The organism is Bacillus sp. BML-BC051 (genome assembly GCF_019656175.1).
GTDB lineage: Bacteria > Bacillota > Bacilli > Bacillales > Bacillaceae_G > Bacillus_A > Bacillus_A mobilis.
In genome coordinates this window covers 1-44,446 of the sequence record NZ_BPLI01000057.1, presented here as the reverse complement: position 1 = coordinate 44,446, position 44,446 = coordinate 1, and the positions used below count along the sequence as shown (strand labels likewise).

Sequence of the window (44,446 nt, the reverse complement as noted above, 5' to 3'; positions counted from 1 at the left end):
TTTTCTGTTTCTTCACCTGGCTTTTCTGGACCTTTACTTGGTTCTTTTTCATTCAATACTTCTTTTTTCGCTACTTTATTTGCTACAACGTTTACTTCTACTGTAACGTCTATCGCTTTGTAACCTTCTGGTGCTTTCGTTTCTTCTAACGTATACTTACCTGGCACTAAGTTTTCGAATGTAACAACACCATCTTTATTTGTTGTTTTCGCCTCTCCAACTATTTGACCATTTTCGTTTTTTAGTCTAAATTCCGCGCCTTCTAGCACATTTCTGCTCTCAGCATCCTTTTTGACTACCTGTAAGCTTCCCAACGCTTTCACATTTTTAACTATTACCGGTACTACTTTGTTCTCTTCCACAGTAACTTCAATTTCTTCTTTTAGTAATTTATATCCCTCTGGTGCTTTCGTTTCTTTTAATGTATATTTACCTGGTTCTAATTTCTTAGAGATTACTTTACCTGTCTTATCTGTTCGTAATGTATCTATTTGTTTACCATCTTTATACACTTCAAATTCTGCACCTGGTAATAACTTTGTTTCATCACTTGCATCTAGTTTTACAATTTCAAATTGACCAGTTACTTTTTCAACGGATGGTTTATTCCATTTCGGCCAATTAAATTTAAAGTTATGAACCTCAAAGCCATCTCTTTGGTGTAATCCACCAACAAAGGCTTGTCCGTTGATTGAACCACCCTTTGTATCTACAACTGCATTAGGTGCAAACACACTACCTACTACACCATAGCCTTTAGTTGTTATTTTTGTAGCGTTTGGAAACACCCAAATAACTTTACTAGCTAACTCCGTAAAAGATGAATTAGGATCATATGCTTGAGATGTATTAATTAAGTCTGTAGCCATCCCAATGTTTTTTGTATCATACAAAATTGCACCGCCACCAAAACTCACTTCTTCTGCATCTGAATAAATAACAATAAAATCTTTATTATCTGCATTCGGAAGAAAAACGTCTGTTACATCAAATGTTTTCTTTCCCGTTTGGCCTGAAGAGACATAAATATTAGGGTTTTTTACATCTTCACCAATCCCAAAACTCATATTAAGTTTTGGTTTATTAGTATGTAATTGGCCCGCATCCTCAATTACACTATCAACGTCTATTCTAAACTCTTTAAATTTAGCATTAATCTCCGCTTGCTCTTTATAAGAGATACGGTCATATGATGATTTCATTGCACCTTCTGGGTCACCAGCTTTTGTCATCGCCACTGTTCCATCTTGAATAATTACTTGTCCTGTTCCCGCTTTCGTAAATTGACCACCTAGCAATAATGATGGATACCCTTCATCTATCCATGGTGCTCCAGCTAAGTTCCACGCTCCAGTTGCAGCTGCTAAAACTGTATAACTCGATGCATTCATATTTTTTTGAACAGCCATCGCGCCCTCAATATCCGCACTCGTTGCACTATGATCTCCAAAAATGATTGCATTGTAATAAGATACATCACCTAAACCTTTTAATTCTGGTGTAGCTGCCTCTGCTTTATTTGGTAAATGGATTAGAAAATTCATACATACTAGTAACACGACTATAAAACTACTACTTAATTTTTTTATTTTTTGATTAAATGATTTCTTCAAAAAATTCATTCCCCCTTTTAAATTTCCTAAAGCTACAAAAAGAAGTACATTTCATATGTACCAAGCCTTACTCACATTAACTTAAAATAATCCATTTAAATAAAACAAAGACACTCTACAACTAATTAATAAGATTACTACAATTCATTTTTGAAATACTACGTGAACGAAACTATCATGCGGAAATATTTTTACGTATAGGAGCTCAATAAAATTAACCTGAAGAATATTTCATGTGGTGTAACTATTTTGGCAACATCACCCACTTTACAACAGTTTTCTAAATGATTCAAGTAAATTGTATGAACCTCAGACACAATTTATCCGGTAAAACGTTTTCATTTTTCGAATAAAACTAATAAAAAAACGTAGCCAAAAAGCCACGTTTTTCTTTCATCATTTCGGTGTATTTTTATGATTCTTCAAAAACGGAAGCGGGAATTGCTTACGGAAATGTTCTTTAATCATATACTCTACACCGTTCTCACTATTTGAACGTGTAATCCAGTCAGCTGCTTGTTTTAACTCTACAGGCGAGTTCCCCATTGCTACCCCGAGTCCTACATTTTCAATTATTTCTAGATCTTCTAAACTATCTCCAATCGCAACCATTTCGTTTAGCGAAATATTTAAATGCTCTCCAAGCAATTGTAATCCACGTAATTTTGATACATTTTGCGGCAAAATTTCTATTCGTTTTGAATCACACTCAACATACTCTATATCTTGGAATGCTTTTCTTAATGTATTTAGCCCTCGTTCTTTTTCACCTTTACTTTGGAAAATAACATCAATTTTTGGCGCTGCTACTGGATGATCACGGAGCGCATCACCTAACGAGTCTACAAACTGAACAGGATAAAATAACGGATCTGCGCTTGATAATACAGTACGCGCAATTAAGTTTGGTGTATTTCTCTCACGATTTCCGATTGAAAATCGTTCATGAGAAATGCGGACGTTACAATCGAAGTGCTCTAACACTTGCACAATGTTAAACGTCTTCTCTTCCGATAATCTTCTTTGAACGTACGGCTTATCTAACGTCGCTGAAACGAAAGCACCGCCATGTGTCACTAATATAGAATCTAATTTTAACGCCTTTGCTACCTTATAAGCGGATTGAAAATTACGGCTCGTAAATAATGTAACGTATACATCTTTTCTTTTCACAAATTCAATCGTTTCTCGTAATCCTTTTGCAATTTTTCCGTTGTTGTATAGTAGTGTCCCATCTATATTAAGAGCTAGTAAGCGATAAATCATGTCGCACTCCCCCTCTTCGCTGTTGTACTCTATCCATAATTTATGAAATAAATGTAGCAAATAGAACGAGTTAGAATTACTACTGAAAATTTGGTTTACTATATACATATACACTCAGCAAAGGAGATAGTACAATGCAAGCACCACCTTCCTTTTATGAAGGCGATACGTTAGAAGTCGCAAAGAAATTACTCGGACAGAAACTTGTACATATTGTAGACGGAGTAAAACGAAGCGGAATCATTGTAGAAGTAGAAGCATATAAAGGTCCGGATGATAAAGCCGCGCATAGTTACGGCGGCAGACGAACGGATCGTACAGAAGTCATGTTTGGCGCACCGGGACATGCTTACGTATATTTAATTTACGGTATGTATCATTGTTTTAACGTCATTACAGCGCCAGTTGGCACCCCGCAAGGTGTTCTCATTCGAGCCCTTGAGCCAGTAGATGGAATCGAAGAAATCAAACTAGCACGCTACAACAAAACAGACGTTACAAAAGCGCAGTATAAAAATTTAACGAATGGCCCTGGCAAACTATGCCGTGCGCTCGGAATTACGTTAGAAGAACGAGGCGTATCCTTACAAAGCGATACATTACATATTGAACTCGTCCCAGAAGAAGAACACATATCATCACAATATAAAATAACAGCAGGACCTCGCATTAACATCGACTATGCTGAAGAAGCTGTACATTATCCATGGCGTTTTTATTATGAAGGGCATCCGTTCGTTTCAAAGAAATAAACATATGTAAAGGGAGAGACTATGAGGGGCAAACCTGAACTAAAAATAGAATCAGAAAAAGTATATAAAACGAAGAAAAACCCTAATGGAATGTTTGTAGCGCGAATACTACAAGTTCCGAAAGCAGAAGATAAATTAGACTTTGTGCTTATTCTACAAACTAGAAAAACGAAACATATTATTTATAACAAAATTTTAGTCACAACAGATAACGACTATTATTCTTTCCGACTCGCACGTGGAAATATGGAATAGTCATCCTTATATACTATTACAGTGTGGGATCAGCTTGGCCATCAATTAATAGAAGTATCAGCCTTAACTGGTAAAGAGAATTATTTCATTTCTGATGAGCATTGTTCCGCATATCGGGAGTAACCTAAAATAAAAGAGAAGCCAAATCGGCTTCTCTTTTTACTCCGCGCCTTCCGCAGTTGCAATATTATCCTCTAAGTTTTCTCTCGATAATTCAGCCGCCATAAAGTCAGCTGTTTCTGGAAGTGCTAAATGCATATGAGCTTTTTGACAAATTTGGATCGTACAGTTTTCAACAACATAATCGAAAACATGTCCGCCTCCGCTTCTTGCATCGTCAATGTAATGTAAGTGGAAACCAGCTACACCAATGCCTTGCGCATAATCTGGTGTCCAAAATCCAGCAAGCGTACCTTCTGTCTCTTTAAACGAAAAGATTGGTTGTGATTTCGTCACTTCAACGAGCGGTGTATACGGTTTTTCTTGTCTTGGAACAGTTCTCGTTCTTACTTCACGGAACGTACCGTCCATTCTAATAGCGTAAAATAAGTTTTTACTTGGCATTAATTCATGTAATAATGCCTCAACTTCTTCACGATTCATCGGACGCTCTACCGTATAACTCATTTCTTTTTCAAAAAACGTTACAGTCGCAAACGGTGTTGTTTCTTCCGGTTCTACTTTTTCTGCTGAACCGTCTGAACGTAAATGATAAAATTCGTTATCAAATGCAATCATTTCACCATCTAATTGATCAAATGTGCCGATGCCGAAATCACCACGTTCTTTCAATTCCTCAAAGCTAATTACACCATCATATATACCATCTAATAGCGCAAGCATTGTAGATGTTTGATATACTTCATTACTCGTTTTCGTTCTTTTTGCATCAATATCAATGAATTGTGCAACAGTCATCTCAATCATGCCTCCATTAGTTTAATTGGTTTGGTAATAATTTTTCGCTTAATTTAATGTTGTCACGGTAGTCAATTGGAATATCAATAATGACAGGACCTTCTGCTTCTAACGCTTCTCTCAATACACCTTCTAATTCATCTGGTGTATTGACACGAAGACCTAACGCCCCGAAACTTTCCGCATATTTCACAAGATCAACATCGCCAAACTCAGTAGCTGATGTTCTGCCGTATTTCATCATTTGTTGGAACGCAACCATATCGTACGTACCATCTCTCCATACGAGATGTACAATTGGAGCATTTAAACGTACCGCTGTTTCTAATTCCATCGAAGAGAATAAGAAACCACCATCACCTGACACGGAAACAACTTTCTTGCCCGGTTCAACTAAAGTAGCGGCAATTGCCCAAGGAAGTGCAACACCTAACGTCTGCATACCGTTACTAAATAATAGTCTACGTGGTTCATAAGAACGGAAACATCTTGCCATTCAAATAGAATGTGAACCGATGTCACATGTAACGGTTGTATCGTCACTAATTAAAGAACGAAGTGTACGAATGACTTGAAGTGGATGCGTAACACCTTCTGAAGCACGGTTTGGAACTTCTGCTTGTTCTGATAATTTCGCGCGTAATCGTTCTAACACTGCTTCTGATTTCGAACTTAATACAAGTTTCGGTAATTTCTCCGCGATGCTATTTACTGTTAAGGCAATATCACCAATTAATTCGCGCTCTGGTTGATAATCATGGTCGATATCTGCTTGATGATCATCAAGATGAATAATCGTTCTGTCTCCAAGCTTATTCCAGAATTTCGGATCATACTCAATCGGGTCATAACCGATCGAAATAACAAGGTCTGCTTCTTCTAGTAAAATATCACCTGGTTGGTTACGGAATAATCCAACGCGACCGAAGAAATGATCTTCTAACTCACGCGAAATGGCACCAGCTGCTTGATATGTTTCAACGACAGGAAGTTCTGTATCCGCAATTAATTCACGAACAGCTTTCGTCACTTCATTTGTGCTCGCTCTCATACCGAGTAAAATAACCGGTAATTTCGCTGCTTTTATTTTTTCTACTACATATGTAATTTCATGTGTGGGAGCGATTCCAAGCTGTGGCTTAGAAAGCGCACCGATAGACTCTACAGTCGTTTCCGCAGTCATAACGTCTTGCGGAAGACTTACTAAAGTAGCCCCTGGATTTGTGGAAGTCGCACTTCGGAATGCATTTGATAGTGCTTCTGGCACATTATCAGGATGCTCTACTTCTACGCTATATTTTGTAATTGGTTCGAATAGTGCAGCATTATCCATAGATTGATGCGTACGTTTTAATCGATCTGTACGTGGAACTGCACCAGCTAAAGCAACAACGGGATCACTCTCCGCATTCGCAGTAACAAGACCTGTCGCTAAATTTGATGTCCCTGGTCCTGAAGTTACAAGACACACACCCGGTTTCCCTGTTAATCTACCAATAGCAGCTGCCATAAATGCTGCGTTTTGTTCATGACGACAAACAATTAACTCTGGTCCTCTTTCTTGCAGTACATCAAATACAGAGTCAATCTTCGCTCCTGGAATACCGAAAACATGTGTCACACCTTGTTTAATTAAACAATCAACAACAAGATCTGCTCCTTTTGTCTTTGTCTTCACGTCGTTTGCTTTTACACCTGTACTCAAACTAATCATTCCTTTATTTCATAATGTGTGTAATAAAGATTTTTTAACTTCACCTAGTTAATTAACGTGGTGAAGTATTATTTATCATTATAGTACAAATGCATTATTTTTCCAATGATATGAATTTGACAGTTTTTTGACAACCGATAAGGAATACGCTTACAACCCTTTACTTATCCTAAAATAATATTTTTATAACTTCTCTAAAATGTAAGAGAAACTTCCATCTCGTTATAGTATTAAAATCTTAACAGTACCTTGCAAAGAACACTAGCAAATGATATATTTGTAAATATTGGAATACCCATTAATTGGAACACTTTTTGCCACTCGTATCCCCCTTTTCAAAAGATAAGATTCTCAGCTGTAATTCATCATTCTATAAAGGAAAGTGATTGTTATGAACAAAAGTGAATTTTTGGAACAACTTAGTTCCTCCCTGCAGAATATACCTCATGTAGAAAAGAAAGATATTATTTCGGAGTATGAAACCCATTTTATCAGTGGTAAACAAGATGGGAAATCTGATGAAGAAATTGCTAGAAAACTAGGAAACCCTAAAACGATTGCTAAAGAACTTACTGTTTCCTATGCAATAAGCAATGCTGACAATAAACGAAGCTTTAAAAATATGATAACCGCACTATTTTCTGTTATGAGCTTAAGTGTTTTAAATTTTACCTTTATCATTATCGCCTTTTTCGTACTACTCTTTTTATTACCGATTCTTCTAGCACTTATCATTGCTACTCCATTATTAATCATTTCACCTATTTTATTAATAGGGTTAGGATTTTTCAAAGGATTTCATCAAATTAGTTATTCCGATGTTTACAATGTGTTTATCGCTTTTTGCAGCGGTTTACTCATATCCGTCATATGTTATCAAATGGTCAAACATCTATACGCAACTTTAGTAAAGTATTTGAAATGGAATATAGCTATTTTACAAAGACACTAATGAATAAAAAAGGAGATTAAAATGAAGAAATATACTTTATATTCACTCATACTACTTACTCTTTTATTTCTAGCAGCTTGTTCAAACAGTGCAGAACCTAAGGAAGAAAACGATGTACAATCTATTAAAGATGTTACGATTAAAATTCCTGAAACTATATTCACTTCCTCCAAAAAGAATGAAACGATTAACGAAGATGAAATGAAACAAAATATAAAAACGTATTTAGATTATAGCGGAGAGTTATACGAAAACATCGTCCCACTTTCGTCAGCCATGTCTGACGAGAAGGTTACTGAATCCGACCGAGAGAAATTAAAACAACTAATAGATTTAGCAAAACAAAATGATGCGAATTTCCATAATTTTATTAGTAACAATACGATCCCCAATGATTACAAACAGCCTTCAAAGGAAATTCATGATTACATTTCAGCGTCTACGGCACTTTCAGTAGAACTAGAGCAAGAATTAGACAAACTAGCCCAAGATGGTAACTTATTCAAAACTGATTTTTCTTTTACAAAACGCTTTGAAAAAGTTAATGGTAGGAAGCAAAAAGAAATTGAAACATTTTTGAAGGAAAAGAATATTAAGACGGAGTATTTCCACAAATAAGAAACAAAAAAGACGCCCCTACAGGGGCGTCTTCCTTCATTACGCTTGTTGTTGCGCGTTATATAAATCTTCAAGTGGCTTCATGATAATTTTGTTAACGTCAGTGATAACGATGTTTAGGCGTTGTTCAGTTTCCATTAACTTTGTGATTTTAGCATCTTGTTGAATGCGAGCTACAACTTCTTGTGCTTTTTGGTTATCTTCTTCAGAGATTTCTTGACCTTGCATCATTTTTTGTTGTAGGCCAAGTTGCATTGTACGGAACTCATCGAATAAGTTCTTTGAAGCTGTATCAGCTTGAACTGCTGCGTAGCTTGCTTTTAATGTTTGGAAATCTTCGTTTTCAGCGATTGCTTTTTGTAATTCATATGCAACATCATGAATGTTTTTTGTCATTTTATTTTTCCTCCTTTAGAAGGCTAGCGCTTTTCGCTCACACTGCCTTTTCAGTGCATTTACATACGCACCTCTTCTTACCATATCAAACTATGCAAGAGATGTGAAGAAATTTCACTTTTATTTCTATGTACTCATCTTATTATTTAAGAAACAACAGTAACAGTCCTTGCAAGAGTCCAATCATCCCGCCTAATAAGGCACCTAAATACGTAATCATTTTTAGTTCATTTTTTGTAATGGATAGAACTAAATCTTCTAGTCTCTCTGTTGAAAATGTGGATACTTCTTGCTGCACAATTTCCGCAAGATGGAGATTCTTTAATATACTCGCTACGTTTTCTGTCCCCCACTTTAAGCCTTTCGTTACTGCACTTGGGACTACCTTTTCCATGATTGTTTCTCGAACTGGCTCACATACTTGCTGCACAGATTGGTTTAAAAACTTACTCACTGTTTCCTCCACTTTAACTGCTGATAATATAGAGCTTACAATCATTTCTTTTTCTACAAACGTTTCTACTTCTTTTACATCTCTTCCTTTTAACTTCTCCCACTCTTTTTGCAGTACATCAGTTAAAAGTTGCTTTGTGCCATCTTGCCCTAAAAACTTAATAACTTCTGGCTGCACACGATCCACTACACTTACATTCCCTAAAAACATTCCGACTAAGTTAAGCAGCGTTCCCCTAGAAGCAAAGAAATCATCAATCATTTTTGAAAGACGTGCTTTCCCTTCTTCACTTTCAAAAAAACTAATTCCTCGATCTAAAATAAACGCCGAAACATTTGGGATTGTATTCTCTATTTTTTCATGAACAGAATGAGGTAAAGCCTGTTCCCATGTATATGTATAGTACTCCGCTAAAAATGCCTCTATTTTTTCTGTAATCACATGTTCGATTTTCTCGGTTGCTTCTTTTTCTACATGCGCTACGTTCCATTTTTCTAACATTTGTCGCAGTGATTGTTCATTCGTCATTACTTTATCCACTTCTACTTGTGCCCAGTGGATTAAACCTTTTTGAAACTCTTCATTTGTTAGTTTCTTTCCAATTCCTTCTGGCGTTAACAAATGCTCGACAACCATTTTTCCTAATTGAACAGCAAGCTCATCGCGGCGCTTCGGAATTAACCCTGGTGTAAATGGAACTTGAAACTTTCCAATATAAATAGGGCGATGAGGACGAAATAACATTTTTATCGCTAAATGATTTGTGAATCCTCCAATAATTGCTCCGAGCCCTGTCGTCGTTAACATACTTAACCATATATTCATTACAATCAACCTTTCGCTTCTCCAAAACTATAGCATATCATCATACGGACAAAAGTATAATGGTATAAAAACGTATTTGCAATATATAGCTTCGCCTATTGTGCCAACATTTTGTTAGTAAAGGAGTGATTTCGTTGGTTCTCGGTATTTTAACTTCTCACCCTCATTATGAGCAAACGTATTACACCGAAATCGCTAAACGCGCTCGGCTTTATCATAATGTCGTTGCCCAGTTTACGCCATTTGGTATTGATCCTAAAACAGATCTTGTCTCTGGTCTGATTTATGATACAGATACAGGAAAATGGAAAGAGCAAACATTCCCTATTCCTTCTTATATATACGATCGTTCTTCTTTTAACGAGGAAACAGACTTCGAAAAAGCAAAGTCAATTATTCACTCATTACACAACCGTCCTACCACTACCTTTTTAAATAACACACTTATTGACTTAAGCGAACTACATGATGTATTTCTCACGAATAAAAAATTATCTCCTTATATACCAAAATTTGAAATAGCAACGATACAAAACATTTTCAAACTGTTATTAAAAACAAAAGATATTATTATACGTCCTACTCATACACATTCCAATGAAAGTCTGTACCGGATTGCTTACAAAAATAAAACATTTCATATCGATACGATAAATGACGCCTATCATACTTCCGCTCAAATCAAACGGACAGATGAATTTATATCTTGGTACAAATCTAATATACGGTCAGCACGTTACATCACCCATACCATGCTGCAGCCACCAAATCAATTAACATACCCACTCCATATTCGAACCATTTTGCAAAAAAATAAAGAACAAAAGTGGAATGCTATCGGCCAATTTATACAAAAAAGCTCATTTCCAAATCAACTTTTACTTTCGGTAACGGATGATTCCTCGCTGCATTCATTTTCAAAAGTTAAATACGTATTATCTAGTACCGGTGTACAATTATTACAGGACGCTTTACACGATATTATAAATGAAGTGTTCCAAACATTAGATCAATCTTATTCTTCGTTATTCGAGTTAGAGCTTTCCACCATTATGGATCAAAAGGGGGCCATTTGGCTTATGTATGTCAACACGATTCCCCCGTACGAACATTACATTCGTCACAGTGATTCATTAGCCGAAAAAATATATCACGGACCACTAAAATTTAGTCGCTTCACACCATAATGAAAGGGGGGAAACCCATTTTGAAAGAGCACATATATACGTTAAACATTTCAGATGAGCATCCAAACAGTATTACTTTACCTTATATTTTTTCCATTACACCACCCATTACATCCCTTTCCTTCGGCGTACGCCATGTTGCAAGTGAAGAAGTAAAAATTCATTACTCCTTTACTCGCGAAATCATTATCGGACAACAAATTGCAGAGAAGCTTTTGCTTCCTCATTCCACTACCATTCATGCATTCACGCAAAATGAAACCATTATTTTCGGACCATTAATCGGGATTTTCACAACTGGTTTTAACGATGACTCTTCTAACCCTTTAGGAAGCCGATCAACTTCTCTTGGCGAGTTACTAACGCCGCCATTCACCTTGCGACCATTTGTATTCGTTTTTGGTGTGCAACATATAAACTGGGAAGATGAAACGATTGAAGGATATTTCTTTCAAGAGGAAAAGTGGATAAAGAAAAAAGTCCCTTTACCGAATGTCATTTACGACCGATTACCAAATCGTAAAGCCGAAAATTATAAACCGATCGTAAGAGCAAAAAGAAAATTAGAGCATGACTATGCTATTCCATGGTTTAATCCAGGATTTTTTAATAAATGGGAAGTGCACCAACTTCTTATGAAAGATGAATCCATTATGCCGTTATTACCAAACACAGAAACATTTCAGCACTTCGAGCAAGTTGAACGATTTCTCGGAACGTATAAATCGATTTACATGAAACCGATTCACGGCAGCTTCGGTAGAAATATTCATCAACTATTTTATTCTCAAGCAGAGAATTGCTACTACTGTCGTTATCGCGAAAATGAAGAAAACAAACTAAGAAAGTACCAATCATTAGAAACGCTTCTAAACCATGTGTTAAAAGGACATGATTTAAAAAAGTTTATCGTACAACAAGGTATTCCATTACTTCGCTTCGATGGGCAACCTGTTGATTTCCGCATTCATACAAATAAAAATCATTTCGGCCAATGGATGGTCAGTGCAATCGTTGCAAAAATTGCTGGCAAAGGTAGCTTAACAACGCATGTAAATAGCGGTGGCGATACAAAATTACTACAAGAACTTTTTCCTGATTCAACAAAACAAGTTCAAATTGAAAATAAATTAAAACAAACTGCCTTACAAATCAGTTACGCGCTCGATGAACAAGTAACCGGAAATATTGGAGAAATTGGTTTTGATATCGGTTTAGACACGCAGGAAAACCCGTGGCTCTTTGAAGCAAACTCTAAACCTGGGCGAACTGTATTCCAAGATGAAAAGTTAAAAGAGCAAAGTGAACTAACGCGCCAATTATTTTACGAATATGCCATCTACTTAACTGAACATTCTTTGCGCGATGCAAAAGAAAAAATGTCTCAAATAAAATCAGGAGCTTCCTCAAGCACTGAGCATATCCCTTCCCCTATGATTCACTCACAAATACAAAAACAAAAACTTCCACCTCATTCATAAGGTGGAAGTTTTCTATTTACACAAGTTTCACTACAACCTCTGTTTCCACATTACATACTCCGCAATAAAAAATATGATTGCAGTATTCATTTGAACTATTATGTGTTAAACCATCTACTGCACTTAATAATTCTTGGTCCATATACGCACTATAATCGTCTATGTAATCTACAGCCTTCCCATAATCTTGGAGTATACTTTGGCAATTTTGACAAGAATATGTTTGTGATTCTAATGCATTGCAAAGCGGGCAAATTCCCATCACGATTCCTCCATACGTTATCATTTACAAGCTGATTGAAGAGAGCATCTAGCCGTGCATAGGAGCATTTTGATCCGCCCCTATTCAAAATAGAACTATAAAGTTAATGATTTTCCCCCGAGTAGCGGGATACAAAAAACATATTTCAAATCGCTCTTAGTTTAGCCTTCTTTCTAAAAAATACAACGATAACTCTTATTTCATACTTTACGAAATCACTAACATTTTTACAAAATTTACAAATTATTATTTCGTATATCTTTCTAGGTAACATCCATACTATGAGTACAAACTTAATTACCGATGGATTAGCGCCAAACGGGGCGACAATCTGGTTCAATTCCAGCTAGTCCAACCAAAAAAAATTTTTATAACTCTAAGGAGGATATATTCCTATGGCAAACCAAAATTCTTCAAATCAATTAGTAGTACCAGGAGCAACAGCAGCAATCGACCAAATGAAGTACGAAATCGCTCAAGAATTTGGTGTACAATTAGGAGCAGATTCTACGGCTCGTGCTAACGGTTCTGTTGGTGGAGAAATTACAAAACGTCTAGTTGCAATGGCTGAGCAAAGCCTTGGCGGATTCCAAAAATAAATATATATGGCAAAAAGGTCTCAAGGCATATGCCTTGAGACCTTCCTTCATTTATTGCAACATTTGTAAAAACTTCTTCGTACGTTCTTCTTTTGGATTTGTAAATACTTCTTCTGGTGTACCTTGTTCGACAACGACACCGCCATCCATGAAAATAACACGATTCGCAATTTGATGTGCAAAACGCATTTCATGCGTTACAATCACCATCGTCATGCCCTCTTTCGCAAGTTCTTTCATTACTTTCAGAACTTCTTGAACGAGTTCAGGATCAAGCGCTGACGTTGGCTCATCAAATAGTAACACTTCCGGCTCCATCGCAAGCGCGCGAGCAATTCCAACGCGCTGTTGTTGTCCGCCTGATAATTGGAATGGATATAAGTCTACTTTATCCGCAAGACCAACTTTTTCAAGGAAATAGTTTGCTTTTTTCTTCGCATCTTCTTTCCCCATCTTTTTCACTGTAACAAGCCCTTCCATAACATTTTGAAGTGCTGTTAAATGCGGGAATAAGTTATGGTGCTGGAATACCATACCTGTTTGCGTACGAAGGTTAACAATATCTTTCTTCGATACTTTTTGAGAGAAGTCGAGCTCTTTATTACCGATTCGAATATTACCAGCGTTCGGCGTTTCTAACACGTTGAGACAACGCAGAAATGTCGTTTTACCAGATCCAGATGGCCCGATAATAACAACAACTTCCCCCTTCTCAACTGATAAATCTATATGCTTTAGTACGGTATTATCTCCGAAACTTTTTTGTAAATGTTGAATTGAAATCATAAAAACAAAAACTCCTTTTATGAAAGGGTTATTTTAGAGTGTAACGTTCTGAACGTTTTTCTAATATTTGTTGCACAATAGATAATAAGAAGCAAATTACCCAATAAATAAGACCTGCTTCGAAATAAACAATTAAAAACTCGTAGTTCATTGCCGCAATTTCCTGCGCTTTTCGGAACATTTCTGTTACTAAAATTAACGATGCTAATGAAGTATCCTTCACTAAACTAATAAATGTATTCGAAAGCGGCGGGATAGATACGCGCGTCGCTTGCGGTAAAATAACACGTTTTAGCGCTTGCGGATACGTCATCCCAATTGTGTAAGCTGCTTCCCACTGCCCTTTCGGAATGGAAAGGATAGAAGCACGAATAATTTCAGATGCATACGCACCGACATTTAATGAGAATCCAATAACTGCTGCTGTATATGGCTCAACTTCAATATTAAGAGTTGGAAGACCATAGAAAATAATAAATAACTGTACAAGAAGTGGCGTTCCGCGAATGATAGATACATAGATACGAGCAATCCATTGTAAAATACGACTACCTGAAATACGTGCAAGCGCCGTTAACGTCGCAAGTATAATCCCGATAATAAATGTAATAAGCGTTAATGGAATTGTCGTAAACACAGCTTCCTTCAGCATAGGCATGAAGGAAGACTGCATAATATCTATCCAAGTAGACAATCGATCTGAAACCAATGCGCTACTTAGATACATTTTCACCGAACCATTTTTTCGCTATTTTATCGTACGTACCGTCTTTTTTCATATCTTCTAACGCTTTATTTACTTCTTGTACTAGCTTATCGCTACCTTTACGGAATAAGAATCCACTTTGTGAAGCTTCTTTTTCTGTATCTACAATTTTAATTTTTGCATCTTTTTTCGTTTCTAAGTAGTTTAACACTGATAATTTATCATTAATTGTGAAATCAACGCGGCCAGTGTTTAATAATTCTGCTGCTTGGCTAAAGCCTTCTACATTCGTAATTTCTGCGCCATTTTTCTTAGCAATATCTGCATAGTTACTTGTTAAAGATTGTGCTGCTTTTAATCCTTTTACATCAGCAAATGTAGCAGGTTTATCTTTATCTTTTGCAATAACTAATACCGCTGAAGATGAAACGTATGGGCTAGAGAAATCATATTTCTTTTGACGATCTTCACGAATACCAACTTCGTTTGCAACCATGTCGAAACGTTTTGCATCTAGACCAGCAAGTAAGCTATCCCATTGTGTTTCTTTAAATACAGGTTTTACCCCTAAACGTTTTGAAACTTCTTCTGCTAATTCAACATCAAATCCAGTTAATTTATTGCTTGAATCGTGGAATGTGAACGGTGGATATGTACCTTCTGTTCCAATTACAAGTTCACCACTTTGTTTTATCTTTTGTAACGCATCTTGACTAGCTGTATCTTTTTTCTCTTCTTTACCGCAGCCGGCTACAATCCCGATCGCTAATGTAGTTACTGCAAGTACTGAAAATAATTTTTTCATGATGGTAATCCTCCAAGTATTCTGATAGGAATTTAAAAACTATATTGATTGTATGCAATCTTGAACAATTTTTCAATGAAAATGTTCTTATTTAGTTTATCCTTTTTCTTCATAATCAAACAAAAGAGGAAAATAAGGCTACATACAAAAAATAAGTAACATTTTTTAATATAGCATTTATAAAGAAAAAGGTAAAACAATACTACTTATTTAACTGCCCTGATTCACAAAAAAAGAACTTGTGAAAATCACAAGTTCTCCTCCATACCTATTAAGCGCTCTGATTACCTTCCATTTGCGTTTTGTACATATCGTAATAACGCCCGCGCTTTTTCATTAGCTCATCATGAGAGCCTTTTTCCAAGATTGTTCCTCTATCAAGCACAATAATTTGATCTGCGCTTTTAATTGTGGAAAGACGGTGAGCAATAATAAATGTCGTTCTTCCTTTTTTCACAACTTCTAGCGCTTGTTGAATCATCGCTTCCGTCTCTGTATCGATACTAGATGTCGCTTCATCTAAAATTAAAATTGCCGGATCAAAAGCAAGTGCCCTAGCAAACGATATAAGTTGACGTTCTCCGGTTGAAAGTGTACTTCCTTTCTCCGTAATTTCTTCATTTATATTATTCGCAAATCTTTCAGCACCAACATCACGTAATGCTTTTACGATGCGCTCTTTTGAAATTTTTTCATTCTCTAAGCTAACATTAGATGCTACTGTCCCGCTAAATAAAAACGGATCTTGCAGTACAATTCCCATATGTTCACGAGTTGCTTGTTTCGGCATCTCTTTTACATCGTGACCGTCAATTGTAAGCTTACCTTTTTCAAACTCATAAAACTGGAAGAGTACATTCATAATGGAACTTTTCCCTGATCCAGTATGACCGACAAGCGCTACTGTCTCGCCTTGTTTCGCTTCAAAAGAAATATTTTTTAACACTTCATCTTTTCCATTATAAGAAAACGACACATTATCAAACTTCACATTTCCTTGTAAGCGAGGCATACGTTCCTCTTCTACTGCTTCCCCTTTTTCCTCTAACAATTCAAAAACACGCTCTGATGCAACGCGCGATTGTTCTAAGTTAGCCAGCTGATTTACCATATTTGTAATCGGAGAGAACAATCGTGTTAAATAATCAACGAACGCATACAGTATCCCTAAAGAAATGACGCCTGAAGCACTTAATGAAGCACCACCGAAATACCAAATCACACCTGTGAATGCGATATTTCTTAAGACAGACACTAAGTTATGCGAAGTTGCTGCATTTAAGTTCAAAATTTTATTTTGATACTTAAAATAATCGCCATTTAATTCTTCAAATTCTTTCTTCGTTTCACGCTCTTGACGGAACGCTTGAATAATTGGCATCCCTTGAATGGATTCATTCACTGTTCCATTAATATCAGATAAACGTGAACGCATTTTATGATTGTATACAGACGCATACTTTCTATAAAGAATTGCCCAAACGATTAAAATCGGGATGATGAGTAAACATAACGTCGCCAATTTTACATCGAGTAAAAATAGCGCAGCGAATATCCCGATAATATAAATGATACTAGAAACGAATGTCGCAAGTACCGTCACGTATAAATCCCGAATGGCTTCCGTATCATTCGTGACACGCGATACAATTTTCCCTGCTGGTAAATGATCGAAATAACGAATCGGCAACGTTTGAATATGAGAAAAGACATCTTCCCTCATAATTTGAATAATTTTGTTCGCTGCCTTCTGTAAGAAAAATTGCTTTCCGTATGCAAATAAGGAAACGACTACTAATAAAGCGAAATAGCCACCACCAAGTAATAATAGACGGTTTATTTCTGGTTTATAAAACGCAAACACTTCTTCTTTTGTTAATACTTTCGCTTTATACACCTGCACCGCCTTACCATTTTGAACGGTAATCATATCACCTTTTACAGTACGTGATCCTTCAGCATTCACTTTATTTGGCACAAAGTAATATTGAAAACCGACTTGCATCACGCGTACTTCTTTTCCTTTTTTCTCACCTTCCTGGAAGCGATCACTTCGCTTATAGAAGGTACCATTATACGAAACAGCCTCTTCACTCTTTTCTGTTTCATACCAAGGTTTCTCGATTCCAACGATATGATCGTCAATCATCGTTTTCGCGACGAAAGGACCGGCAAGCTCCGCGATAACGAAAATAAATAACATTAGCATCGCTGCAAAAATCGTCCCTTTCACTTTCATCGCGTATTGAAACAATCGTTTTGAAACGCTCATATTTTCACCCCACTATCCGCACTTTCACTTTCCCCTTGTTGTCTTTCGAACTGCTCAGCATACCAGCCTCCACTTTTAATAAGCTGATCATGCGTACCCTCTTCCATTACTTCCCCTTCATCCATAACGAGAATCCAATCCGCATGTTGTACGGCAGATAAACGGTGCGTCGTAATAATCGTCGTCTTTCCGCTTCTTTCTGTTCTTATATTTTCAATAATCGCTGCTTCCGTACGAGCATCAACAGCTGATAACGAATCGTCCAAAATTAAAATTTCTGGATTTTGAATAACAGCTCGCGCAATCGAGATCCTTTGTTTTTGCCCTCCCGATAAAGAAACACCTTTCTCTCCAACGAGCGTTTCTAACCCTTCTGGTAAAAACTCTAAATCCTTTGTAAACGCCGCGATTTCAATCGCTTTCTCGAGTTCTTCCTCAGTCGCTTCTCGGTTTCCGAATAAAATATTTTCCCTCGCTGTTTTTGAGAACAAAATATGTTCCTGAGGTACATACCCAATCCACCCGAGTACATTTTCATTCGCTATGTTATTTAACGTCACATCAGAGACTGCAATATCCCCATCTCCAAGCGGATATTGACGAAGAAGCTGACGTACGAGCGTCGTTTTTCCGCTTCCTGTTTTTCCAACAACCCCAAGTGTTTCCCCTTGTTTTAACGTAAACGAAACCTTCTTTAAATTTGTTTCAGTTGATGAAGGATATGAAAAGGTAACGTCATCGAACTGAATATAATCCGGCTCTTGTACAAGCTTTGGATTTTTCGGATCCTTTACATCTGGTTCATACGCTAACGTTTCATTCACACGGTCTAATGAAGCATTTCCTCGTTGCATAACATTGATTAATTCACCAATTGCAAACATCGGCCAAATCATCATCCCTAAATACACGTTAAATGAAACAAGTTCACCAAGTGTTACCTTTGATTGAAATACAAGATACGCGCCATACACTAAACCGATTAAATAACTAAGGCCAACAAGCATTTTCACAGTTGGCTGGAATAATGCATCAATTCTAGCTACCTTCATATTTTTTTCGTAGACGTCATCTCCTAAATGATGAAATCTTTCCTGATCTGCGTTCTCTTGTACGTATGCACGAATAACGCGCACGCCAGCGATCGATTCTAGTACTTTATCGTTCATATCACCGAACGCATCTTGCGCAACTGTAAATCTTTCATGCAATTTCTTTCCATATATATTCATCGCATACGCCATAATCGGAAGCGGTATAAGTGCCGCAAATGTAAGCTCCCAACTAATTGTAAATCCCATCATAAAGACAATCGTAAGCATATATAAACTCGAATCCACGAGCGTTAATATACCGAAACCAGCTGTCATAGCAATTGCTTTTAAATCATTTGTCGCTCTCGCCATTAAATCACCAGTACGATTTTTTTGATAAAACGTCGGTGTCATTTTAAGTAAATGCCCCATAAATTTAGAGCGCATCGTCTTCTCCAGTACGAATGCTCCTCCAAACAATTGATGTTGCCAAACGAAAGTAAGACCGTATCCAACGATCGTAACCCCTATTAAAATAAGAATAGATTGCATAATTGCTTCATTCGATAACGTTCCTGTTTTTATGTTATCAATCGTAACCCCTAACACTTTCGGGGGAATAACTTCAACTATATTTACAATTAAAAGAGCTCCAATGGCGATACTATATCTCTTCCAATGCTCTTTAAAAAACCATTTTAACTTTAGTAATACTGATAACAATGTAACCTCTCCCTTCTCGTGCTCGTTTCCCTCTCATTTCTTTATCCACTATCCAGACCCATCACATTTACATTTCGTAACCCATACAATCTCATCACATTTTTCCACCTTCCAAAGTTTTATATAGTAATGTGGAAAACAAAAAAAAGCATACCGCCGCTTGACGATATGCACAGAAATGCATAAAAGCGTACGTTACGATATACGCAACGTACGCTTTTTATAAGACAAAGATGCCTTATATATCCGCACGGGTTGCGTAATGATATGAATGTTTTCTGCCATTTAACAGAGCTAAGCCCATTACATTTACGATTACAATCATTACGCACACCCCCTTCATTTATTTTCCATTTATAATCTTACAACTTTATTGAGTATTCTGTCAATTGTTTTTTTGCAAACCGAATAAAAATATACGCTACATCCGTTTGAAATAAGAGAATCTTCTGTAAGAAAGGGCATACAAAATAAAAAAAGAATAAGAAATCGTTTTCACAAACATTTCATTTGAAAAATGTTATCAAACCCCCTACAATCACCTTATACTCACTCTTACAAGTTGCTATTTTAGGAGGACTAATCATGACAACTAGCAATACGTACAAATTTTATTTAAACGGAGAATGGAGAGAAAGCTCTTCAGGAGAAACAATCGAAATTCCATCTCCATACTTACACGAAGTAATTGGACAAGTACAAGCAATTACTCGCGGAGAAGTAGATGAAGCAATTGCATCTGCAAAAGAAGCTCAAAAATCATGGGCAGAAGCTTCTCTACAAGATCGCGCAAAATATTTATATAAATGGGCTGATGAGCTCGTAAATATGCAAGATGAAATTGCCGATATCATTATGAAAGAAGTCGGTAAAGGATATAAAGATGCGAAGAAAGAAGTTGTTCGTACAGCTGACTTCATTCGTTATACTATCGAAGAAGCTTTACATATGCACGGAGAAAGCATGATGGGCGATAGCTTCCCTGGCGGAACGAAGTCTAAACTTGCGATCATCCAACGCGCACCACTTGGTGTTGTATTAGCAATCGCACCATTTAACTACCCAGTAAACTTATCTGCTGCAAAACTTGCACCAGCATTAATTATGGGTAACGCTGTTATTTTCAAACCAGCAACTCAAGGTGCAATTAGTGGTATTAAAATGGTGGAAGCACTTCATAAAGCTGGTCTGCCAAAAGGACTTGTAAACGTAGCGACAGGACGCGGTTCTGTAATTGGTGACTACTTAGTAGAACACGAAGGCATCAATATGGTATCGTTCACAGGTGGTACAAACACAGGTAAACATTTAGCGAAAAAAGCTGCAATGATTCCACTTGTATTAGAACTTGGTGGTAAAGACCCTGGTATCGTTCGTGAAGATGCTGACTTACAAGATGCTGCAAACCATATCGTAAGCGGTGCATTCTCTTACTCTGGTCAACGTTGTACAGCTATTAAACGTGTACTTGTACACGAAAACGTAGCAGACGAGCTTGTTAGCTTATTAAAAGCGCAAGTAGCTGAACTATCAGTTGGATCTCCAGAACAAGACAGCACAATCGTTCCATTAATCGACGACAAGTCTGCTGACTTCGTTCAAGGTTTAGTTGATGACGCTGTTGAAAAAGGTGCAACAATTGTTATCGGTAACAAACGTGAGCGTAACTTAATTTACCCAACATTAATCGACCACGTAACAGAAGAAATGAAAGTTGCTTGGGAAGAGCCATTCGGCCCAATCCTTCCAATCATCCGTGTTTCTTCAGATGAGCAAGCAATTGAAATTGCTAACAAATCAGAGTTCGGCTTACAAGCAAGTGTCTTCACAAAAGACATTAACAAAGCATTTGCAATTGCTAACAAAATCGAAACTGGTTCTGTTCAAATTAACGGACGCACAGAGCGCGGCCCTGACCACTTCCCATTCATCGGTGTAAAAGGTTCAGGTATGGGCGCACAAGGTATTCGTAAGAGCCTTGAGTCTATGACACGTGAAAAAGTAACTGTATTAAACTTCGTTTAATCTTATATGTAGAAGCTGATCTAGTTTTAGATCAGCTTCTTTTTATACAATTGAGTTCACGAGTTGTTTTTCCATAGTTAAATTCACACATTCTACAGAAATTTGATATCCTAGCCATCTCTCAGCGATATGTCCAAATGATAAGGCATAGCCTGTTGTAAAAAAGCGATGCTTCGGATTCAAATCGTCAGACAAAATTCCTTTGTGCTGTAAAATTGTGCTTAACTCTATCGCTGTTTCTTCTGCGGAACTAATAATCGTTACATCTTCTCCTAGTTCCTTTTTTATATAGGACTCTAAAAGTGGATAATGCGTACACCCAAGAATTAACGTATCTATATCTTCCTTCGTTAATGGCAGTAAAGCTTGTTTCACTTGCTCGGTTACATATGCTGTATCTTCTAATTGATTTTCTACAACTGTAGCTAAAGTTGGGCACGCATGACTATGCACTTCTAAATATGTATCAAGCTCGTGCAATGCTTTTTCGTACATATTAGACTGTATCGTACCTACAGTTCCAATTACTCCGATTTTCCCTTTCTTTGTCACTTTAATTGCCGCTCTTGCTCCCGGATGTATAACGCCAATAACCGGAATGGATAGTGCTTCTTGCAACGCAGTCAATGCAGCAGCTGCAGCAGTATTACATGCTACCACTAGAGCTTTTAACGGAAACTGTTTGAGGAACTCAACCATTTCAAATACGAAAGATTGTACCTCTTCTACACTTCTTGGCCCATACGGACAACGCTCATTATCACCAATATAATAAATGCTCTCTTTAGGCAATTGTCTTATAATTTCGCTCGCAACTGTTAATCCCCCAACTCCCGAATCTAACACACCTATTACTGAATGTTTATGACATACAGACATATACTTCATCCCCTTCTCAATCTTCTAGCGCCAATAACATTTATTATATTATGAAAATTCAATATTACATAACAATCCCTCTCCCTTTTAATCACAAACTCTTCCCTATAATCTGATTATTTCTATATCCATTGACGTATAAAAATTCATTTGTTACTCTTAAAGACGTTAATTTAATATTTAAATCCTCATTCGTATCTCGGTGAGGTAGAGGTTGCAGTCATTAAGAGTATCATTTCAGGAGATGTAGTGGCATTGATGAAGGAATGAGAAAGGAATGATTGCCGAAGTAAGCCCGTGTCCACCATGCACGCTTGCTGGGTCTGCATTTAATAAGTGCAGAACTGTCACAAACGAAACGTTTCGTTTGTGGAGAGCTATCGAGAGGTATGTCGTGGGTTTCTTATAAGATAGAAAGCATGTAGCGGCAAATTACGTGCTTTTTTTGTTTTGTTTGGGACTTCTCTTCTCTACTAAGAAGACATACATATCTCCTCGCTTGACTTGGTTATACTAACTTTGGAGGTATTTTCTATGCAACAAAAAAAATGGGGCTTTTGGGTACTAACAGCTTTCGTTGTCGGTAACATGGTTGGCGCTGGGATTTTCATGGTGCCAAGTACGTTGGCACAAACAGCAAGCCCTCTCGGTGTCACTTTAGCTTGGTTAACAACAGGGTTTGGTGTTTTAATGCTAGCTCTTGTTTTCGGTAATTTAGCAATTCGTCGTCCTGATTTAACGACAGGACCACAAAGTCATGCATATGCTTTATTCTCAACACCAAAAAAGAAAAAAATGGCTGGTTTCAGTATGGTATGGGGATATTGGGTTGCAAACTGGGCAAGTAACGTTGCCATCATTACATCTTTCGCGGGATATTTATCACTCTTTTTCCCAATTATGAAAGATACACGACTACTCTTTTCAATCGGCTCGTTCGATATAGAAGTCGGAAAACTAATTACATTTACGATTTGTTCCATCTTACTTTGGGGAACTCATATTATATTAACAAACGGTGTAAGCGGAGCTGGAAAGCTAAACTTCTTAGCAACAACAACGAAAGTAACTGGATTCCTTTTATTCATCGTCGTTACGTTATTTGCATTCGAAGCTTCTAAGTTTGGACAATGGTACACACCGATGATCGATAAATCAGGTGTATCACACGGCCTTCTTTCACAAGTAAACTTAGCTGCTCTTACAACGCTTTGGGCATTTATCGGAATTGAATCGGCAGTACTTTTATCAAACCGTGCTACCTCTCCTAAAACAGTAAAACGCGCAACAGTTGCAGGATTACTTATTACAGTTGCGATTTACTTAGGAATTACGATTTTAACAATGGGTGTACTTCACGTTGATAAATTACAAGCTTCTGAACGTCCATTAGCAGATGCATTAAACGCTGCAATGGGTCATGGCGGCGGGAAACTGATGGCATTACTTGCTCTTACTTCCCTATTCGGTTCTATATTAGGCTGGATTTTATTAAGCTCAGAAGTACCGTATCAAGCAGCAAAAGAAGGTTTCTTCCCTTCCTTCTTCACGAAAACAAATAAAAAAGGAAGTCCAATTTACTCATTACGATTAACAAACATTATGTCGCAAGTGTTCTTATTCTCAACATTATCAGGAACTATTGCGGAAGCTTATACATTCGTTATTACCGTATCAACACTGGCCTACCTCATTCCATATCTCGTTTCACCAATCTTCCAGTTAAAACTAGTCGCAACTGGTGAAACATATAAAAATGAAATGCGGGCAAGAATTACAGATGGTATAGTCGCAGTAATCGCACTTTGCTACGCACTATGGGTTATTAAAACCGGTGCATCCGATATAAAAACGTTCCTTCTCGGAATTGGTTTATTCGTAATCGGCTTTGCCTTCTATCCATTAATGAATCGTGATCAGAAAAAAAATAACGAAAAGAAAAACGAGCAAGTTGCATAACGCAATTTGCTCGTTTTTTCTTTTGTAAAACATATATAATAGAACAAAGAGGTGAAAAACATGTCAATCGAATCACTATGGAGCAGTCGCTTCCAACAACATATGCAAAATATCATTACATACTTTGCACGTATGATTAACGGTTTACTATATAGCTTTATCTTTATTTCATGCGTTGGCGCATACTACTATGCTCAGTTTCTAAAAGCATCTCCTTCTAAAGAAATAGCTTTACTACTCATCACGATTGTACTTACATTCATTATAACGAGATGCCCGATCCGTACATTTATTCAAAAACCTGATGCTGTCTATTTGCTTGCATTAGAAGAGAAACTAACGTCTTATTTTAAAAAATCTCTTCTATATAATTACATCATTCAGCTTTTTCCATTATTATTTACGTTCCTTATTCTCGTTCCACTTGCAATGCAATCATTACAAGTAACGGTACCTTTCTTATGTACAATCTTTATCATTTTAATGATTACGAAAGCTTGGAATATGTACATACATTGGATGTGGCGTGATAGCCATGAAAAAAACATATGGTTCATTATTCGTATTGCTTGTAACGCACTCATTATTTACATGCTGTTTTACTCAGCACATGTTCTCATATTAGGCGGATTACTCTTACTACTTGCTTTCCTACTTCTATACACGAAAAAACAGCCTACAAAACGAATACCGTGGGATTACATAATTGAACAAGAAGAAAAAATGAACGTTCGTTTTTATCAATTTGCTAGCATTTTCACCGATGTTCCGCAACTGAATAAGCAAGTAAATAAAAGAAAATGGCTTACAAATTGGATTGAACCTTTATTACATAAAAAACGAGCAACTTTCTTCTATTTACATACACTCGCATTTTTACGCGGGAATGATTATTTCGGTATATATATCCGCTTAGGGTTAATCGGTGCCTTCGCCTTATATTTTATACCAAACATATACGCAAAAGGTGCTATCTCTTACATCGTCCTATATATGATTTCTATGCAGCTACGTTCCTTATGGAAATATTTTTCGGGAAATATTATTGTAGCATTATATCCAATTGATACTGAAAAACGAATGAACCAATTTCTTCGCTTAATCTTTATATTACTAAGCATTCAACTCATTGTATTTTCGAGTGTTATACTCATTGCTACAGGTCAATTTTTACATAGCCTTATCCTTATGATTATTGGGTTACTCTGGATCAAATTTATTATTGTCCCAAAAACGAAGCAACGAATTTCTGCGTTTTAACGAAAGGAATTATCTTAAAATCCAAGGAGAAAACAAATTATCTCCTTGGATTTTTTATTTTTCTTCCTCAAACAAGAATTACCGGCACAACCGATATTTTATGATTTTACATACAAAAACGATAATACATGTTTACGTCCTAATAAAAAGGGTATGTATTAAAGTAACAGGGCAAAGAAACTGGAGGGAATGAAAAACATGAATTAAAGTTTCACTTTATAAAAGACATTGCTCAAGGATGATTCTGAAACCGATAATATAATGTAAGGAGCGGATTAGAATGAGTAAAAAAATTGCTATTTTAATAACAGATTATTTCGAGGACACAGAATACACAGAGCCAGCAGAAGCTTTTAAACAAAAGGGATATGAATTAACAACTATTGAAGCAGAAAAAGGTAAAACGATACACGGTAAACAAGGAAAAAGTGAAGTTGTAATTGATAAAGGTATCGATGATGTTTCTCCAGAGAACTTTGATGCCCTCTTCATACCAGGCGGATTTTCCCCAGATATACTTCGTGCAGATGAACGTTTCGTTCGCTTTAGCAAAGCATTTATGGATGCGAAAAAACCTGTTTTTGCTATTTGTCACGGCCCCCAATTACTCATCACTGCCCAAACGCTTGAAGGACGTGATGTGACTGGATATAAATCCATTTCGGTCGATTTAAAAAATGCCGGTGGAAATTTCCATGATAAAGAAGTCGTCGTATGCCAAAATCAATTAGTTACAAGTAGACAACCGGAAGACATCCCCGCGTTTATTGAAGAATCGTTGCGTATATTAGGATAGCTACTTTGGTTAACTAACCTCCTTTTATTTACATGAAAATAATTAATCAGTGGGGTTTTATTCATCCCCCACTGATTAATTAGCCCTCACCAACTGGTCGTTTACAGAAAATCCGACCACCACAAATAGCGGGATAAATAAAAAGAGTGTAATCCAAAAGTGTAGTTTTAATGGCCTTTTGGGTTACACTCTTTTCTCGTCCCAAAATTTCTAATCACTTTTCATAGGCATTTCTCATATAGTGAAAATGACTATACGATTCCTATCCATAAGTTAAATAATAAATTTACACATATATAAATAAAAAAAGATGGGAGCCTTAATCATGAATAACAATCCACCTTCAACGCCCCAAGACAACTCCGAAAACAATAGCCGTGACATTACACTGCAAACATTAAGGGTCATCGGACTCGTCGTCCTTATTAGTGGTTATATCCTCGTTGCGCTCTCTGAAGTAGGTGAGCTGAAAGTCTTATTAACAAACCCAAATAGCAATCCTGATTTAGCTGAAGTTGATCCGTTTTAAAAGCCATATGAAAAGCGATTTCTAGTATCGCTTTTCATATCGTTTTATCCAATCTGAGAAATCTCCCCCTCATACTTCTCTCTCCCAATCGCCTTCATAAATAATAAAATACTGCTCATACCAACGATAAAGTACAGAGCACTCATGCCCCAAGATGCAAGAAATGAACCTAGCATAACACCTAATGCCCCGTTCATTTTTGCCACTTGAAAGACCATTCCGTTAATCGCCATATATGAACCTCTCGCCTCATTTGGCACCATATCTGCCATAATAGATTGACGCACTGGCACATACATCATCTCGCCTACCGTTTGGAAAAGCCCTGCAATTAATAAAATCCACAAATTATTGCTCGTTCCGAGTATTGTAAATCCAATTGTATAAATGAATAAACCTACATATAAGATTTTCAAATCGTTGAAGCTTTTTAACATTTTAATAAGCAGAGCTGAACATAACACAACTAAAATTGTATTCTCTGCTGAAATCCAGCTCAGCATGCGAATACCTGTTAAATCAAACGTAAAACCATTCCCGAATAAAAAGTGCACTGTTTCAAATTCCTGCTGCAAACGTACTCCTAAATAATTATTAATTTGAAACTCTAAAGATAATGTACATATACTTGCTGCGCAAAAAATTAAAAACGTTCTATCTTTCATCACGGCTTTATAACTATCCGCCATATCTTTTAATACATTTTTCTTCTCTACTATTTTTCGTGCTACATACACTTCTTCCATATATACAGCCATCACATATAAAGTAATAACTGCAATAACTGTTAATCCGATAAACAATTGTAATCTATAGTTTTCAAATAGTAATCCGCCAAATATCACTCCAATTGCAATAGATAAATTAATCGCCCAGTAGTTAATGCTGTACATCACTTTTCGATTTTCAGGTGTACTCACATCGATTAACATCGCTTCCGTCGCTGGATTCATAAGTCCAGACCCTAAACTATTCACTAACATAAACACAAATGTTAGCCACGGTGAATCTACATAATCCGAATTTGCAACTCCCATACAAGCAATGGAAATGACTTGTATACTTTGACCGATAATCATCACCTTTTTACGACCGAGCCGATCCCCAACATATCCACCGTATAGACCAATTACTAACGAAGCTATGACATTAATAAGTAGTAACGCACCAGCAATCGCACTACCTAACTTTATTGAAAAATAAATCGCCATAAATGGAAAAATCATCGTGGACACAGTACGTGTTAAAAAAGAAGTTATAATTCTAATTTTTATATTTCGATGCATACTCCAAAATCCCATTGTTTCCCCCTCCTTATGCTTACTTATTTTACTTTGAAAAAAAGGAAGAAAAAGGTTAGAATATTCTAAAGAGTTTCCCCTTTTATAGATAGAAGGAAGTGTATATATGAAAATTATGGACTATTACATTAGACTAAGACTACATGCACAAGATCAACAACATATGCGAAATAGCTTACAAGAATTAGCGGATGTTTTATATTGCAGTACGAAAAACGTAAAGATTTTATTAAAGAAAATGAGCGAGGAGCAATTAATTAGCTGGACTCCAGGGCGAGGCCGCGGGAATAAAACAGAAATCCTATTTATACATAATTTCGTAGAAGCGATTGAGTCCTATACAGATGAACTGTTAGCGCAAGAAAAATTAAAAGATATCTTTCTTCTTTTAAAAGAACCCCTACCCCTTGCACTTCAAAAAAAGATAGAAAATAAACTACATCATCATTTTGGATACGAACCTTCAAATGATATGTACGACATATTAAAGATTCCTATATCGAGAAAGATATTCCCATTAGATCCGGCTTTTGTGGCTGTAACTACAGAGAGCCATCTTACGAGTCAAATTTTTGATACGTTAGTCGTTTATAACGATGTTACTGAAAAAATGGAACCACACATCGCGCATACGTGGGAATTAAGTGAAGACGGGCTTACGTGGACTTTTTATTTACGAAAGGATGTATATTTTCATAACGAAACAGTTTTAACTTCTAAAGATGTACAATTTTCTTTTGAAAGACTAAAAGAAGTTCACTCTCCTTTCGAATGGTTAACAGAAGAAATTGTTCAAATTGAAACGCCATCACCACTGCAAATTCGATTTCATTTAGCAAAACCAAATTTATTTTTCTTACACTATGTAAGTTCCATGCAACTAGCAATCTTGCCGCGTGATGCTAATATTCAAGATCATCATTATATAGGTACTGGACCTTTCAAACTTGCTCATTACTCTGAAGACAATATCGTACTCGAAGCCTTCACCCATTATTTTAAAGAACGCGCATTATTAGACCGCATTGAATTTTGGGGTATTCCTGATCATGTGCAAATAGATGCTGATTATGAACTACCAAATGAAGAAGAGAATGAAAGGCATGATATACAAATAGAAGAAATAGGGTGTATTTATGCTAGCTTCAACTTTACAAAACCTGGTCCTCATCACGACATGTACTTTCGAAAAGCTTGGAGAGAACTATATGACGTTGAAACGATAATTCGTAGCATAGAGGGTAGACGGACAATTGCTGCATCAAGCTTTTTCCCTGAAAGAAGCCGCAAAGCTACTAAAAGGTCCTACTCTTTAGAAAAAGCGAAAGAGTATTTAAAAAAGAGCACCTATAATGGCGAAACGATACATATTTACTTCTTCGCATTTAAAGATAGTGCAAATGACGCACATTTCCTAAAGGAACGTTGCGAACAATTAGGAGTACACGTAGAACTTCATCCATTTCTCGTTTCAGATTATATGGATCATTCTATTGATAAACACGCCGATATTATTTTCATGGGAGAAGTGTTTGCTGCCGATCATGAACTTGCATTCTTAAATGTATTTAAAAATAAAAGTTGCTTCGTAAATAGGTTCATGGACCCGCACTATGAAAACCAAATTAACTGTTTACTTGATACCTTTTTATTAGAAGAAAATAAAGAAAAACGCTATGAGCTCATGTATGAGATCGAAGAATTTGTACAAGCAGAACACATCATTTTATTTAACTATCACGTTTTAAAAAGAAAAACATATCCCTCTTCCTTAAAAAATGTAACAATTGATTCATTCGGCTGGGCAAATTTTGCGAAGTTATGGATACAGCCATCCATGTCTTAAAATGTGAGTCGTTATAAAAGGAGAAGAAACATGAAACGCACGCTAGAAAAAAGACTTTCTTATCTATACACAGGTGAGTTATTTTCAATCATTACTTTTATTTTCACAAGTTACTTACTTAATTATGCTTATCCTACGTTACATTTATATTCCCTATATTCTTTTTGGGTCTCATTTCTTCTTTTAGAGTTTATCTTATTACAAGGAGTAATTTACTGGTACGTAAAATGGAAACGAATAAAAAAAGAGAAAACATCTGTTACCCCTATTAGGGTGGTTCAATATTTAAAAATACTTCAAAAGATAAATATAGCATTCATTATCACAGGATTTATTACGTTTACTATTGATTTTATAATTTGGTATCCACACTTACCTTTAGGCGGGCTATCATTCACTCTATTTATTTATATTTTTGCATTACTTGAGTACATTAACTATTATCATACTCAACTTTCATACGATAACATCTCTGATATTAAGCATTTAATCAAATCAAAAAAACTAAAACAGTCCTGTATAAATAAAGATTTTCAACGTATTTCATGATAGAGAAGGTACTACATCCTTAGTAGTACCTTCTTCACATACTATTATTTAATTACTCCATCTAAGTGATCTTTCAAGTTCAATACATATTGCTCAATATTCGGATGCTTCACCACATCATAACAAGCAAAGCTCTTTAACGGACTCATGCCAAGAAACTTTTGCACGCGGTGTAAATGGCTAAGCGTTGACTCTAAACTTTCCCCTTCAAAGAACTTCGTCTTATCTCCAAATGCCTTTTCAGGTGCATTCCAAGTTGTAGAAAACATATACTGCTTCTCTTTTAATAAACCACCTGTTCCATATTCATCAGCACCCTTAAAGAACAAACCGTATTCATATACTTCATCCATATACGTTTTAAATAACCCAGGTACACTAAACCAGTAAATTGGCGTTTGATAAATCACAACATCCGCCCATAAAAACTTCTCTTGTTCTTCTTTAATACTATAGCCATCTTGAATCGTTGTTGTTTTCACATGATGCTTCTCACTTAATACCGTTACCATATAATCAACTAACGTTCTATTTAATCGTCCTTCTTTCGTACCGTATTTTTCATGTCCATTTATAATAAATATATTTTTCATCACTTTTCTCTCCCTTATTTTATTCCTCGGCTATTAACCCAAGTTGTTGTTTTAGCGTAAGATTACCTTCTAAATGCCAGTCTTCCGTTATCTTTCCGTCTTTCACATGTAAAATATCGATTGCAAAAAAATTGATTTTCTTATCCTTATGCGTTCCTGTAAAAGAAAGACGAGCTGTTACTTTATCACCGACGACTAATAAATCTTCAATCTCGCAATGTATATTAGGAACGACTTTACGAAAATTTTGTGCCGCAAACTTTAATCCTTCAGTGCCTTGTGGTCGCCCTTTCGGCAATGTATTATCGGAAAAATCTTCAGAAACAGTTTGCAGAATAAGTTCCTCCTTACCTGTATCCCAAAATGCATAAAAACGCTGCGCTGCATGAACCATTTCGGTCGCTTCCTTTTTACTTAGTGAGGGATCAATTGTCATTGCTTTTGGCTTTGGCATTTCTTTTAATAACTGGATTTCCGTTTTTTGTTCCCCGCTACATGCTACAAGTACAATACAAACAACAAACAAACTAAGGAATCCAAACAACTTTTTTATCCCCATGAAAATCACCTCCTCCTTCATACAAACCCTTTGTATTTCGTATTGCTATTGTATATGCACTAACTTCCTTTATGGAAGTAGTGATATTTTTTTCATATAGTTACCAAAAGTATAGTTTTGTGATACTATAAAGCAGATTCATCAAAAAAATTTTTATGGAGGCTATTTCCATGAACAATATAGATCCAGTTGAATTAACGAAAGGTTTACCAGGCATACCTTGTCCTATCGCTAAAACCCTTGATGTAATTCGTACAAAATGGACGTTTTTAATCATTCGCGACCTTCTTATCGAAGGAACATTACGCTTTAGTGATTTACAAAAATCAATGGACGGGATTAGTCCGAAAACATTATCACTTCGCCTAAAAGAATTGGAAGCACAAGGGATTATAACGCGAAAAGTATATCCAGAAGTTCCGCCTCGCGTAGAGTACACGTTAACGGATAAAGGAAAGCAATTAGAGGGGATATTTATTGAATTAAAGCGTTTTGGATTAAGTTTATAAACGAAAAGCCCCTTACCATAAAAATAGTAAGAGGCTTTTCGTTATTCACTACATTACTTCGCAAAACTTTGAGCTAGCTGTTTCTCTCTCCACATAAATGTAATGCCGAGACCAACTATTAAAACAACTCCTGAAAATGCATATGGATAATGAATATTCATATCAAATAATATTCCGCCCATCGCTGGTCCTGCTATATTTCCTAAACTCGTATAAGTCGAGTTCATACCAGCAACGAATCCTTGCTCTTTTCCAGCTGCTTTTGATAAAAACGTCGTTAAAGCTGGACGAAGCAAATCAAATGCAAGGAAAATAAAGCAAGTAACGAGAAGTACAATCCAATAATTAAAGACTACAGTTGAAACGAAAGCTAATACTGCACCTACAATTAAACATATTTGAATTAACACTTTTTCCCCGAACATATCAACCAATTTACCAAACATAAATACTTGCACAACTACCCCAAAGATGGAGCTAATCGTAATAATTGCCGCAATATCTTTCGGCGTAAATCCAAACTTATGATCAGAAAATAGACTAAACACAGTTTCATACGCCGATAATCCAAATGCGAGTACAAATACGATAATAAATGCAATTGCATACATTGGATGTAATGATTTCTTTAAATCACCAATAAAACTTGATTCTTTCGTGTTAGCAGAAATCTCTGCAAGTTCTTCTTTCGTTAACGGTTCTTTTAAAATAAAGATCGAAATTACACATGCTATAAAAGCAATTGCTGCTGCAACGAAAAACGGCACACGTATTCCGTATTCTGCAATAAATCCGCCAATTCCAGGCCCTATAATAAATCCAGTACTAATTGCGGCAGATAAATATCCCATCGCCTTTGGACGTTCTTGCATAGAGGTAATATCCGCAACATATGCCGTAACACCAGGCATAATAAACGCAGCACTAATTCCGCCTAACACCCGTGCTACATAAAGCATCCACACATCTTTTCCTAATCCGAAAAGAAGTTCTGAAACACCAAAAATAAATAATCCAATGATGATCATTTTCTTCCTGCCGTAAAGATCAACCCACCGGCCTGTAATAGGTGACGTAATAAGCTGAGCCATTGCAAACACTGCAACGAGATAACCCATCGTCTTCCCTGTTAAACTCATGTCATTCATAAAGGACGGCATAACCGGAATGATTAATCCAATCCCTAAAAAAGCGATAAATATATTACTCAAAAGAATGACCAATACCATCTTTTGTTCTTTTATCGGTTTCTTCACTTTTTAACACCTCTTCCCGTAAGTTCCTCAAAAAAATAATGCCCAAGAAGCTTTTTCTTTATCCTGCTATTTGTGGGCTAATCATGAGTAGAGATGCCTCCACTCATTAGAATTTCACACTATCCTTCCACACATACATAAGCATTAGGTGAATGACTATCATTCATTTTCCCTCAAAAATGAACCTACCTTTTCAGACAGGTTCATCTTACTATTTCTTTATATGTAGTGCATGTGTTAAAAAATCTAGTACTTCTGCCTTTTGTAGCTCGACTTGCTCTTCATCTTTATGATCATATAAATAAACTTGTTCCGCTGCTGATTCAACTAGAGCGATAAATAACTTCGCTGTTCGCTCTGCGTGAACCGAATCACGAATTTCACCAGCTTCTTTCGCCTCATTTAAAAATTCACTTAGCCACATATAAAGAGGCTCATACACAGCTTCCCATTCTTTTATATGTTCTGTAGATGCAAGACCCGCATACATTAAAGCTTGTATTTCACGATATTCCGCTATAAAGTGAAACACCGCATCTATTACTTGCGTCACTTTACTTGAGAAAGGTGCATCGTTTTGCACTTTTTCTTTCACTGCAAGTATCATCTTTTCAACCATCACTTCTGCTATTGCAGGCATAACAGATAACTTAGAAGGAAAATATAAATAGAAAGTTCCTTGTGCAATGCCAGCTAATTTTACGATATCAGAAATCTTCGTTTTTTCAACGCCCTTTTCCTGAAACACTTCAATAGCTGCATAGACAATTTTCTCTTTTTTATTCATCATCTAAACCCTTTCAAACGCGTATTGAATGACTGTCACTCATTTTATAAAATAACTAGCTGTACTGTCAATTATCGTGCACTTTTTATAACAAAAATCTCCTAACGACTTGTTAGGAGATACAGCATATTTTTACGAAAGAGCCTTTAATCCTGTCACTCCGCATACAATAAGAGCCACACTAATGATACGTGCTTTATTTTTCGACTCACCAAACAGGAACATGTTTAATAAAACGGCACCTGCTGTTCCAATACCAATCCAAACCGCATACGCGACACTTACTTGTAAAAATAAGAAAGATGTATACAAGAATGCAAAGGATGTAGCAAACCCGCCTATATAAAGCGCACCATTTGCTAACGTTTTATCTTTACTATACATTTTTAGACCGATCACACCGACTATTTCACTAATTGCAGCACAAAATACGAAAAACCAACCCATCTTTAAGCAGCTCCTTCCACAGTTTCTTCTTTATTATCAGCTAGCTTTAAACCGATAACGCCAGCTACAACCATTGCGATAAAGAATAATTTCCCTACACTGAAACTTCCGCCGAAAAGGAATACATCCATTAAGAAAGTACCTACCGTACCAGCTCCGGCAAAGATAGCATATACAGTTCCTGTCGCAAGATGTTCACACGCTTTAGAAAGAAAGTGAAAATCAACAGCGATAACTCCTAAAATAATAATCCAATGCCACCAAGTATCGGCCGTATTAAAACCAAATACCCAAAAAATTTCAAAGATACATGTTAATATGACATATAACCAAGCTCTATTTTTCATACCTCTCACCTCTTATGACTGACTATCAGTCATTTTTGTTTTAAAAAATATTCTCTTTCACCACTACTATATATAAAACAACTATCATCCTCATTTACCATTATATTTGTTCCATTTCCAAGCTAATTGTATCCACTCATCGAAAATGACTGAATGTCATTCATGAATATTGTACATGAATATTTTAAAAGCTGTCAATGCCGAAAGTTTATTTAAAATTTATTTCATCCGATTTGTATATTTCCTAATAATCTGTTAATACTGCTAGTAACATAATATTTTCTCCACTCCCCCTTGGAGAGATCCCTTTAATAGAGCAGTTAGCGTTTGCTAACTGCTCTTTTTTATTTGCCAACACACTGTGAGATTAAATCCATTTTTATCATATATATATATTTTCTATTTATTTTCCAAAGAGGCTTTGTATGCAATAATTTTATTCTCCAGCATCTTTTCTGTAATGACTAAGTTGTCTCTTTGCATCTGAATAGATTCCCTATGATCTTCTAGGAGCTGTAAGCGAGCTTCCGTTGTATGCTCCCCTTCTAAATATAACCTAGCGTATTCTCTTATTTTCGCTATCGGCATTTGCGTTTGTTTTAATTTCATGACAAACTGCAACCACTTTATATGTGACTCTTCATACATTCGATTCCCATTTGTATCGCGATTTGCAATTAATATATTTTCCTTTTCATAATAACGTAGTGTATGTGTACTCACTCCTATTAATTTAGCCACCTCGCTAATTGTATACATACTCTCACTCCCTCCACATGCTTATCCTCATATATTTTATAGCCTTATCAAATTAATAAAAAACATTTGACTTAGAGTATACTCTAACAAATAAAATCTAACCATAATACATTTATTTGAACTTAGGGGGATTTTATATGAAATACACTGTTATTACTGGCGCTAGTTCTGGAATTGGCTATGAATCGGCTTTAGCCTTTGCATCTCGTGGAAAGAACTTAATACTTGTCGCTCGAAGACAAGAAGAATTAGACGGATTAAAATTAAAAATTAACGAAATGAATCCAGAATTAGATGTTGTTATTCGAAGAACTGATTTATCTATCACGGAGAATGTTTATAAGCTTTATGAAAGCCTACAAGCCTTTCAAATTGAAACGTGGATTAACAACGCAGGGTTTGGTAATTTCGCCTCAATTGCTGAACAAAATTTAAATAAAATTGAAACGATGTTACATGTAAATATAGAAGCACTAACAATACTCTCTTCTCTTTTCGTTCGAGATTATTCAATGGTTGATGGCACACAACTTATTAACGTTTCATCAGGCGGTGGATACACAATTGTTGCTGATGCTGTTACGTATTGCGCTACGAAATTCTATGTAAGTGCATTTACAGAAGGTTTATCTCATGAATTGAAAGAACAAGGTGCAAAACTGCAAGCAAAGATTTTAGCACCTGGTGCAACTGAAACAGAATTTGCAAAACGTTCATTTGATATTGATGAATTCCAATACGATACTGTTGTACCGAAATTCCACACTGCAAAACAAATGGCACAATTTATGCTTGATCTTTACGACAGTGATAAAGTTGTAGGGCTTGTCGATGGTTTTACTTATAACTATGAGCTTAAAAATCCCATTTTTAATTTCGCAGTAAGAAAAACGAATTCAAGTTCTTAATTTCCCTAAAATATAGAATCCCACTATTACGTAAATAATAGTGGGACTTTTTTCTCTCTGAAAATTTCACCCGACATACCGAATCATCGCCACCTCATCACAATAATCAACCTTTGGACAATGTCTACAATCAATCCATACTTTCTCTGGTAACGCCTCTCTATTCACAAAATCAAACCCGCACTTTTGAAAAAATTCCGTTTCATATGTTAAAGAAATGACTCTACTCACTTTTATTTTTGCTGCCTCATTTATTACATGGTTCACTAGCATACGCCCGATTCCCTTCCCTGCATATGTATGCGAAACGACTAATGACCGAACTTCTGCAAGATCCTCCCCTAACACATGTAAACCAGCAACTCCAACAATTTCTTCCCCTTCTTTCATAACATATAAACATTGTAAATATTGATAGAGAGACAAAAGCGAACGCGGTAAAACAACTCCCTCTTTTGCATAAGTTTCAATGAGACTATAAATTTCTTTCACATCACTCGTAACCGCATTAAAGATCTCCATATTTTATCCCCTTGCCCCTGATATTAATATTTATAAACCTAAATGAATTTTAATTCATAATTTTATATAATGATACATCTCTCTTTTCTCCCCGTCAATCACTTTATACAAACAAAAAACCGAGCAATCTAATCGATGCTTGGTTCTTCATTTCGTATCGGTAATACTGTCGAATATTTAATTTCACGAAGTGCTAAACTCGTCTGTATCCTTGTAATTCCAAGCTTATTCAGCTTTCTAATAAACTGCTCCAGCTCTTTACGATCACGATTTGCAACCTTTAATAAATAATCATATTCTCCTGTTAAGCAGTGACACTCTAACACTTCTGGCATCGCTTCTAATTCTTTTTCCAACACGTCAAGTTTATCCGATTGATGAATATTTGTACTCATAAAAATGAAGCATAACAAATCAAAACCAAGCTTTTCTTGATTTAAAATAGCTACTTGCTTATCAATGAACCCTTCTCCATCTAATCTTTTTATTCTCGCATGCATCGCAGCTGGTGATAAATTAACGCGTCTCGCAAGCTCTGCATTACTTACTTGAGACTCCTTCTGCAATATATCTAAAATTTGTACGTCTAAATCATCTAACACTTTAATAACTGACGACTCCATCAAAATTCCCCCTTTTTATTACCGATGATTATTCGAAAAAACACATTATATTCTATATAAAACTGAATATCTTTCCGTAAATATTATCCAAAACAAAATATCTTATCGACTTTTTCCCATTATACAAAAGAATATATTACATAATAAAGAAAAATGCTAAAATTATTTACAATTCACATTGATTACAACAAAGGGGATTTTAATATGCCTTATTTTTATGTCTTTTTACTATTACTAACGAGCTTATTATGGGGAGGAAATTTCGTCGTTGGAAAATCGCTCGTTGATCACGCGTCTCCGATGACACTTACAAGTTTAAGATGGATGATTGCGATTGTTTGTTTATTACCGATGGTTTGGTTTAAAGAAAAGAAAATTATTCCACCTCGTGCTGCAATACTTCCGTTACTACTAATGGGGATTTCAGGGGTCGCTCTTTTTAACATCTTTCAATTTCTAGCACTAGAAAAAACATCCGCAACGAATGTAGGGCTTATTTCTACATTAAATGCAATTTCAATTGCACTATTTTCAGTATTATTTCTAAAAGAAAAAGTAAATACACTTCAAATTCTATCCATGATTCTTTCATTCTTTGGGGTTATTCTTGTCCTATTAAAAGGTAACTTTTCACTTTTATTTTCACTACATTTTAATAGCGGCGATTTATGGATGCTTGCGGCTGTTTGTATTTGGGGCATGTATTCTGTTTGTAGTAAATGGGCAACAAAAACAACTACACCACTCATGGCAACATTATACTCTGGTATTTTCGGTGTTATTTTATTACTGCCATTTAACATTGGGAGCTTCACTGTTACAAATATAAATACTTCCTTCATCACATCCCTTTTATATACAGGGCTTATTTCAACAGTTCTTTGTATGGTGTTTTGGAATATTGGCGTGCAAAAATTAGGAGCTACGACATCCGGTATTTTTCTAAACTTCAATCCAATTTTCACAGCTATTTTAGCATTTCTTTTCCTCGGAGAAGAACTAACGTGGATACAAATTTTCGGGACAATGATCGTTGTGACGGGATGTTATTTATTTTCTCATTTCAAAACAGTTACTGTTCAGCCAACTAGGGCTTTAATGCGGAAACATTCTTAACAAAAAAATATCGCCACCAAAGTGGCGATATTTTTATTTACCTTTCATTTCTTTTACATACTGTTTTTCTTCTTCTGGCGATAAACGTTCTGTTGCCTTTCCAGTATCACCACCTTGAATTTCCCACAAAAAGTTATGCTCCTCAACCGTTTGTGAAAAATCCCCTTTCTCCCAGCGCTCTAAAGTGGCAAGTAACTTTGATTTATATTTAAAATTTGTACTACTTTCTACTGCCTTCTTGGCACTAACAATTTCCTTATTTGTCATTTCAATAAATCCCCATTTTTCAGAGGATTTTACTTTTTGATGTACCATCCTATGCATGGTAGAAATAATTTCATCCTCACTAAATTGTGGCTTCTCTTCCGCAACTTTCTTGTCCTGTTGGCTCATCACTTTTTGTGTTTTAAGACTCTTCTCCTCTTCCTCTATATAATTAAGAAGTTTAGTAACACCGAATACAGCTCCTATCGCAATTACAATCATTGTAATTGCCCCTATTATCCATTTTTTCATATTATGTACTCCCCATTCCCCTAATAATCACATAAACAAATGGAATCGCCTGCGCACAGTCGATTCCATTTGTTTCCTTATTTTATTTTAAACCTTCATCGCTTCTCGTACAATATAACTATCCACATATTGCTTGAATTTTATGATTTTTCCTTTTTCCAGTTGCCATACGTGAATAAAATCTGCTTCAAATGATTTTCCCGTTTCTTTATAAACTCCTGAATAAACACCTTCAGCAATAATTACATCTTTTCCGTTTACTTCATGGTACATATTTACACTCGCTTTATAATCATCCCATTGTGATCCTAATCGGCTAAATACATTTTTCATTATTGCTTCTACACCTATATAAGTTCCCCCGTATGGGAATCCTTCTGCCTCTGTCCATTCTACTTTTTCAGAGAGGGCTTCTGCTAAATGTTTTGCATTCGAAGAAGCTGATCCTTCATATGTACTTCGAATAATTTCTAAATTTGATTTAGGCATGTTACTTCCTCCCATTCTGTTTATTTTTTACACAAGATGTAACCATTTTCGTTACATCTTGTGTAAAAAAATATTTAATTTGTTTTATTCTTAATCTACACGTTGTAATCATTATAGTTACAATAATGATCCAAGTCAACAATTTATAAATAAGTTTACTTCGTTTTCATTACTTTCTCTTTTAAGAAACGATCTACATACCCTTCTGCTTTTACAACGAATAAATACGCACCCATTGCTAGTAATGCAAGATCTAATTCATATCCTGGATTCTTTCCATCTCCTAATAAACCTGCTGCTCCATTTACCTTTACGATAGCTCCAGCTAAAATAAGTGCAAATAACAATCCTACATATTTTACGCCTAAACCGATAATTAATAATATACCACCAACTAATTCTACAGTTGCTACGCCGTATGCCAGACCACCTGGTAAGCCGATGCTTGTAAACCATCCTGCTACGTTATCGATACCTGATTGAAACTTCGCTAAACCGTGCGCGAAGAATGTCACTCCTAACACGATGCGAATAATTAAATTCCCAATATATTGGTTCATTTTGAACTCTCCTTTTTGTTTTGTTATGGTGAACTTTTATTTACAAGTCAAAACAATACGGTATTTCATTTCATTCGTCAAATACTTTTTTAAAGAAAACAAAAAACATTATCCCATTTACGGATAATGTTTTCTTACAAAATAGCGCTAATTCAAGCTTTTACTCTATCGCACAAAAAAAGTTGAAACATTTTTCCAGCACCAACATACGGCAATAAAGACAAGTCCTCTTCTACAACCATTCCAACAACATTCACTTTCTCATCTATAGGCAAATCATGTTTGGCAACCTGCATCTCTCCAGCATATCTACCATACAATTCGTTATCAATTGTAATGCTACCTTTCTTTCTTACAATGGTATGCATCGGCTGTACAACCACCTTGTTTTCTTCTCGCGATTCTACAGAACGAATGACATCACGAGCTGGATCTAGTCTATTTGTATGCACTTGTTCTACCATTTCTAATACTTCTCTTTCCTTGATTAATGGCTCATACCGCAGTGGAATAATTCCTCTACTCGCACTCGCTATCTCTTGTACGCTTTCTACACTTCCGCTTATATCCCCGATTAACACCTTATCGACACCACAATCGTGTACAAGTTCTAAGTACGCTTCAAGCGGGCGCATATGGCGGTGCTTTTCTAACGTTGGTAAGCCTTCATATAGCGGACCACGTTTTTCCCCATCTCCTGGAATGAATGCCATCGTTTTTATTCCGCACTCATGTAAGTATTCGTTTTGTTTTTGTAAAAAGAACTTTGCTAGTCCTGTTTCTGGGCGCGGATAAAAATTATGCCACGCTTCTACATTCTCTACCTTGATATTTTCTATGATTAACTCTTTCCAAAATGATTCTGTAATCGTACTCGCATTTAAAGCTACTTTCATTTTATGGGATACGCGTGCAATTTCTTTTGGCGTGATGCCATAGTCCATTCGTAAACCAGTAATACCCCAGTTTACTAACTCTTCCACATTTTCATACGTCATTCCTAAATGGTGTAACGACTTTGGAGAAACATCAACCATTAATTCCATTTCATTTTCGAGAGCTTGCTTCCCAAGTATTTGAATTAACTCTTTATACGTACCAGGGTCATCTTCAGGAATATGCAATGATGTAAAAATAGATGTAAATCCGTTTTCCTTCGCTACTTTTAACCACTCTTCTTGTTTCTTTACTCGTTCTTTTGCAAGATAAATTGAAACTCCTATCATATGAATCTCCCTTTCTATGAATAGAAAAAGAGAAAGGAATCCCTTTCTCTATATGTTTTCTGCCATTTCTTCTTTAAATCCGAAGAAGTACGTAAAGATAAATCCGAACGTATATGCCACCACTAATCCAAGGAAATATAATAAATATTTATTATCAGCAATTAACGGAATTAATGATAATCCTGATACGCCAATTCCGAGTGCGGCTGTTTTCATAACTGCTTGGAATGCACCGCCAACTGCTGCTCCTAAACAAGCTGTAAGAAACGGTTTCCCAAGTGGTAATGTAACCCCGTATAATAACGGTTCGCCAATTCCTAAAAATCCAACTGGTAATGCACCTTTAATTACGTTACGAAGTCGTTTGTTTTTTGTTTTTACATAGATTGCAATCGCTGCCCCTACTTGCCCAGCTCCAGCCATTGCTAGTACTGGTAATAAAGGCGTTACGTGCGTTTGATTAATAAACTCCATATGAATTGGTGTTAAACCATGGTGTAATCCGACCATAACGAGCGGTAAAAATGTTCCAGCAAGCACTGCTCCCGCAAACGCTCCGCCAATACTTAAAATCACATTAATTCCGCTTGTAATTCCTTCAGATAAAAAACCTGCTACCGGCTGAATCGCTAACATCGTTACGATACTTACGACTAACACAGTAATAAGCGGCGTTACAATAATATCAACTGCATTTGGCACTGCTTTTCGAACTTGTCTTTCCACTACAACCATAAGCCATGCTGCAAAAATTACTGCAAATAGTCCGCCCCGTCCGGGTACGAGCGCTTCACCGAATAATTTCACATTCGCCATCGCTGGGTTAAAAATTAAAATACCAGCAATTGCCCCAAGAACTGGTGTCCCGCCAAATTCTTTCGCTGTATTCCAGCCGACTAAAATTCCTAAGAATGTAAAGATACCGCCGCCAATGAGTAGTAGCATTTGTAGCCACGTTGCATTCGGATCAGCACCTGCGTTTTTCGCAAAGTTAGCAACCCCGTTTATAATACCTGACGCAACAAGACCTGGAATTAACGGAATGAAAATACTTCCTATTTTTCTTAAAAAGTTTTTCACTGGTGTATTATTTTTCTTCTTAATCTCTGACTTCATTTCTTGCCCAAGATCTTCAAGGTGATGATCTGCCACCTCACCAATTCGCAGTCCCGTTAAACCTTCCATTTCAGCTGCTACTTTATTTACTGTCCCTGGGCCAACAACAACTTGAAGCGTCTCATCTTCAATAACGCCCATAACCCCTTCAACCTTTTTCAAAAGATCCATGTTCACTTTACTTTCATCATGAAGCGTTAATCGCAGTCTCGTCATACAATGAGCAATGCCACGAATATTTTTTACTCCCCCAAGTTTCTCTGAAATCTCTTTGGCCATTCTCTCTTCTTTCTTCATAATAGAATCCCCCTCCCTATTATTTTATAGTGCCTTCTTCACAAACCCTTTCGCTTCTTTTAACTTTTCCAGTGCTTCCCCATACTCACACTGCAATAACACCATAACAATCGCAGCTTTCACATTACGTTCTGCTTTTTCATAACACTCTGCTGCTACTTCATAACTAACCCCTGTTGCTTCCACAATAATTCGTTTTGATCGTTCTACTAACTTTTCATTTGTAGATTGAACATCTACCATTAAGTTTTTATATACTTTCCCAACACCAATCATAGAAGCTGTTGAAATCATATTAAGTACTAATTTTTGTGCTGTACCAGCCTTCAAACGCGTTGAGCCTGTTAAAATTTCTGCGCCTGTTTCTACTTCCACATTTAGTTTTGCATATTTACTTATTTCAGCATTTTTATTACAAGAAATACTCGCCGTGCTCGCTCCCACGCTAGCCGCGTACTTCAAACCTCCAATTACATAAGGAGTTCGACCACTTGCCGCAATTCCAATCACTGTATCTTTCTCATTTAATCCAATACTCTTTAAATCTTCTTCTGCTAACTCTTCGCGGTCTTCGGCACCTTCCACCGCCTTAGTAAACGCTTTCAATCCACCTGCTATAAATCCTTGCACCATTTTATCATCTGTTCCAAATGTCGGCGGACATTCCACTGCGTCCAAAATACCTAAACGACCACTCGTACCAGCCCCAATGTAAATTAATCGGCCCTCATCTTCAAAGGATTTAATGACAATCTGTACAACCTTTTCAATTTCTTCTATTTCATTTTCAACTGCTAACGCAACAGTTCGATCTTCTTCATTCATACTTTGCAAAACTTCTTTTATGCTCATCTCATCTAAATTCATCGTCTTCTCATTCCGATGTTCTGTCGATAAATTTTCTAACATATTATCACCTGCTTTGAAATTTAATTTCATACTTTCATTATAACTTCAAGAAATTTAAAATCAATATTACTTTATTATTTTATGAAATTTTATTTCTTTTCATGACAAATTTATCCCACTTTAACTGGCAGTAAGACCCCCACCT

44 protein-coding genes, 2 pseudogenes and 1 riboswitch are annotated in these 44,446 nt (G+C 36.3%); of the genes and pseudogenes, 17 read left to right on the top strand and 29 right to left on the bottom strand.

Annotated features, from left to right (window positions below; all coding sequences use genetic code 11):
- Positions 1-1,622, bottom strand: a 1,622-nt coding sequence (locus K5S59_RS22040) for an MSCRAMM family protein (protein ID WP_220784088.1), incomplete at its 3' end; no start/stop codon positions are given.
- Positions 1,623-2,009: 387 nt separating this feature from the next.
- Positions 2,010-2,879, bottom strand: coding sequence for a Cof-type HAD-IIB family hydrolase (locus K5S59_RS22035; RefSeq protein ID WP_000640439.1), 870 nt, complete (start codon positions 2,877-2,879; stop codon positions 2,010-2,012).
- Positions 2,880-3,013: 134 nt separating this feature from the next.
- Between K5S59_RS22035 and K5S59_RS22030 the strand changes: the two genes are divergently transcribed.
- Together K5S59_RS22030 and K5S59_RS22025 are read left to right on the top strand one after the other, a co-directional pair.
- Positions 3,014-3,631, top strand: a complete 618-nt coding sequence (locus K5S59_RS22030; protein ID WP_001148810.1) for a DNA-3-methyladenine glycosylase — start codon at positions 3,014-3,016, stop codon at positions 3,629-3,631.
- Positions 3,632-3,652: 21 nt separating this feature from the next.
- Positions 3,653-4,009: pseudogene (locus K5S59_RS22025) on the top strand (hypothetical protein).
- 36 nt (positions 4,010-4,045) lie between these two features.
- On the opposite strand, the gene alsD reads toward K5S59_RS22025, so the two are convergent.
- The gene (gene alsD, locus K5S59_RS22020) at positions 4,046-4,804 is read right to left on the bottom strand and encodes an alpha-acetolactate decarboxylase (protein WP_000215003.1); all 759 of its coding nucleotides are present in this window, start codon (positions 4,802-4,804) and stop codon (positions 4,046-4,048) included.
- A gap of 16 nt (positions 4,805-4,820) precedes the next feature.
- Positions 4,821-6,509: pseudogene (alsS, locus tag K5S59_RS22015) on the bottom strand (acetolactate synthase AlsS).
- Positions 6,510-6,909: 400 nt separating this feature from the next.
- On the opposite strand from alsS, the gene K5S59_RS22010 reads away from it, so the two are divergent.
- Together K5S59_RS22010 and K5S59_RS22005 are read left to right on the top strand one after the other, a co-directional pair.
- Positions 6,910-7,470, top strand: coding sequence for an HAAS signaling domain-containing protein (locus tag K5S59_RS22010; RefSeq protein WP_120449534.1), 561 nt, complete (start codon positions 6,910-6,912; stop codon positions 7,468-7,470).
- Between the two features lie 21 nt (positions 7,471-7,491).
- Entirely contained in the window at positions 7,492-8,088 is a 597-nt protein-coding gene (locus K5S59_RS22005; RefSeq protein ID WP_120449532.1) for an NDxxF motif lipoprotein, read from the top strand.
- Between the two features lie 39 nt (positions 8,089-8,127).
- Here K5S59_RS22005 and K5S59_RS22000 read toward each other — a convergent pair whose 3' ends face one another.
- Positions 8,128-8,484, bottom strand: coding sequence for a YlbF/YmcA family competence regulator (locus tag K5S59_RS22000; RefSeq protein WP_000164617.1), 357 nt, complete (start codon positions 8,482-8,484; stop codon positions 8,128-8,130).
- A 142-nt stretch (positions 8,485-8,626) separates the two neighbouring features.
- Complete coding sequence (locus K5S59_RS21995) at positions 8,627-9,763, bottom strand: DUF445 domain-containing protein (RefSeq protein ID WP_120451077.1); 1,137 nt, start codon at positions 9,761-9,763, stop codon at positions 8,627-8,629.
- Between the two features lie 134 nt (positions 9,764-9,897).
- Between K5S59_RS21995 and K5S59_RS21990 the strand changes: the two genes are divergently transcribed.
- Both K5S59_RS21990 and K5S59_RS21985 read left to right on the top strand, forming a co-directional pair.
- Complete coding sequence (locus tag K5S59_RS21990) at positions 9,898-10,950, top strand: YheC/YheD family protein (RefSeq protein WP_000242718.1); 1,053 nt, start codon at positions 9,898-9,900, stop codon at positions 10,948-10,950.
- Between the two features lie 20 nt (positions 10,951-10,970).
- Complete coding sequence (locus K5S59_RS21985) at positions 10,971-12,431, top strand: YheC/YheD family endospore coat-associated protein (protein WP_220784087.1); 1,461 nt, start codon at positions 10,971-10,973, stop codon at positions 12,429-12,431.
- Positions 12,432-12,447: 16 nt separating this feature from the next.
- Here K5S59_RS21985 and K5S59_RS21980 read toward each other — a convergent pair whose 3' ends face one another.
- A complete protein-coding gene (locus K5S59_RS21980) occupies positions 12,448-12,693 on the bottom strand; it encodes a hypothetical protein (protein WP_000510470.1) in 246 nt (81 codons plus the stop codon).
- Between the two features lie 395 nt (positions 12,694-13,088).
- On the opposite strand from K5S59_RS21980, the gene sasP reads away from it, so the two are divergent.
- The gene (sasP, locus tag K5S59_RS21975) at positions 13,089-13,292 is read left to right on the top strand and encodes a small acid-soluble spore protein, SasP family (RefSeq protein WP_000013339.1); all 204 of its coding nucleotides are present in this window, start codon (positions 13,089-13,091) and stop codon (positions 13,290-13,292) included.
- A 51-nt stretch (positions 13,293-13,343) separates the two neighbouring features.
- Here the strand turns inward: sasP and K5S59_RS21970 are convergent, their stop codons facing one another.
- From K5S59_RS21970 to K5S59_RS21950, 5 genes are all read right to left on the bottom strand, one after another.
- On the bottom strand, positions 13,344-14,078 hold the full coding sequence (locus tag K5S59_RS21970) for an amino acid ABC transporter ATP-binding protein (protein ID WP_000623592.1): 735 nt from the start codon (positions 14,076-14,078) through the stop codon (positions 13,344-13,346).
- 28 nt (positions 14,079-14,106) lie between these two features.
- Positions 14,107-14,805, bottom strand: a complete 699-nt coding sequence (locus tag K5S59_RS21965; RefSeq protein ID WP_033655982.1) for an amino acid ABC transporter permease — start codon at positions 14,803-14,805, stop codon at positions 14,107-14,109.
- Positions 14,792-15,589, bottom strand: coding sequence for an amino acid ABC transporter substrate-binding protein (locus K5S59_RS21960; protein ID WP_000732853.1), 798 nt, complete (start codon positions 15,587-15,589; stop codon positions 14,792-14,794). Before K5S59_RS21960 ends, K5S59_RS21965 begins: the two co-directional genes overlap by 14 nt.
- 271 nt (positions 15,590-15,860) lie before the next feature.
- Complete coding sequence (locus tag K5S59_RS21955; protein WP_000116631.1) at positions 15,861-17,861, bottom strand: ABC transporter ATP-binding protein; 2,001 nt, start codon at positions 17,859-17,861, stop codon at positions 15,861-15,863.
- Positions 17,858-19,618 carry an ABC transporter ATP-binding protein gene (locus tag K5S59_RS21950; RefSeq protein ID WP_000953773.1) on the bottom strand — a complete coding sequence of 587 codons (1,761 nt, stop codon included), beginning with the start codon at positions 19,616-19,618 and terminating at the stop codon, positions 17,858-17,860. The genes K5S59_RS21955 and K5S59_RS21950 overlap by 4 nt, the downstream gene beginning before the upstream one ends.
- 585 nt (positions 19,619-20,203) lie before the next feature.
- Here K5S59_RS21950 and gapN point away from each other — a divergent pair.
- Positions 20,204-21,643: an NADP-dependent glyceraldehyde-3-phosphate dehydrogenase gene (gene gapN / locus K5S59_RS21945; RefSeq protein ID WP_000213624.1), complete on the top strand. Its 1,440-nt coding sequence runs from the start codon at positions 20,204-20,206 to the stop codon at positions 21,641-21,643.
- A 42-nt stretch (positions 21,644-21,685) separates the two neighbouring features.
- Here the strand turns inward: gapN and racE are convergent, their stop codons facing one another.
- Positions 21,686-22,522 (bottom strand): glutamate racemase, encoded by an 837-nt coding sequence (racE, locus tag K5S59_RS21940; protein ID WP_000109659.1) that lies wholly within the window; start codon positions 22,520-22,522, stop codon positions 21,686-21,688.
- 200 nt (positions 22,523-22,722) lie between these two features.
- A riboswitch (Lysine riboswitch) is annotated at positions 22,723-22,910 on the top strand.
- Positions 22,911-23,056: 146 nt separating this feature from the next.
- On the opposite strand from racE, the gene K5S59_RS21935 reads away from it, so the two are divergent.
- The 4 genes from K5S59_RS21935 (at position 23,057) to K5S59_RS21920 (ending at position 27,066) form a co-directional block, all read left to right on the top strand.
- Positions 23,057-24,481, top strand: coding sequence for an amino acid permease (locus K5S59_RS21935; RefSeq protein WP_001186290.1), 1,425 nt, complete (start codon positions 23,057-23,059; stop codon positions 24,479-24,481).
- A gap of 60 nt (positions 24,482-24,541) precedes the next feature.
- Positions 24,542-25,741 carry an ABC transporter permease gene (locus K5S59_RS21930; RefSeq protein ID WP_120449531.1) on the top strand — a complete coding sequence of 400 codons (1,200 nt, stop codon included), beginning with the start codon at positions 24,542-24,544 and terminating at the stop codon, positions 25,739-25,741.
- Between the two features lie 280 nt (positions 25,742-26,021).
- The gene (locus K5S59_RS21925; protein WP_000037514.1) at positions 26,022-26,537 is read left to right on the top strand and encodes a type 1 glutamine amidotransferase domain-containing protein; all 516 of its coding nucleotides are present in this window, start codon (positions 26,022-26,024) and stop codon (positions 26,535-26,537) included.
- Positions 26,538-26,862: 325 nt separating this feature from the next.
- Entirely contained in the window at positions 26,863-27,066 is a 204-nt protein-coding gene (locus K5S59_RS21920) for a hypothetical protein (RefSeq protein ID WP_001063872.1), read from the top strand.
- Positions 27,067-27,110: 44 nt separating this feature from the next.
- Here the strand turns inward: K5S59_RS21920 and K5S59_RS21915 are convergent, their stop codons facing one another.
- Complete coding sequence (locus tag K5S59_RS21915; RefSeq protein WP_000508218.1) at positions 27,111-28,367, bottom strand: MDR family MFS transporter; 1,257 nt, start codon at positions 28,365-28,367, stop codon at positions 27,111-27,113.
- Between the two features lie 106 nt (positions 28,368-28,473).
- Here K5S59_RS21915 and K5S59_RS21910 point away from each other — a divergent pair, with 106 nt between their 5' ends.
- Positions 28,474-30,213, top strand: a complete 1,740-nt coding sequence (locus K5S59_RS21910) for an SgrR family transcriptional regulator (RefSeq protein WP_098873441.1) — start codon at positions 28,474-28,476, stop codon at positions 30,211-30,213.
- Between the two features lie 30 nt (positions 30,214-30,243).
- Entirely contained in the window at positions 30,244-30,762 is a 519-nt protein-coding gene (locus tag K5S59_RS21905; protein WP_000831569.1) for a hypothetical protein, read from the top strand.
- 44 nt (positions 30,763-30,806) lie between these two features.
- On the opposite strand, the gene K5S59_RS21900 is transcribed toward K5S59_RS21905, so the two are convergent.
- Complete coding sequence (locus tag K5S59_RS21900) at positions 30,807-31,355, bottom strand: NAD(P)H-dependent oxidoreductase (protein ID WP_000789198.1); 549 nt, start codon at positions 31,353-31,355, stop codon at positions 30,807-30,809.
- Between the two features lie 19 nt (positions 31,356-31,374).
- Positions 31,375-31,914 (bottom strand): ester cyclase, encoded by a 540-nt coding sequence (locus K5S59_RS21895; RefSeq protein WP_212981889.1) that lies wholly within the window; start codon positions 31,912-31,914, stop codon positions 31,375-31,377.
- A 170-nt stretch (positions 31,915-32,084) separates the two neighbouring features.
- Between K5S59_RS21895 and K5S59_RS21890 the strand changes: the two genes are divergently transcribed.
- Positions 32,085-32,423: a winged helix-turn-helix transcriptional regulator gene (locus tag K5S59_RS21890; RefSeq protein WP_001059466.1), complete on the top strand. Its 339-nt coding sequence runs from the start codon at positions 32,085-32,087 to the stop codon at positions 32,421-32,423.
- 53 nt (positions 32,424-32,476) lie between these two features.
- Here K5S59_RS21890 and K5S59_RS21885 read toward each other — a convergent pair whose 3' ends face one another.
- The 5 genes from K5S59_RS21885 to K5S59_RS21865 form a co-directional block, all read right to left on the bottom strand.
- Positions 32,477-33,679, bottom strand: a complete 1,203-nt coding sequence (locus tag K5S59_RS21885; RefSeq protein ID WP_000742969.1) for an MFS transporter — start codon at positions 33,677-33,679, stop codon at positions 32,477-32,479.
- A 211-nt stretch (positions 33,680-33,890) separates the two neighbouring features.
- Complete coding sequence (locus K5S59_RS21880; RefSeq protein WP_002070619.1) at positions 33,891-34,469, bottom strand: TetR/AcrR family transcriptional regulator; 579 nt, start codon at positions 34,467-34,469, stop codon at positions 33,891-33,893.
- 129 nt (positions 34,470-34,598) lie between these two features.
- Positions 34,599-34,913, bottom strand: a complete 315-nt coding sequence (locus K5S59_RS21875) for a DMT family transporter (protein ID WP_000539673.1) — start codon at positions 34,911-34,913, stop codon at positions 34,599-34,601.
- A 2-nt stretch (positions 34,914-34,915) separates the two neighbouring features.
- Complete coding sequence (locus K5S59_RS21870; protein ID WP_000796012.1) at positions 34,916-35,260, bottom strand: DMT family transporter; 345 nt, start codon at positions 35,258-35,260, stop codon at positions 34,916-34,918.
- 399 nt (positions 35,261-35,659) lie between these two features.
- Positions 35,660-36,019, bottom strand: coding sequence for a MerR family transcriptional regulator (locus K5S59_RS21865; RefSeq protein ID WP_098259441.1), 360 nt, complete (start codon positions 36,017-36,019; stop codon positions 35,660-35,662).
- Between the two features lie 137 nt (positions 36,020-36,156).
- On the opposite strand from K5S59_RS21865, the gene K5S59_RS21860 reads away from it, so the two are divergent.
- Positions 36,157-36,927, top strand: coding sequence for an SDR family NAD(P)-dependent oxidoreductase (locus K5S59_RS21860; RefSeq protein ID WP_000878094.1), 771 nt, complete (start codon positions 36,157-36,159; stop codon positions 36,925-36,927).
- 66 nt (positions 36,928-36,993) lie between these two features.
- Here K5S59_RS21860 and K5S59_RS21855 read toward each other — a convergent pair whose 3' ends face one another.
- Together K5S59_RS21855 and K5S59_RS21850 are read right to left on the bottom strand one after the other, a co-directional pair.
- Positions 36,994-37,449, bottom strand: coding sequence for an N-acetyltransferase (locus K5S59_RS21855; RefSeq protein WP_000402253.1), 456 nt, complete (start codon positions 37,447-37,449; stop codon positions 36,994-36,996).
- Positions 37,450-37,577: 128 nt separating this feature from the next.
- On the bottom strand, positions 37,578-38,072 hold the full coding sequence (locus tag K5S59_RS21850) for an Lrp/AsnC family transcriptional regulator (RefSeq protein ID WP_000446100.1): 495 nt from the start codon (positions 38,070-38,072) through the stop codon (positions 37,578-37,580).
- A 204-nt stretch (positions 38,073-38,276) separates the two neighbouring features.
- Between K5S59_RS21850 and K5S59_RS21845 the strand changes: the two genes are divergently transcribed.
- Positions 38,277-39,188, top strand: a complete 912-nt coding sequence (locus tag K5S59_RS21845) for a DMT family transporter (protein ID WP_001146282.1) — start codon at positions 38,277-38,279, stop codon at positions 39,186-39,188.
- A 33-nt stretch (positions 39,189-39,221) separates the two neighbouring features.
- On the opposite strand, the gene K5S59_RS21840 is transcribed toward K5S59_RS21845, so the two are convergent.
- The 6 genes from K5S59_RS21840 to murQ form a co-directional block, all read right to left on the bottom strand.
- Positions 39,222-39,704: a PRK06770 family protein gene (locus tag K5S59_RS21840; RefSeq protein WP_063263502.1), complete on the bottom strand. Its 483-nt coding sequence runs from the start codon at positions 39,702-39,704 to the stop codon at positions 39,222-39,224.
- An 87-nt stretch (positions 39,705-39,791) separates the two neighbouring features.
- Complete coding sequence (locus K5S59_RS21835; RefSeq protein WP_120449529.1) at positions 39,792-40,193, bottom strand: nuclear transport factor 2 family protein; 402 nt, start codon at positions 40,191-40,193, stop codon at positions 39,792-39,794.
- 155 nt (positions 40,194-40,348) lie between these two features.
- Positions 40,349-40,753: a DoxX family protein gene (locus K5S59_RS21830; protein ID WP_001077744.1), complete on the bottom strand. Its 405-nt coding sequence runs from the start codon at positions 40,751-40,753 to the stop codon at positions 40,349-40,351.
- A 152-nt stretch (positions 40,754-40,905) separates the two neighbouring features.
- Positions 40,906-41,979 (bottom strand): DUF871 domain-containing protein, encoded by a 1,074-nt coding sequence (locus K5S59_RS21825; RefSeq protein WP_087985778.1) that lies wholly within the window; start codon positions 41,977-41,979, stop codon positions 40,906-40,908.
- A gap of 48 nt (positions 41,980-42,027) precedes the next feature.
- Positions 42,028-43,392, bottom strand: a complete 1,365-nt coding sequence (locus K5S59_RS21820; RefSeq protein WP_212982028.1) for a PTS transporter subunit EIIC — start codon at positions 43,390-43,392, stop codon at positions 42,028-42,030.
- A gap of 24 nt (positions 43,393-43,416) precedes the next feature.
- A complete protein-coding gene (gene murQ / locus K5S59_RS21815) occupies positions 43,417-44,301 on the bottom strand; it encodes an N-acetylmuramic acid 6-phosphate etherase (protein WP_075312087.1) in 885 nt (294 codons plus the stop codon).
- Between the last annotated feature and the right edge of the window lie 145 nt (positions 44,302-44,446).

Excerpts from the sequence above, each read along its gene's own strand:
- sasP (WP_000013339.1), top strand. The coding sequence starts at position 13,089 with ATGGCAAACCAAAATTCTTCAAATCAATTAGTAGTACCAGGAGCAACA.
- K5S59_RS21845 (WP_001146282.1), top strand. The coding sequence starts at position 38,277 with ATGCCTTATTTTTATGTCTTTTTACTATTACTAACGAGCTTATTATGG.
- murQ (WP_075312087.1), bottom strand. The coding sequence starts at position 44,301 with ATGTTAGAAAATTTATCGACAGAACATCGGAATGAGAAGACGATGAAT.
- K5S59_RS22000 (WP_000164617.1), bottom strand. The coding sequence starts at position 8,484 with ATGACAAAAAACATTCATGATGTTGCATATGAATTACAAAAAGCAATC.
- K5S59_RS21930 (WP_120449531.1), top strand. The coding sequence starts at position 24,542 with ATGTCAATCGAATCACTATGGAGCAGTCGCTTCCAACAACATATGCAA.
- K5S59_RS21880 (WP_002070619.1), bottom strand. The coding sequence starts at position 34,469 with ATGATGAATAAAAAAGAGAAAATTGTCTATGCAGCTATTGAAGTGTTT.
- K5S59_RS22005 (WP_120449532.1), top strand. The coding sequence starts at position 7,492 with ATGAAGAAATATACTTTATATTCACTCATACTACTTACTCTTTTATTT.
- K5S59_RS21840 (WP_063263502.1), bottom strand. The coding sequence starts at position 39,704 with ATGAAAAAATGGATAATAGGGGCAATTACAATGATTGTAATTGCGATA.
- K5S59_RS21820 (WP_212982028.1), bottom strand. The coding sequence starts at position 43,392 with ATGAAGAAAGAAGAGAGAATGGCCAAAGAGATTTCAGAGAAACTTGGG.
- K5S59_RS22035 (WP_000640439.1), bottom strand. The coding sequence starts at position 2,879 with ATGATTTATCGCTTACTAGCTCTTAATATAGATGGGACACTACTATAC.
- racE (WP_000109659.1), bottom strand. The coding sequence starts at position 22,522 with ATGTCTGTATGTCATAAACATTCAGTAATAGGTGTGTTAGATTCGGGA.
- K5S59_RS21980 (WP_000510470.1), bottom strand. The coding sequence starts at position 12,693 with ATGGGAATTTGCCCGCTTTGCAATGCATTAGAATCACAAACATATTCT.
- K5S59_RS21935 (WP_001186290.1), top strand. The coding sequence starts at position 23,057 with ATGCAACAAAAAAAATGGGGCTTTTGGGTACTAACAGCTTTCGTTGTC.
- alsD (WP_000215003.1), bottom strand. The coding sequence starts at position 4,804 with ATGACTGTTGCACAATTCATTGATATTGATGCAAAAAGAACGAAAACG.
- K5S59_RS21830 (WP_001077744.1), bottom strand. The coding sequence starts at position 40,753 with ATGAACCAATATATTGGGAATTTAATTATTCGCATCGTGTTAGGAGTG.
- K5S59_RS21835 (WP_120449529.1), bottom strand. The coding sequence starts at position 40,193 with ATGCCTAAATCAAATTTAGAAATTATTCGAAGTACATATGAAGGATCA.
- K5S59_RS21895 (WP_212981889.1), bottom strand. The coding sequence starts at position 31,914 with ATGGGGATAAAAAAGTTGTTTGGATTCCTTAGTTTGTTTGTTGTTTGT.
- K5S59_RS21995 (WP_120451077.1), bottom strand. The coding sequence starts at position 9,763 with ATGAATATATGGTTAAGTATGTTAACGACGACAGGGCTCGGAGCAATT.
- K5S59_RS21865 (WP_098259441.1), bottom strand. The coding sequence starts at position 36,019 with ATGTATACAATTAGCGAGGTGGCTAAATTAATAGGAGTGAGTACACAT.
- K5S59_RS21905 (WP_000831569.1), top strand. The coding sequence starts at position 30,244 with ATGAAACGCACGCTAGAAAAAAGACTTTCTTATCTATACACAGGTGAG.
- gapN (WP_000213624.1), top strand. The coding sequence starts at position 20,204 with ATGACAACTAGCAATACGTACAAATTTTATTTAAACGGAGAATGGAGA.
- K5S59_RS21875 (WP_000539673.1), bottom strand. The coding sequence starts at position 34,913 with ATGGGTTGGTTTTTCGTATTTTGTGCTGCAATTAGTGAAATAGTCGGT.
- K5S59_RS21860 (WP_000878094.1), top strand. The coding sequence starts at position 36,157 with ATGAAATACACTGTTATTACTGGCGCTAGTTCTGGAATTGGCTATGAA.
- K5S59_RS21870 (WP_000796012.1), bottom strand. The coding sequence starts at position 35,260 with ATGAAAAATAGAGCTTGGTTATATGTCATATTAACATGTATCTTTGAA.
- K5S59_RS21890 (WP_001059466.1), top strand. The coding sequence starts at position 32,085 with ATGAACAATATAGATCCAGTTGAATTAACGAAAGGTTTACCAGGCATA.
- K5S59_RS21915 (WP_000508218.1), bottom strand. The coding sequence starts at position 28,367 with ATGGGATTTTGGAGTATGCATCGAAATATAAAAATTAGAATTATAACT.
- K5S59_RS21965 (WP_033655982.1), bottom strand. The coding sequence starts at position 14,805 with ATGTATCTAAGTAGCGCATTGGTTTCAGATCGATTGTCTACTTGGATA.
- K5S59_RS21970 (WP_000623592.1), bottom strand. The coding sequence starts at position 14,078 with ATGATTTCAATTCAACATTTACAAAAAAGTTTCGGAGATAATACCGTA.
- K5S59_RS21910 (WP_098873441.1), top strand. The coding sequence starts at position 28,474 with ATGAAAATTATGGACTATTACATTAGACTAAGACTACATGCACAAGAT.
- K5S59_RS22010 (WP_120449534.1), top strand. The coding sequence starts at position 6,910 with ATGAACAAAAGTGAATTTTTGGAACAACTTAGTTCCTCCCTGCAGAAT.
- K5S59_RS21960 (WP_000732853.1), bottom strand. The coding sequence starts at position 15,589 with ATGAAAAAATTATTTTCAGTACTTGCAGTAACTACATTAGCGATCGGG.
- K5S59_RS22030 (WP_001148810.1), top strand. The coding sequence starts at position 3,014 with ATGCAAGCACCACCTTCCTTTTATGAAGGCGATACGTTAGAAGTCGCA.
- K5S59_RS21920 (WP_001063872.1), top strand. The coding sequence starts at position 26,863 with ATGAATAACAATCCACCTTCAACGCCCCAAGACAACTCCGAAAACAAT.
- K5S59_RS21955 (WP_000116631.1), bottom strand. The coding sequence starts at position 17,861 with ATGAGCGTTTCAAAACGATTGTTTCAATACGCGATGAAAGTGAAAGGG.
- K5S59_RS21855 (WP_000402253.1), bottom strand. The coding sequence starts at position 37,449 with ATGGAGATCTTTAATGCGGTTACGAGTGATGTGAAAGAAATTTATAGT.
- K5S59_RS21900 (WP_000789198.1), bottom strand. The coding sequence starts at position 31,355 with ATGAAAAATATATTTATTATAAATGGACATGAAAAATACGGTACGAAA.
- K5S59_RS21850 (WP_000446100.1), bottom strand. The coding sequence starts at position 38,072 with ATGGAGTCGTCAGTTATTAAAGTGTTAGATGATTTAGACGTACAAATT.
- K5S59_RS21925 (WP_000037514.1), top strand. The coding sequence starts at position 26,022 with ATGAGTAAAAAAATTGCTATTTTAATAACAGATTATTTCGAGGACACA.
- K5S59_RS21825 (WP_087985778.1), bottom strand. The coding sequence starts at position 41,979 with ATGATAGGAGTTTCAATTTATCTTGCAAAAGAACGAGTAAAGAAACAA.